Source organism: Shewanella sp. 5_MG-2023 (assembly GCF_030547465.1).
In the GTDB taxonomy this organism is placed as follows: Bacteria; Pseudomonadota; Gammaproteobacteria; order Enterobacterales; family Shewanellaceae; genus Shewanella.
Genome location: NZ_JAUORC010000021.1, coordinates 1 through 57,671, shown reverse-complemented (window position 1 = coordinate 57,671; position 57,671 = coordinate 1). Strand labels below are relative to the sequence as shown.

General features: G+C 42.9%; 51 protein-coding genes (1 of these 51 running past the window's edge). 20 read left to right on the top strand and 31 right to left on the bottom strand.

Translation table 11 applies throughout. From position 1 onward, the window contains the following. A protein-coding gene (locus Q4557_RS13625) for a DUF3581 domain-containing protein (protein ID WP_102435732.1) crosses the window boundary here: on the bottom strand, positions 1-525 show its 5' portion. 174 nt of this gene lie to the left of the window's left edge; only the first 525 of its 699 coding nucleotides appear in the window; it begins with the start codon at positions 523-525; its stop codon lies beyond the left edge, outside the window. A gap of 312 nt (positions 526-837) precedes the next feature. Here Q4557_RS13625 and Q4557_RS13620 point away from each other — a divergent pair, with 312 nt between their 5' ends. Beyond that, on the top strand, positions 838-3,027 hold the full coding sequence (locus tag Q4557_RS13620; RefSeq protein ID WP_303413357.1) for a TonB-dependent receptor: 2,190 nt from the start codon (positions 838-840) through the stop codon (positions 3,025-3,027). A 164-nt stretch (positions 3,028-3,191) separates the two neighbouring features. Here the strand turns inward: Q4557_RS13620 and mrcB are convergent, their stop codons facing one another. The 3 genes from mrcB to Q4557_RS13605 all read right to left on the bottom strand — a co-directional run bounded on the left by mrcB (position 3,192) and on the right by Q4557_RS13605 (position 10,672). Beyond that, entirely contained in the window at positions 3,192-5,435 is a 2,244-nt protein-coding gene (gene mrcB, locus Q4557_RS13615; protein ID WP_303413407.1) for a penicillin-binding protein 1B, read from the bottom strand. Between the two features lie 227 nt (positions 5,436-5,662). Beyond that, positions 5,663-8,272 (bottom strand): ATP-dependent helicase HrpB, encoded by a 2,610-nt coding sequence (gene hrpB / locus Q4557_RS13610; protein ID WP_303413354.1) that lies wholly within the window; start codon positions 8,270-8,272, stop codon positions 5,663-5,665. Between the two features lie 159 nt (positions 8,273-8,431). Beyond that, positions 8,432-10,672: an EAL domain-containing protein gene (locus tag Q4557_RS13605; protein ID WP_303413352.1), complete on the bottom strand. Its 2,241-nt coding sequence runs from the start codon at positions 10,670-10,672 to the stop codon at positions 8,432-8,434. 199 nt (positions 10,673-10,871) lie between these two features. Between Q4557_RS13605 and thpR the strand changes: the two genes are divergently transcribed. Further along, positions 10,872-11,423: an RNA 2',3'-cyclic phosphodiesterase gene (gene thpR / locus Q4557_RS13600; RefSeq protein WP_303413350.1), complete on the top strand. Its 552-nt coding sequence runs from the start codon at positions 10,872-10,874 to the stop codon at positions 11,421-11,423. A gap of 67 nt (positions 11,424-11,490) precedes the next feature. On the opposite strand, the gene pepB is transcribed toward thpR, so the two are convergent. Beyond that, positions 11,491-12,765, bottom strand: a complete 1,275-nt coding sequence (pepB, locus tag Q4557_RS13595) for an aminopeptidase PepB (RefSeq protein ID WP_102435724.1) — start codon at positions 12,763-12,765, stop codon at positions 11,491-11,493. A gap of 142 nt (positions 12,766-12,907) precedes the next feature. On the opposite strand from pepB, the gene sfsA reads away from it, so the two are divergent. From sfsA to Q4557_RS13555, 8 genes are all read left to right on the top strand, one after another. Then, positions 12,908-13,612 (top strand): DNA/RNA nuclease SfsA, encoded by a 705-nt coding sequence (gene sfsA, locus Q4557_RS13590; RefSeq protein ID WP_102435722.1) that lies wholly within the window; start codon positions 12,908-12,910, stop codon positions 13,610-13,612. Between the two features lie 118 nt (positions 13,613-13,730). Next, the gene (dksA, locus tag Q4557_RS13585) at positions 13,731-14,174 is read left to right on the top strand and encodes an RNA polymerase-binding protein DksA (RefSeq protein WP_102435720.1); all 444 of its coding nucleotides are present in this window, start codon (positions 13,731-13,733) and stop codon (positions 14,172-14,174) included. Positions 14,175-14,375: 201 nt separating this feature from the next. Continuing rightward, a complete protein-coding gene (gene gluQRS / locus Q4557_RS13580; RefSeq protein WP_102435718.1) occupies positions 14,376-15,254 on the top strand; it encodes a tRNA glutamyl-Q(34) synthetase GluQRS in 879 nt (292 codons plus the stop codon). 167 nt (positions 15,255-15,421) lie between these two features. Then, entirely contained in the window at positions 15,422-16,759 is a 1,338-nt protein-coding gene (locus tag Q4557_RS13575; RefSeq protein WP_303413405.1) for a polynucleotide adenylyltransferase PcnB, read from the top strand. Between the two features lie 2 nt (positions 16,760-16,761). Next, positions 16,762-17,292: a 2-amino-4-hydroxy-6-hydroxymethyldihydropteridine diphosphokinase gene (folK, locus tag Q4557_RS13570; protein WP_102435714.1), complete on the top strand. Its 531-nt coding sequence runs from the start codon at positions 16,762-16,764 to the stop codon at positions 17,290-17,292. Between the two features lie 66 nt (positions 17,293-17,358). Next, positions 17,359-18,153, top strand: coding sequence for a 3-methyl-2-oxobutanoate hydroxymethyltransferase (gene panB / locus Q4557_RS13565; protein ID WP_102435750.1), 795 nt, complete (start codon positions 17,359-17,361; stop codon positions 18,151-18,153). 58 nt (positions 18,154-18,211) lie between these two features. After that, the gene (panC, locus tag Q4557_RS13560; RefSeq protein WP_102475920.1) at positions 18,212-19,057 is read left to right on the top strand and encodes a pantoate--beta-alanine ligase; all 846 of its coding nucleotides are present in this window, start codon (positions 18,212-18,214) and stop codon (positions 19,055-19,057) included. A gap of 630 nt (positions 19,058-19,687) precedes the next feature. Next, positions 19,688-20,224, top strand: coding sequence for a DUF4124 domain-containing protein (locus tag Q4557_RS13555; protein ID WP_102439907.1), 537 nt, complete (start codon positions 19,688-19,690; stop codon positions 20,222-20,224). Between the two features lie 151 nt (positions 20,225-20,375). Here Q4557_RS13555 and Q4557_RS13550 read toward each other — a convergent pair whose 3' ends face one another. After that, positions 20,376-20,573, bottom strand: coding sequence for a YheV family putative zinc ribbon protein (locus Q4557_RS13550; protein ID WP_198589351.1), 198 nt, complete (start codon positions 20,571-20,573; stop codon positions 20,376-20,378). Between the two features lie 164 nt (positions 20,574-20,737). Between Q4557_RS13550 and Q4557_RS13545 the strand changes: the two genes are divergently transcribed. Together Q4557_RS13545 and Q4557_RS13540 are read left to right on the top strand one after the other, a co-directional pair. Next, the gene (locus Q4557_RS13545; RefSeq protein ID WP_102439909.1) at positions 20,738-22,648 is read left to right on the top strand and encodes an ABC transporter ATP-binding protein; all 1,911 of its coding nucleotides are present in this window, start codon (positions 20,738-20,740) and stop codon (positions 22,646-22,648) included. Between the two features lie 31 nt (positions 22,649-22,679). Beyond that, positions 22,680-23,129 carry a TIGR02444 family protein gene (locus tag Q4557_RS13540; protein ID WP_241901101.1) on the top strand — a complete coding sequence of 150 codons (450 nt, stop codon included), beginning with the start codon at positions 22,680-22,682 and terminating at the stop codon, positions 23,127-23,129. Between the two features lie 31 nt (positions 23,130-23,160). Here Q4557_RS13540 and Q4557_RS13535 read toward each other — a convergent pair whose 3' ends face one another. Together Q4557_RS13535 and Q4557_RS13530 are read right to left on the bottom strand one after the other, a co-directional pair. After that, a complete protein-coding gene (locus Q4557_RS13535) occupies positions 23,161-24,756 on the bottom strand; it encodes a GMC family oxidoreductase (protein WP_102439911.1) in 1,596 nt (531 codons plus the stop codon). 35 nt (positions 24,757-24,791) lie between these two features. Continuing rightward, the gene (locus tag Q4557_RS13530) at positions 24,792-25,292 is read right to left on the bottom strand and encodes a TAT leader-containing periplasmic protein (protein ID WP_102439912.1); all 501 of its coding nucleotides are present in this window, start codon (positions 25,290-25,292) and stop codon (positions 24,792-24,794) included. Between the two features lie 98 nt (positions 25,293-25,390). On the opposite strand from Q4557_RS13530, the gene Q4557_RS13525 reads away from it, so the two are divergent. From Q4557_RS13525 to Q4557_RS13515, 3 genes are all read left to right on the top strand, one after another. Next, entirely contained in the window at positions 25,391-26,353 is a 963-nt protein-coding gene (locus Q4557_RS13525; RefSeq protein ID WP_303413338.1) for a hydrolase, read from the top strand. A gap of 2 nt (positions 26,354-26,355) precedes the next feature. Further along, positions 26,356-26,622 (top strand): YheU family protein, encoded by a 267-nt coding sequence (locus Q4557_RS13520; protein ID WP_102439914.1) that lies wholly within the window; start codon positions 26,356-26,358, stop codon positions 26,620-26,622. A gap of 148 nt (positions 26,623-26,770) precedes the next feature. Next, positions 26,771-27,679: a phosphoribulokinase gene (locus Q4557_RS13515; RefSeq protein ID WP_303413335.1), complete on the top strand. Its 909-nt coding sequence runs from the start codon at positions 26,771-26,773 to the stop codon at positions 27,677-27,679. Between the two features lie 275 nt (positions 27,680-27,954). On the opposite strand, the gene Q4557_RS13510 is transcribed toward Q4557_RS13515, so the two are convergent. After that, positions 27,955-28,386 carry a hypothetical protein gene (locus Q4557_RS13510; protein WP_102475916.1) on the bottom strand — a complete coding sequence of 144 codons (432 nt, stop codon included), beginning with the start codon at positions 28,384-28,386 and terminating at the stop codon, positions 27,955-27,957. 134 nt (positions 28,387-28,520) lie between these two features. Further along, the gene (locus Q4557_RS13505) at positions 28,521-29,312 is read right to left on the bottom strand and encodes a tetratricopeptide repeat protein (RefSeq protein WP_102439961.1); all 792 of its coding nucleotides are present in this window, start codon (positions 29,310-29,312) and stop codon (positions 28,521-28,523) included. A gap of 375 nt (positions 29,313-29,687) precedes the next feature. On the opposite strand from Q4557_RS13505, the gene crp reads away from it, so the two are divergent. The 4 genes from crp (at position 29,688) to Q4557_RS13485 (ending at position 32,764) form a co-directional block, all read left to right on the top strand. Then, positions 29,688-30,323, top strand: coding sequence for a cAMP-activated global transcriptional regulator CRP (gene crp, locus Q4557_RS13500; RefSeq protein WP_076538973.1), 636 nt, complete (start codon positions 29,688-29,690; stop codon positions 30,321-30,323). 86 nt (positions 30,324-30,409) lie between these two features. After that, a complete protein-coding gene (locus tag Q4557_RS13495) occupies positions 30,410-30,754 on the top strand; it encodes a PepSY domain-containing protein (protein ID WP_076538976.1) in 345 nt (114 codons plus the stop codon). After that, a complete protein-coding gene (locus tag Q4557_RS13490) occupies positions 30,735-31,409 on the top strand; it encodes a response regulator transcription factor (protein WP_102439917.1) in 675 nt (224 codons plus the stop codon). The genes Q4557_RS13495 and Q4557_RS13490 overlap by 20 nt, the downstream gene beginning before the upstream one ends. Next, complete coding sequence (locus tag Q4557_RS13485; RefSeq protein WP_102475915.1) at positions 31,406-32,764, top strand: ATP-binding protein; 1,359 nt, start codon at positions 31,406-31,408, stop codon at positions 32,762-32,764. Before Q4557_RS13490 ends, Q4557_RS13485 begins: the two co-directional genes overlap by 4 nt. Before the next feature lie 120 nt (positions 32,765-32,884). On the opposite strand, the gene Q4557_RS13480 is transcribed toward Q4557_RS13485, so the two are convergent. From Q4557_RS13480 to Q4557_RS13450, 7 genes are all read right to left on the bottom strand, one after another. Further along, complete coding sequence (locus Q4557_RS13480) at positions 32,885-33,685, bottom strand: DUF1338 domain-containing protein (protein ID WP_303413330.1); 801 nt, start codon at positions 33,683-33,685, stop codon at positions 32,885-32,887. Between the two features lie 66 nt (positions 33,686-33,751). Next, on the bottom strand, positions 33,752-35,212 hold the full coding sequence (astD, locus tag Q4557_RS13475) for a succinylglutamate-semialdehyde dehydrogenase (protein ID WP_102520643.1): 1,461 nt from the start codon (positions 35,210-35,212) through the stop codon (positions 33,752-33,754). A gap of 10 nt (positions 35,213-35,222) precedes the next feature. After that, a complete protein-coding gene (gene astA / locus Q4557_RS13470; protein ID WP_102439921.1) occupies positions 35,223-36,242 on the bottom strand; it encodes an arginine N-succinyltransferase in 1,020 nt (339 codons plus the stop codon). 110 nt (positions 36,243-36,352) lie between these two features. Further along, positions 36,353-37,570 carry an aspartate aminotransferase family protein gene (locus tag Q4557_RS13465; protein WP_102439922.1) on the bottom strand — a complete coding sequence of 406 codons (1,218 nt, stop codon included), beginning with the start codon at positions 37,568-37,570 and terminating at the stop codon, positions 36,353-36,355. Positions 37,571-37,908: 338 nt separating this feature from the next. Beyond that, complete coding sequence (locus Q4557_RS13460) at positions 37,909-39,051, bottom strand: HDOD domain-containing protein (RefSeq protein ID WP_303413327.1); 1,143 nt, start codon at positions 39,049-39,051, stop codon at positions 37,909-37,911. A gap of 125 nt (positions 39,052-39,176) precedes the next feature. Further along, on the bottom strand, positions 39,177-41,663 hold the full coding sequence (locus Q4557_RS13455; protein ID WP_102439924.1) for a S9 family peptidase: 2,487 nt from the start codon (positions 41,661-41,663) through the stop codon (positions 39,177-39,179). Positions 41,664-41,896: 233 nt separating this feature from the next. Then, a complete protein-coding gene (locus Q4557_RS13450; protein ID WP_303413326.1) occupies positions 41,897-42,466 on the bottom strand; it encodes an aminodeoxychorismate/anthranilate synthase component II in 570 nt (189 codons plus the stop codon). A gap of 206 nt (positions 42,467-42,672) precedes the next feature. Between Q4557_RS13450 and Q4557_RS13445 the strand changes: the two genes are divergently transcribed. Continuing rightward, a complete protein-coding gene (locus Q4557_RS13445; protein WP_102439926.1) occupies positions 42,673-43,956 on the top strand; it encodes a hypothetical protein in 1,284 nt (427 codons plus the stop codon). Between the two features lie 157 nt (positions 43,957-44,113). Here Q4557_RS13445 and Q4557_RS13440 read toward each other — a convergent pair whose 3' ends face one another. The 14 genes from Q4557_RS13440 to Q4557_RS13375 all read right to left on the bottom strand — a co-directional run bounded on the left by Q4557_RS13440 (position 44,114) and on the right by Q4557_RS13375 (position 57,355). Next, positions 44,114-44,602 (bottom strand): ClpXP protease specificity-enhancing factor, encoded by a 489-nt coding sequence (locus Q4557_RS13440; protein ID WP_102439927.1) that lies wholly within the window; start codon positions 44,600-44,602, stop codon positions 44,114-44,116. Then, positions 44,602-45,231, bottom strand: a complete 630-nt coding sequence (gene sspA / locus Q4557_RS13435) for a stringent starvation protein SspA (protein ID WP_076539012.1) — start codon at positions 45,229-45,231, stop codon at positions 44,602-44,604. The genes Q4557_RS13440 and sspA overlap by 1 nt, the downstream gene beginning before the upstream one ends. Before the next feature lie 93 nt (positions 45,232-45,324). Next, entirely contained in the window at positions 45,325-46,029 is a 705-nt protein-coding gene (locus Q4557_RS13430) for a cytochrome c1 (protein WP_102439928.1), read from the bottom strand. Further along, on the bottom strand, positions 46,029-47,243 hold the full coding sequence (locus Q4557_RS13425) for a cytochrome bc complex cytochrome b subunit (protein ID WP_102439929.1): 1,215 nt from the start codon (positions 47,241-47,243) through the stop codon (positions 46,029-46,031). Before Q4557_RS13425 ends, Q4557_RS13430 begins: the two co-directional genes overlap by 1 nt. Further along, entirely contained in the window at positions 47,243-47,833 is a 591-nt protein-coding gene (gene petA / locus Q4557_RS13420) for a ubiquinol-cytochrome c reductase iron-sulfur subunit (RefSeq protein WP_076539021.1), read from the bottom strand. The genes Q4557_RS13425 and petA overlap by 1 nt, the downstream gene beginning before the upstream one ends. Positions 47,834-48,248: 415 nt before the next feature. After that, positions 48,249-49,139, bottom strand: a complete 891-nt coding sequence (gene hflC, locus Q4557_RS13415; RefSeq protein ID WP_102439930.1) for a protease modulator HflC — start codon at positions 49,137-49,139, stop codon at positions 48,249-48,251. Between the two features lie 3 nt (positions 49,140-49,142). Next, positions 49,143-50,294 (bottom strand): FtsH protease activity modulator HflK, encoded by a 1,152-nt coding sequence (gene hflK, locus Q4557_RS13410; RefSeq protein WP_102439931.1) that lies wholly within the window; start codon positions 50,292-50,294, stop codon positions 49,143-49,145. A gap of 33 nt (positions 50,295-50,327) precedes the next feature. Beyond that, the gene (gene hflX / locus Q4557_RS13405; protein WP_102520637.1) at positions 50,328-51,647 is read right to left on the bottom strand and encodes a ribosome rescue GTPase HflX; all 1,320 of its coding nucleotides are present in this window, start codon (positions 51,645-51,647) and stop codon (positions 50,328-50,330) included. A 19-nt stretch (positions 51,648-51,666) separates the two neighbouring features. Next, the gene (gene hfq / locus Q4557_RS13400) at positions 51,667-51,933 is read right to left on the bottom strand and encodes an RNA chaperone Hfq (protein WP_102439933.1); all 267 of its coding nucleotides are present in this window, start codon (positions 51,931-51,933) and stop codon (positions 51,667-51,669) included. A gap of 96 nt (positions 51,934-52,029) precedes the next feature. Then, the gene (gene miaA / locus Q4557_RS13395; protein WP_102475908.1) at positions 52,030-52,956 is read right to left on the bottom strand and encodes a tRNA (adenosine(37)-N6)-dimethylallyltransferase MiaA; all 927 of its coding nucleotides are present in this window, start codon (positions 52,954-52,956) and stop codon (positions 52,030-52,032) included. A 1-nt stretch (position 52,957) separates the two neighbouring features. Beyond that, on the bottom strand, positions 52,958-54,883 hold the full coding sequence (mutL, locus tag Q4557_RS13390) for a DNA mismatch repair endonuclease MutL (protein WP_303413314.1): 1,926 nt from the start codon (positions 54,881-54,883) through the stop codon (positions 52,958-52,960). A 3-nt stretch (positions 54,884-54,886) separates the two neighbouring features. Then, complete coding sequence (locus Q4557_RS13385) at positions 54,887-56,191, bottom strand: N-acetylmuramoyl-L-alanine amidase (RefSeq protein ID WP_102520665.1); 1,305 nt, start codon at positions 56,189-56,191, stop codon at positions 54,887-54,889. A gap of 78 nt (positions 56,192-56,269) precedes the next feature. After that, positions 56,270-56,731 carry a tRNA (adenosine(37)-N6)-threonylcarbamoyltransferase complex ATPase subunit type 1 TsaE gene (gene tsaE, locus Q4557_RS13380; RefSeq protein WP_102439936.1) on the bottom strand — a complete coding sequence of 154 codons (462 nt, stop codon included), beginning with the start codon at positions 56,729-56,731 and terminating at the stop codon, positions 56,270-56,272. Positions 56,732-56,899: 168 nt separating this feature from the next. Continuing rightward, positions 56,900-57,355 carry a hypothetical protein gene (locus Q4557_RS13375; RefSeq protein WP_102439937.1) on the bottom strand — a complete coding sequence of 152 codons (456 nt, stop codon included), beginning with the start codon at positions 57,353-57,355 and terminating at the stop codon, positions 56,900-56,902. Positions 57,356-57,671: the final 316 nt, after the last annotated feature.

The window sequence follows — 57,671 nt, the reverse complement described above, 5'->3', positions numbered from 1 at the left end:
CTGCTCAACCAATTCAAGGCTCATATCAGTGAAATCGAAAGTATCTAATTGAAAAGACATACTTTCATAAATAACCAAAGGTCTGGCTGGGTTAATCATCATGCCGTACTGTTTCATCATCGGCACGAGTACATGAATAAAATTAAGCCCAGAAAACGCCACATAACTTTTGATGAATGCCGCTTTTTGTACATCACATTGACAAAGCGCCCCTTCACGTTCGATATGCAGGTATTCTTTGCCTTTGTTGTCACAAATACTAAATTGTTCACCGGCTTGCTGATCCAGAATTAACTCAACGCCATCACCGACCATGCCAGCAAACTTAAACTTCATTTTTTTGCTCAAGCCGAACTCTGTGAGCACTAAAGCAAACAGTAAGTCACCAGGAACACAGAAGCGTTTAGCGCCAACATTATGAATAGGATTAAAGTCTTCAGCGACGTGCTTGGCGAAATTGCTCGCTTGCAAAGCAGAAATAAACACACTTTGGTCTTGCTTAGCGTAATAAGGTGACAAAAACATATACATCCATTCTTATTCGTTAAAGATATCCATCTCTTATTGAGTTGGGTTTATTGTGAATCGAGTTTACAGCAAAAATTCACATAAACTCAGCCGATGACTTAATCGCTGTCACGACTGCAGCACTATGCTCTTACCTCACTATTTGTGAAGCGAACCACATCATACTAATCCAACTCCAACATTTGAGTTAACATTATTAACTCAAATGTTGATTTTAGTAATTAATTGAGTAAACTCCATCACAATACGGATACAAATGATAACAATTACCATTTTTATTATATTTGCAATTCGCCTTTGGAGATTTACATGACTCAACACAGCCTTCGAATTAGTCTTTTAGCCACTGCCCTATTCAGCGCTTTTTCAGCATCTGCTGCCGATACAGATCCTGCAACCAATGCCACCATGGAGCAAATCTCAATTTTTGGCAGTGCCAATCCGGTTAATAATGTTCCCGGTAGTGCTCATGTTATCGGTGACGCTGAAATTGAAAACTTCAAATACACCGACATTATGCGCACCCTAGCGTCTGTGCCTGGGGTGTATCTGCAAGAAGAAGATGGTTATGGCTTACGTCCAAATATTGGTATGCGTGGCACGGGTCAAAATCGTTCTGAAAAAATCACCATTATGGAAGACGGAGTATTAGCGGCGCCTGCGCCTTATGCTTCTCCTGCGGCTTACTACTTTCCAACCTCTGGTAGAATGCAAACCGTTGAGATCATGAAAGGCGGCTCGACCCTTAAATACGGCCCTCGCACCACTGGTGGTATTATCAATATGCTTTCTCGTCAAATCCCAGTGGAAGAACTGGCTGGCGGTATTGATGTGGCCGCAGGACAAGACGGCTTTGCTAAAGTACATGCCCATGCAGGCGGTCAAGGCGAACGCGTTGGCGCGGTAGCAGAAATTTACCGTTATCAAGCTGATGGCTTTCGCGACATTAATGGTGTTGGTGGTGATACTGGTTTTGTGAAAAACGATGCCTTAGCGAAAATCAGTATTGATAGTAGCGACGATGCCAAGTATCAGCAACGCCTTGAATTAAAATTAAAGTACTCAGATGAAGTGTCTAACGAAACTTACATGGGCTTAACTGAAGATGATTATAACGCTTCACCTTATATGCGTTACTCTGCCTCTCAAAAAGATGAAATGAGCACTGATCACAAGCAAATTCAGTTAAACCATATCATCGACTTTAGCTCGACTGTATCACTTGCGACCACGGCTTATTACAACAACTTCCACCGCAACTGGTATAAAACCAATAAAGTGGCGGGTCAAAGTTTAAGTAGTGGTGGTATTGAAGCTGCGGCTGATTTTGATCGCGATCCTGCTTCAGCAGCTGCGATTGATGTTGAAGTGAAAGCCAATAACCGTGACTACCTATCCCAAGGTATTCAAACTGAGCTAAATTGGCTAGTGGGCGACCATGACTTAGCCATTGGCGCTCGTTACCATGAAGATGAAATGGATCGCTTCCAGTGGGTTGATACCTATGAGTTAGGGGCTAACCAAGTGATGTCGCTGACTAATAGCGGTACTCCTGGTTCTGATTCAAACCGTATTGATAGTGCTGAAGCGTTTGCTTTTTATGTTCAAGATAAGATGACCTTCGGTGATTTAGCCATTACTGCCGGTCTACGTTATGAAGATGTCACCACCCAGCGTCGTGATTGGGGTAAAACTAACGTCGGCCGTGAAGGCGCACCAGATAAAGATATCAGCAACAGCTTTGATGTGGTTTTACCTTCAGTTGCAGCAACTTACCAAATAACCGATAACTTAATTGTGCTCGCAGGCATTCAGCAAGGTTTTGCCCCTAGCGCCCCCGGTAATGATGACGGTAAAGAAGAAAAAAGCTGGAACTATGAAGCAGGTGTTCGTTACAACACTGGTGCATTAAACTCTGAAGCTATCGCCTTTTACAGTGATTACAGCAATATGCATGGTAACTGCACCGCGGCTCAAGGTTGTGATGATGACAATATCGGTAATCAATACAATGCTGGTGAAGTTGAAGTCAGTGGCATTGAACTAAGTTTAGGTTATGAATTTAATCAAACAGGCGAGATTAGTTTCCCGGTAAAAATGGCTTACACCTTCAGCAATGCTGAATTCCAAAACGCATTCATCTCTGACTTTGAGTCATGGGGCGACGTTGAAAAAGGTGATGAACTGCCTTATTTACCTGATAACCAACTGTTCTTATCTGCAGGCGTTCAAGCACAAGCATGGCAAGTCACTATTGCAGGTCGTTATACCTCTGATATGCGCACCGTCGCCGATCAAGGTGGTATCCCTGCAGAAGAATTAATTGCCAATAAAACCGTTGTGGATTTATCGGCTCGTTACTTCATTAATGATGCATCTGAAGTCTACTTAACCGTTGATAACTTATTGGATGAAACCTATATGACCACCCGCATTCATGGTTCTATCTTTGCTGGTAAGCCGCAAACGGCAACACTCGGTTATCACTATAAGTTTTAATCGCTTAGGTTAAGATTTAGCTAAGCTTTAGTTAAGCGATATAAACTTAAGCCAAAGGTAAGCTCGCTAAATACCGACACAATAAAAATGGCTACTCAAACGAGTAGCCATTTTTTATTCTGCCTAATTAATCATTAAGATTATAAAGCTGACTCAGCTGAGTGTTAATTGATGATTTTTTGCCACCAAGATAACGGCTCACCACAGTTTGCAGCAGGTTTGTAGCTGTCACGTGTGGCAGGCAGCGCCATCACATTGTCACAATCGGCTTGTTTTGCCACGCCAGTGTCTTTATCAAAATAACCTTGGGTTATGCCATCTGCCGGCGTCATTCTTAAACCTAACGGCGGACGCTGCTTTAAAAATGCTTGGTACACTGCCATTGCGCCGCTTGAGCCATATAAACCCGTTTTACTGTTATCGTCTTGACCAACCCAAATAGCTGCCACGTTACGCTCATCAAAGCCTGCAAACCAAGAGTCACGACTATCATTACTGGTGCCGGTTTTACCCGCTAGAGCTACATTAGGGAATGCTTGACCCAAGCGTTTAGCAGTGCCGGTTTTGACCACTTGATTCATCGCATATTGCACCAAGAAATCGGTTGCAGGATCCATTCCTTGAACGGCACTTTCACGCGTTACCTTCAATGGTTGATTATTAGTATCAAGCACCGCAGTTATTGATGTTAATGGTCGATAACGGCCATTATTGGCAATGGTTTGATAAGCCTGCGCCACCATATAAGGTGAGCCATTAATGGCCCCTAACAACATTGATGGATAGCGAGGTATAGCATCGGACCAACCCGCATTAGCCATGGTTTTAGCGACATTATCAACGCCTAATTCAATACCAATATTCACCGTTGGTACATTCATTGAGTTTTTAAATGCATCTAATAATGGCACCTGTTGACGGAATTTTCGATCCACATTTTGTGGCGACCAGGTTTTACCTTGACCATTTTGTAAGGTGATCGGTTTGTCAGCTATTGGGGTCGCCAAATTATATTTACTGCCTTGTTGCAATGCAGTGGCATACACAAATGGTTTCACTAACGAGCCAATCGGGCGGCGAATTTCCACTGCGCGGTTAAAGCCGTCAAAGCTTGGCACTCTATCCCCTACCATGGCGGCAATGCCATCGGTGTATTTGTCAGTTACCACCATCCCTACTTGCACGTTTTTAGTGCGTTCATCCAGTGACTTCATGGTGCTAACGACTGCTTTTTCGGCGGCATCTTGAGCCATAGGATCTAAGGTGGTGTATACCTTGACCCCTGATTGCTGCAGTAAGCTATCACCATAACGCGTTCGTAACTCTTGTTTTACCACCGCAAAGAAAGCTGGCAGTTTTTGATGTACTGATTTATTAAAATCACGCAGCCCGAGTGGTGATTCTACCGCCGCTTTGTATTGCTCAACGGTTAAGCGATCATCTTCCATCAGTAATCGCAGCACCAAGTCGCGGCGATTTTGCGCCCGCTCAGGTGAGCGCCAAGGGTTGTAGTATGATGGCCCTTTAATGGCGGCAATTAAAAAGGCTTGTTGGGATACTGTTAGCTCCGCGATAGGACGGCCGAAGTAAAACTGCGACGCCAAGCCCATACCATGAACGCCACGCGCCTTGTCTTGCCCCATATACACTTCATTTAAATAAGCCTCGAGTATCTCTTCTTTGCTGTATCGAAAATCAATGATGATTGCCATTAAGGCCTCACGGATTTTACGCACAATTGAGCGCTCACTGGTTAAAAAGAAGTTTTTGGCTAATTGCTGAGTTAAGGTTGAACCACCTTGAACTGTGCGCCCGGCGGTCACATTGACGATAGCGGCGCGGAGAATGGCAAATGGATTAACCCCATGATGCTGATAAAAACTGCGATCTTCGACCAAAATCAGGGCATCGACAATAGCTTGGGGCATTTCTGTGGTAGGCACAAATAATCGGTCTTCAGCGCCAGAAGCCAAAATGCGATCCAGCAATACTGGCTCTAAATGGAATACTGCTAATTGACGCTTATCACTCATGCGCTGCACTGAGTTGACCCCTTGAGAGTCAAATGAAATCATCACCCGCTGAGCTGCTTGATCGCCTTCTGGGTGTAAAAATGGTCGACGCCAAAGCTCAATTTTACTACTGGATGCTGAAAACTCGCCCACTTGACGAGGGGTGGCCACTTTACGATAGCCAAGCAGTTTTAGCTCCGCCATTAGCTGCGGATGGTTTATGGCTGCGCCGGGATAAATGGCCATTGAACGGCTAAACACTTGTGCGGGTAAGTGCCATTTTTGCCCTTCAAATTTACGGGCAATAATTTGATCTAAATAGATGCCGTAAGAGCTCACCACCACGATGCCAATCAAGCCGAGTTTCCAGCCGATTGACCACAGTTTTTTCCACATTGACGGCTTAGCTTTAGCAACGACCCTTTTTACTCTAGGCTTTTTAGTCGCCGCTTTTTTGCTGGCGTTTTTTTTCGTCGCAGCAGTTTTGGTCGCTGGCGTTTTAGGCGCTGCTGTTTTAGGAACCGATTGCTTTTCTGCAGGCTTTTTCGCTACATTTTTTTTAGGCGCTTGAGGAGCCATCATCTTTGTCGTTTCTGTCATCTTTTTTTAATTCTTTATCGCCATTAGCAATTTAAGCCTGGCGTCTTCTTTTTAGTAAATTTAGTGGCGGTTGTATTAACCGGATCGTCAGGCCATAAATGGCGGGGATAACGGCCACGCATTTCTTTTTTTACTTCAATATATGGGCCTTGCCAAAAACTGGCTAAATCTGCGGTTACAGCAATAGGTCGCTGGGCTGGCGACAATAATTCCATGGTGACAGTGAGCTTACCATGAAGTAATAGCGGACTTTGTGATAAACCTAAAGCCTCTTGCAGGCGTACTTTTAATAGCGCTCTACCGCTGACGGCCTTATTGCTGTCGGCGGCATCATTTTCCATGCTTTGCTTATCACTATCGCTGCCATCGGCTTCACTTTCTACGGCCTGAGCAGCGACCACTTGATACTCAATCGGTGCTCGGGTGCCGGTAGCCATTTGCCAATGAGTGGGAAGCAATTCATTCAATGTTTGCTGTTGCTGCCATGTCAGCAGATTTTTCACATGGCCAAAGGTATCAAGTTTTTGTAATTTGGCAATGGAATTCACCTCAGCTAAATATGGCGCTAACCACTGCTCTAAGCTTGCTAGCATGCTGGCATCATCAAGGTTTGGCCAATCATGTTGCGGCGCAAATTGCTGGGCTAACTTCAGTCGATATTGTAATTGCAAAAAACTTTCGCCCAAATCCAGCACAGTTAAGCCTTTCGCGCGGATGTGACTCAATAACGCTTGCTGGATTAATTTATTATCTACCTGAGTTTCTTGAGCGCGCTGTATAATAACCTCACCCACTCGGGTTTGCTTTTCAGCAAAAAAGCGCCCTTTGGTTTCATCCCACTGACAAATTTTAACCTCATGAGTTAAAAATTTAAGCTCTTGCTGGAAGTGCTCAGGGTTGATTGCCGCAGCAAGATAGACTCGTCCTGCATTGCGGCCTTGGGTTTCTTGAAAATCGGCCACCACTAACCAAGCTTGATTAGCCATAGCATCTTCAGCATCAATAGTAACCCCTGTGCCGTTACTGAGGGCAAAACCTAGTTTACCGCGGGCTTTGGCAATTCTGTCGGGGTATGCCAGCGCCAATAATAAACTATTATCACGACTGGCGGCGTCGCGAGCCACTTGCTTGATATCGCCTTTAGCAGATAGCGCCCGCTGCCATTTATTCACTTGGGTTGCCATTTGTCCTTGGGTCGCTAAACCCAGGTACTGACTGATATCAGCGCCTTTTTTAGGTAAGCCTCGTGCTTCGAGTATCGCAGCAAGTAAACATGCCAGTAACACTAAGTCGGCCTGTTGCTGGGATTTAGCAAGGGCTTGCGAAGTCAGCAACATGTGCGCTAAACGCGGGTGACAACCTAGCTCATAGGCCGCTTGGCCTTGAGCTGTGATTTTATGTTGCTCATCCACCAGCTCAAGCTTGGCGAGTAATTGCCACGCCACCTGTTGATGAATCGCTGGCGGCTTGGTTAATAGCGGTAAGGACTCAATATCACTCACGCCCCAATAAGCACAATCAAACGCCATTGACGTCAGCTCGCTTTGGGTGATTTCAGGCGCATCAGCCACCATCATTCGACTTTGTTCTTCTTGGCCCCACAATCTCACGCAGCAGCCTTTTTGTAAGCGCCCTGCACGGCCTGCACGCTGAATACTCGAGGCTTGGCTTATACGCCTTAACGATAATCGACTAACACCTGTGCGTGGGTTAAAGCTTGCCTCACGCTTATACCCACTGTCTATCACAATAGTGATGCCATCGATGGTTAAGCTCGACTCAGCAACATTAGTGGCAATGACGATTTTACGTTTGCCACTAGGGGCGGGAGAAATGGCTTTATCTTGCTCAGCAGGAGATAAATCACCGTATAAGGGACACAGTAAAAATTCATTTGGGTCTAGTCGCTGACTTAATAATCGCTGCAGTTGATTAATTTCCCCTTTGCCGGGTAAAAACACCAACACCGAGCCATGTTGGTAGTCGCTTGGGACTGTGTTGCTACTGCTGACACTGTCGATAACCACTTGGCTTAAATGACTTAGCCACTGCACTTGCCCCATTACCGGTCGGTAAAGCGTTTCAACATCAAAGCTTCGACCTTGGCTTACTAATGTGGCAGCGTCAGGCATTAATTGGCTTAAGGGTAAGCCCGATAGGGTTGCCGACATGGCAATAATTTTAAGATCTTCGCGCAGCGAGTCTTGCACTTCTAGCGCCAGCGCTAAACCCAGATCTGTGGGTAAATGACGCTCATGGATTTCATCGAAAATAATGACCTCTATGCCTTCAAGCTCTGGGTCTTGCTGGATCATCCGCGTTAAAATACCCTCTGTGACAATTTCTAAGCGGGTATTAGCCCCGACTCGGCTCTCACCTCTGACCCGATAGCCCACTCGCTCACCGACTTTTTCCCCTAGGGATTTAGCAATAAATTGCGCCACACTGCGAGCAGCAACCCGCCTTGGTTCCAGCATGAGGATTTTGCCGCTAATTTGCGGCCACTGCAGCATTGCCAGAGGTAGTGCGGTGGATTTACCGGCACCCGTGGGCGCTTCGAGGATAATTTGCGAATGATCGCCCAGCGCCTGTTGTAATGGCGCAAATAAGGCTTGAATAGGTAATGAGCTCAAAGGAGATACTTTAACGGCGAAAATCTGGCTTCAGTTTACTCATAAACGATTATTGATGCTACGGCTCTATGCAGATCGAAGCGGGGGCAGATTAAAGCATATGCAAATCGAAGCATGCACACATTGACAATTAACGACTGAAACGAAAAAGCTAATCGCCTATAAATCGATTAACCACGGCGTTCTGATCCCTGAGGATAAATCCTGCAAGCGGGTAGGTTTTCCAATCGCGTAGCCTTGGCCATAGCTAACACCAAGCTGTTTTAATTGCCGCCCAATGTCAGCGCTTTCAACAAATTCGCCTATCACTTTAAAGTCCATATCTTTACCCAGCTGGCAAATAGCCGAGACAATGGCTTTATCACTGCGGTCGTCACAGACATTAACCACAAACTGACCGTCAATTTTGACATAGTCCACATCTAAGCATTTCAAATAAGCAAAACTTGAAAAGCCCGATCCGAAATCGTCCAAAGCCAGCTTGCAACCTAAAGGTTTTAATAGCTCAATCAAGGTGGTGGCCTGTTCGAGTTGACTAATAGCGGCGGTTTCGGTGATTTCAAAACACAACTTAGACACCAGTTCGGGCTCAACCATCAAGCGTATTTCTAACCAGTCCATAAACTTGCTATCGGATAATGACAGCGCTGACAAATTTAGCGACACCATTGATAATTGTGACCAAATTTCGCTATTGCGTGCGCCCCACTTTAAAAGGTTGTCGATAACCCAGCTATCAATTTTTGATGCTAGGTTATAGCGCTCTGCTGCAGGTAAAAACACCCCTGGTGATACAAAACGGCCATCCTCTTGCACCATGCGCAATAAGATTTCCATGTGAATGCCACGGTCGTCAGAATTTAGCGGTTCTATGAGTTGATAAAATAATTCAAACTGATTAAGCGCCAGTGCCGAGACGATATCAACGGAGGCCAGCATTTGATTATATAAATGATGTACTTGGGGATCGTTTTTACTGTAAAAATGCCAGCGATTACGGCCATCTTCTTTGGCGATACGACACGCCGCATCTGCCTGACTCATAATGCGGTAAATGTCTTCTGACTTCGCATCCAGTTGAGTCATACCCATACTAACGCCAATATTATGGCTGACTTCGCCCCAAATAAATTCATGTTCGGATAATTGCTGGCAAATGCGGTTGCCCACTTGCTCGGCTGACTCTTTATCCGCTTGGAACATTAAAATGCCAAATTCATCGCCGCCTAAACGGGCAACGACATCGCCATGACGCAGTAAGTAGCTAAGACGCTTAGACACCTGACGTAACAATTCATCCCCAGCTTGATGACCACTGATATCATTAACCACTTGAAATTGATCAAGATCCATAAAGGCAACACACACAGGCAAGCGATCTTTATGCTCAATTAATTCTTCAAGCATTGCCTCAAACTGTAACCGATTCGGCAGACCTGTGAGCGGATCATAGTTGGATTGAAATGACAGCTCATCGGCTAAACGATAGCGTTCTGACACATCTTCAATCATCATCAATAATTGCTGCTCTATGTCTAATGCGCGGCAAAAGCTAAGTTTATACCAGTGAGTCACACCCGCTTTAACCAGTGGAACTTCACACCATGACTGATGCAGTGCTCCATCTCTGACAATGTGTAGGCAATCATCCAACAATATGTGGTCATCTGCATTGATTAATGAATATAAACTTTGATTACTGATTGACGGAAAAATTTGGCTAGCCACTTGATTTTGACTGCTAATACAGTTGTCCTTATCAATGAGCGAACAGGCTACCGGCAGTTGCTGAAAAAGCTCAAGGTATTGGGCTTCTTTGTTTGTTAATAATTGCGATACGCGAGCCAGCTCAGCTTCAGATGCCAGCTTTAGGCTAGCCTCGTTAAGCTTTGTCATAGGACAATTGACACCATCCGAGGCCTCAAGTTGCCAATTTAATTGATATTTTAGTGGTAAAAAAATCAACCTGGTATTGCCTATTTGCACCGCTTCACTCAAAGAGAGTGAAAACACCTCGGACCGTGACTGAACAAAATCAGTTATTTGACGCTGCAAAAGACTTGTTGTGGCATTGATATCAGCACTATCTTGTGCGAGTAATTGTTCACATAAATCAGGCAAGGCAGCGAGTGATTGGCCTATTCGTGCGTTATTAGGTTGGCGCTGAAGATGCTGTTGAAATTGATCTTGATGCTGATAAGCTTGCAACGCCTTGGCATGGTAAACTTTACCACTGGTTAGACTTTCAGTTGTTTGGGATAGTAAAACCACGATTTCATCGACGCCTAATTGCAGTTGCAATGCATCAATCTCAGCCATAACCTTATCACAGCACAGGTAGTGATTTAATTCAGCAGACTGCGGGCTAGCCCATACTGATTTCAGTTCACTATTGCTCATTCAATGACTCATTCATTCGCAGCATTTTTGCTGTCATTATACAGTATCCCTCTAAACGGAGCTTCACTGGTCTTGCTGTTAATTTACCTAACCGTAAACTGTTGCCGTCGATTAAGCTAACATGTCTTTGACGATAAACGTCATAATAATAAAAAATAATGCTAACAACAGATAAGGATCAATGGCGTTAAGGAGACCCATGACTAAAAATCACCATAAACGTTGTTTTATTGCCATTGCATTATCAGAGTCAAACCGCACTCAATTGAGCCAATATCAGCAGCAATTAATGCCGCATCTGAGTATACAGGTTAGCGCCGTTAAGCGGGAGAATTTACATCTAACCGCTGCATTTTTAGGCAAAATTAGTTCTGATCAGATGCTGCAGATTGATCGGTATATCACCGAGCAGCATTTCAGCGCTTTTGAACAACCACTGCAACAACTTGCTTACTGGCCTAAAGCGAAAGTCTTGTGCATTCAGGGTGATGCCGAAAAAGCGTTGGCGCATATTGTCCACAGCTTAAAATTAATGACATCACACTTAAACCTTTATCAAACTCAGCATGAATTTAGACCCCATATCAGCTTATTTAGAGCTGTGTCAGAGCCTGCAGCCCTTATAGATAAGTTACCTGCACTCACTGAAGCTATAAACACAAAAGCCCGCCATTTAACCCTCTATGAATCCATTAGCAGTACTCAAGGGCTTATATATAAACCACTGCAACAGTGGCCTTTACAGCCATAACGAAAAAAGCTGCCTAGGCAGCTTTCGTTTCTCGAATCTATAGCTAAAACCTGAAGAGTTATAGGCTTTATCGCTCTAACATTGCCGCGATGGTCAATACTCCATGAGCTGTTGCGCCAGCGCTCCATAATGGCGTAGCCGATGATGCATATGCACCAGCTAAATCCATGTGCAACCAGTTAACTTCTGGGCTCACAAAGCGCCATAAGAAGCCTGCTGCATTTGACGCGCCGCCTGCACCGCCGCCTTTCATTGCGCGACTATTGGCGGTATCTGCATAAGGTGAAGGGCACATATCTTTATGCCAAGTATCCAATGGCAATGGCCAGACATTTTCAGCAACAGTGGCCGCTTTTTGTTGTGCTAATTGCAAGGTTTCCATTTGCGGTGAAAATATCGCATTGTAATTATTGCCCACAGCCATAATCGCCGCACCTGTCAGTGTTGCCGCATCAATAATTAATTCTGCTCCAGTATCTGATGCTGCTTGCAGCCCGTCAGCTAACACTAAACGCCCTTCAGCATCGGTGTTAACCACTTCAACGGTAACGCCATTTTTATAAGTTAAGATGTCACCTAACTTGTAAGCATGGCCACTGATGAGGTTTTCGGCGCAACACAGAAACAATTTAACCCGCTTATTCAGACCGGCTTTCATGGCTAGACCCAGCGCTGCTGTCACTGTTGCCGCGCCGCCCATATCGCATTTCATATCCAGCATGCCCTCTGAAGGCTTAATGCTGTAACCGCCAGAGTCAAAGGTAATGCCCTTGCCCACAAGAGCGGTGGATACTTTGGCATCGGCTGCGAGTGGATTAAAATCAAGCACTAGCATCGCTGGCGGACGCTCACTGCCACGGCCAACCGCATGTAAACCAATCCATTGTTTTTCGAGTAATTCTTGGCCTTCAAAAATATCAAAACTGACCTTGTCGCCACCAATGTCTTTGAGCCAGTTTGCTGCGTGCTCGGCAAGAATAACCGGAGACAATTCTTCAGGGGTTTCGTTAACTAATTTGCGCGCGAAACTTGCCGCTTCAAAGCGATGAGATAAAGTGGCTTGAGTGCTCACGTCACCACACCAGAGTACTTCAAATGGGCCTTTGGCCGTGGTAAAACCTTGAGAAAAAGCCCATTGCGAATCAAGGCTCCATAACTCACCGTCAAGCTGCACCTTGCTAATACCCTGACTACGAATTTTTCTAGCCGCCATTTGTACTTGACGTAATTCATCTGCTGCAGATAAATGGATCAGCGCTTGATGGCCTTGAAAGCTCACATCTGCTTTACCCCAAAGGCTCTGTGGCGCTTCTCGTGTTAGGGTAATCGTCATAATTTCCATTGTAATGTCCTTGTTATGCTTGCGTTGTAACTTAGATAACCAATAAGCTAAGTGTACTGTAAATCACTAAATGAACGTGACTAATTCAGCATCATTTAGTAAAAATAATTGTTAATAAATAATTTTAGGAGCATTCTTTTTAATGGACTTTAGCCCTCCCTTACAACAAGGTACTTTATTGAGGCGTTACAAACGTTTTCTGGCCGATGTGCAACTTGATGATGGTAGCGAAATCACCATTCACTGCCCCAATACTGGTTCGATGAAAAACTGTTTGTTTCCCGGTGAAACAGTTTGGTTTTCCAGCTCAGATAACCCCAAAAGAAAATACCCAAATACTTGGGAGCTCAGTGCCACCCCCGACAATCATTTAATTGGCATTAATACCGGCCGCGCCAATGCATTAGCCGAAGAGGCGATTAGTAATGGTGTCATTACTGAACTTAGCGGTTATGCATCACTAAAAAGAGAAGTGAAATATGGTGATGAAAATAGTCGTATCGACATTTTACTCAGTGATGAAACTAAACCTTTATGTTACGTTGAGATAAAGAGCTGTACATTATTAGAGCAAGCAGTAGGCTACTTTCCTGACTCAGTTACCACTCGTGGACAAAAGCATTTGCGTGAGTTAATGCATATGGCTAGTCTAGGTCACAGAGCGGTATTACTTTTTGTCGTCCAACATAGCGGCATTAATCTCGTTCAAGCTGCTGCGCATATCGATCCACAATATGCACAATTATTAAAGCAAGCAGTTAACAGTGGGGTTGAAGTGTTAGCATATCAAACCGAACTGTCGGCGCTATCCAGCAAAATTACTCGTAAGTGCAAAGTCATTGTTTAGTTCAAAAAAGTATAACTTACTAATCAAATAATTTGCCACGCTCTAGTGTTTCTGCTATAGATAGCGGCCATAAATTTTAGACGCACATAAAATCACTAATTATTACAGGAGATGCGTTATGCCTGAAGGCACCAAAAAACTTGGCGTACTCGCTATCGCAGGTGTAGAACCTTACCAGGAGAAAGCTGGCGAGGAGTATATGGGTGAAGAGCAACGCTCTCATTTTAAGATCATCTTAGACGCTTGGCGTAATCAGTTACGCGAAGAAGTTGATCGCACCTTGAACCATATGCAAGATGAAGCTGCTAATTTTCCAGATCCTGTTGACCGTGCAGCTCAAGAAGAAGAATTTAGCTTAGAGCTTCGAGCACGCGACAGAGAACGTAAGCTGATCAAGAAAATTGAAAAAACACTACAAAAAATTGAAGAAGACGATTTCGGTTTCTGTGATTCATGTGGTGTTGAAATCGGTATTCGCCGTTTAGAAGCACGTCCAACAGCTGATCAATGTATCGATTGTAAGACGCTTGCAGAAATAAAAGAAAGACAAATGGCTGGCTAATATAGCCCATACATTTGTCACACAGCAAAACTGCTAGCTTGCTATTTATGAGGCGGGGCAGTATTGATACCAAAAGGCGAGATTATTCTCGCCTTTTGTATTTTTTGATTTTTACTTTTAGGATTAACAGAACTTGTTTATCGGCTATGGCATAAAAGCAGTAACCTTTTATGTCGACACCAATAAATCGAGGCAAAAGCTATGTCGCTGAACTCATCCGCTTATATTGGTCGCTTTGCTCCGTCCCCATCTGGCCCGTTACATTTTGGCTCCCTTATTGCAGCCCTTGGCAGTTACCTGCGGGCAAAACAGCAACAGGGTAAATGGCTCGTCAGGATTGAAGATATAGATCCACCAAGAGAAGTGGCTGGTGCAAGCAGTGATATATTGACCACCTTAGAGGCTTATGGCCTGCATTGGGATGATACTGAGCTATTTCAAAGCCATCGGCTTGATATCTATCAGCAGCATATTGAGCAGCTCTTAAAAGAAGATCTTAGCTATTTTTGCCATTGCACTCGAAAAAAAATTCAACAAATGGGCGGCGTTTATGACAGCCGCTGTGGTCAGCTACGCCCTCGATTAACCCAAGGCGCCGTTCGTATCAGAAATAGCGCCCAGGTTGAACATTTTACTGATTTAGTGATGGGAAGTGTCACGGTAAAGCACAGCTTTGCGGCTGAAGACTTTATCATCAAACGCAGTGATGGCCTTTACGCCTATCAATTAGCTGTGGTGTTAGATGATGCCTTTCAACAGATCACTGAAATAGTCAGAGGCTGCGATCTACTGGAAACCAGCTGCCGCCAAATAAGCATGAATAATATTTTGGGCTTTAACTCCCCCAATTGGCTGCATCTACCTTTAGCCTGCACCAAGCCAGGGTTTAAATTATCAAAGCAAAATTATGCTAATGCCATTGATCGAAAACGTCCCCAAGCCAGCATCAATGCCGCATTGCGCTTTCTTGGGCAACAACAAGTTGATATTGATGATGTCGATGTCATGCTAAAACAGGCCGCAGAGCAATTTGCGATTAGCCAAATTCCACAACTATCTGAGATTCTGATTGAGCAGTGATATACTCATTCAGTAACATTTGGTATATCATAGCCGCCAGATTTTTAACCATTTAATAATGTCGTTCGAGGTGTATTATTTTTCGCCGTATAAGTCAATTCTGCAAACAGCTGTTTGAAGACAATAAAACCACTCCTGTCATTGAGCCACAAAGCCAAGATGACGGCCTGCGTTTGGACATTGTCACCAGAGATGCCCATACTATTTCTCGACGCCAAATAAGTGAAAATGCGTTAAAAGTACTCTATAGACTCAGTAAATCTGGCTATAAAGCTTACCTAGTTGGCGGTGGTGTTCGTGACATTCTATTAGGTATGGAGCCGAAAGATTTTGATGTGGTCACCAATGCGACCCCTGAAGAAATTAAAAAGCTCTTTAGAAACTCACGCTTAGTGGGCCGCAGATTTAGATTGGCACACATTGTTTTTGGCCGTGATGTTATCGAAGTCGCCACCTTCCGTGGTCATCACAATGAAAATGATGACAAAATTTCCAAATCCAATGCTGAAGGTCGTCTACTTCGTGACAATGTCTACGGTGAAATAGATGAAGACGCTGAACGTCGCGACTTTACTATTAACGCCCTGTATTACGACATTAGCGACTACTCTATCCACAGCTACGGCGGTGGTATTCATGATATCGATGCTAGAGTCATCAAGCTGATTGGCGATCCTGAAACTCGTTACCGTGAAGATCCGGTGCGGATGTTACGTGCGGTGCGCTTTGCTACCAAACTGGATATGACCATTGAGCCGGTAACGGCTGCGCCAATAAAAGAATTAGCGCCATTATTAAAAGATATCCCTGCAGCGCGTATGTACGAAGAAGTGCTAAAGTTATTTTTTGCTGGCAAAGCAGAAGCTAACTACAACATGATGCAAGATTTTGGTTTATTTGCGCCGCTATTTCCGCAAATTTCTGCGTTAATCAAAGAGCAACCCAGTGGCAATACCGCTAAAATGCTAACGGCAGTCATGGCCAGTACCGACTTACGCGTCAGCCAAGATAAACCGGTAACGCCCGCCTTCTTTTATGCGGCATTATTGTGGTATCCACTCAAGCAACGTGCTGATGATATTGCCTTAGAAAGTGGCTTAAGTCATTACGATGCTCATGTTGCCGCTATGGGTGATGTGATGGAGCAGCAATGTCGCACCATTAGCATTCCACGCCGCTTCAGTACTCCAGCAAAAGATATTTGGCAGCTACAATTGCGTCTAGAACGTAGCCAAGGCACCCGTGCCTTCAAATTATTAGAGCACCCTAAATTCCGCGCTGCTTATGATTTATTATTACTGCGCGGCGAAGCCGAAGCGGGCAATATTGGTAAAATTGCCAATTGGTGGCAGTCATTTGTTGAAGCCGATGAGCAACAACGTACTGATATCGCCAAAAGCGGTAACAAGAATGGCCCAAGCAGAAATCGTAACGCCCAGCAGCGTAAACGTAGACGCCCTAATAAGCCTAAGCCAGCTCCAAAGCCTGCTAATACTCAAGAATAACAATGAGTCATAAACCACTTAAGGTTCACACTAGGGCGACCAAAGCCGCTGAAAAGGCAACAAGGGTATTTGTTGCCCTTGGCGCTAACCTTGAAAACCCAGAGCAGCAATTAGATAATGCAGTTACTGCAATAAAAAGCTTAGGGCAAGATCATCATATAAAGGTCTCTCATTATTATCGCTCACGACCAATGGGCGATGTAAAGCAACCTGACTATGTCAATGCCGTAGTTAGCTTTAGCACCACTCTTAGCCCTATCGATTTACTTGATGCCCTTCAGGCCATTGAGAATGAGCAAGGTAGAGTGAGAGATTTGCGCTGGGGACCAAGAACATTAGATCTCGATATTTTATTATATGGCGAGCTAATGGTTGATTTACCGAGATTAACAGTCCCCCATTACGGCATGAAACAACGCAGTTTTGTGCTAATACCACTGGCAGATATTGCTGCCGATTTAGTGCTACCATGTAACACTAAATTACAACACCTTATTACCACTGAAATGCGAGCTGAGTTAATTCAAATTTAACCCATTGTAATGGTAGCTCAGAGTGTATTTCCATTATTTGAATATGATTTCTTTGCAGAGTTTATTATGTCAAAAGTCACTAGCTCAACCCTGATAAAATTCAAACAAGAAGGTAAAAAATTTACCGCCCTTACCGCTTATGATGCCAGCTTTGCCGGCGCATTTGATAGCGAAGGTGTCGATGTGCTTCTTGTTGGCGACTCCTTAGGCATGGTGCTCCAAGGCCACAATGACACCTTACCTGTGACCGTTGATGACATTGCTTATCACACCGCCAGCGTCAGCCGCGGTTGTAAACGCGCCCTACTTATCGCAGATATGCCTTTTATGAGTTACGCCACACCGGAACAAACCATGCGCAATGCCAGCACCCTAATGCAAGCAGGTGCAACCATGGTAAAAATGGAAGGTGGTGAATGGCTACTTGAAAGCGTTAAAATGCTCACTGAACGCGGTATTCCTGTCTGTGCTCACCTTGGGTTAACTCCGCAATCAGTACACGTATTTGGTGGCTTTAAAATTCAGGGCCGAGAAGAAGATAAAGCCCAACGTATGATTGATGATGCCAAAGCTTTAGAAGCCGCTGGCGCGCAATTATTAGTAGTTGAATGCATTCCAACTGCACTCGCGAAAAAAATCTCTGAAGCGCTTACCATACCGGTAATTGGTATTGGTGCAGGTCCTGATACTGATGGCCAAATTTTGGTCATGCATGATGTACTGGGGATCTCCAGTGGTTACATTCCAAAGTTTTCTAAAAACTACCTCAAGCAAACTGGCGAAATACGCGCGGCAATAAGAGCCTATATCGAAGAAGTTGCCAATGGCAGTTTCCCTGCTGATGAACACTCATTTAATTAATAGTGAACCAATTAATTAAATCGATAGATATTTTGGATAAATAGTTTAGGTAAAAATGATGATCACCACCGCGAATATTGCTGAGATTAGAAAGCAAGTAAAGCAATGGCATATGCAAGGTGAAACCGTTGCGTTTGTGCCAACCATGGGCAATTTACACCAAGGTCACATTAGATTAGTTACTGAAGCGCTTAAAAGAGCCGATCATGTGGTGGTGTCTATTTTTGTTAATCCAATGCAGTTTGGACAACATGAAGATTTAGCAGCTTACCCGCGCACCCTAGCAGATGATCAGAATGCACTGATTAATGCGGGTGCAGAGCTACTATTCACACCGACACCAGAGATTATTTACCCTAAAGGCTTAGAGAATCAGACCTTTGTTGAAGTACCTAAAATAGGCGAAGAGTTTTGCGGCGCCAGTCGTCCCGGACACTTCCGCGGTGTGGCAACCATAGTTTGTAAACTATTTAATATTGTTCAAGCGGATATCGCCCTATTTGGTCGTAAAGATTATCAACAGTTGATGGTCATCACCGCCATGGTTGAAGACTTATCTCTGCCTATCGACATCATCGGCATCGACACTGTTCGAGAAGCATCAGGGCTCGCTATGAGCTCTAGAAATGGCTATTTATCTGCCCAGCAAAAAATCCAAGCCACAAGCATAAAGAAGGTAATGGATTATGTTGCCGCTCAAGTGACCGCTGGAGAAACCATTGAGCTAGCCATTGAAGTAGCTAAACAACAGCTCATTGATGCAGGTTTTAAAATGGACTTTTTAGCGGTAAGAAACGCAGCGACTTTAGCCCCAGTGACAGCTGAAGATAACCATTTTGTTATACTTGTCGCGGCCTATCTGGGCAATACTCGCCTAATCGACAATCTAACTTTTAGTCGTTAAACCATTGGCTTGTTCGTTAGTAAGACTTAGAAGAGAATTCACTAAGTCTTACTAGTCTAATTGCTGACTCTGATTATGATTATGATTTTTAATCCAAATAGATAGTTATTTTGAAATTCGCTTTACTGCCCTTTTTAGCCAATATTCGCCTAATCGACAACCTGAGTTTTAGCCGTTAAGTCATTCGCTAGTTGGCTTGTTCGATAGTAATACTTAGAAGAGGATTCACTAAGCCTTACGATCGTAATTGCTAAATCAGAAACATATCATCACTTTGTAATACTTATTACTGAATTTTGGCGAAAACCTCACCGAATCAATAACCTTACTTTTAGTCGTTAAGCCATTCGCCATTGACAGTGTAAGACTTAACCCACTGCCCACTAAGTATTACAAATTTATAGTGATTTTTTACTATTACATTATAAAACCAGCGTCAAAAAACTGGCATTCTCACCAAAATTAAGCCATAGTTAAAAAGTATGCCAAAGCATTACAGCAATAACCGACTATAATAATTAACAACCAGCGGAACTCAATGGATATTGAGCCTCCAAGCGGTAACCTTCTGATATAAACCCAACACCTAAGTTGATACGATATCGGTTAGACAAAAGGATCTGTGGCCGCATGCCAAGTAGACTATTACAAACATTCATTTTGCTAGCGTTGATTGCAAGCCCTATCGCATCAGCCAATGGCATTTATAAGTGCATGAAAGATGAACGCGTCGTCTTTAGTCAAACTGTCTGCCCGAAAGAGTATCGTCAGCACAAAATCGAATTTCAATTAGGGATCACTACCGAAATCGACTCTGATAAAGTTGTCCTTAAAGAAGACCCGCTCAAAGCCCTACTGAAGAAAAAAACCATTTCAAAAGAGAAGTTAATTCAGCTGCTTGATAGTGAAGTGTATCGATTGAAGCAAGAAAACAGCTACTTCGAAATTCTGCGCGCCAGTGAAATCCAAAAACTTGATCGTAATCGCTATTGGCATAAAAAAGAAAAAGATGACCCTGATTACATTAAAGATTTGAAAGAAATCAATTCACGCTTTGACGAGCTTATGAGCAATAATCGTCAAGTTATCATCGTATTAACTGATCATAAAAAGAAAATCATCGAAGAAAGTGATGCGCCAACATCACTGACACAAAAAGAAGGCTAGCCGCGACTAAAAGTGATTTTTAGTCGCTTTCATTTTAGCTAAGTACTGATTATCGACCTCACCAGCTAGCCTCAACTTAAACAGCCAGTATCAACTTAAACACTAGGCCAAACTCAATATTCTTGAGAAGCAAAGCCAGTTACTCCAGCCGCTAATCTGGCTTAAATACTCCGATCATATTGCCATTGGCTTTTTCAGCCACTTTAGCTTCCGTTTGTTGCTCTCGGTAATCACAATCAGTACATTCCACAGTTTCAATACCATTTTCTTTGAATAATACGATACTGTCTTGGGCGTGACATTTAGGACATTTTGCTCCTGCAACGAAGCGCTTTTTAATTTTTGGCATAATGTTGTTATTTTTCTAATGTAATTGTGCAATTCCTGTGACGCTATTTTGCCATGATTTCAGCCAAAGCGTCTCACTATTTCACAGAAATAAAATGTCATTCAGCATTGGGATACGTTATTATCACTGCACTTTACGTATTCACTCCAATCAAGTTGCTATTCATGATCAACATCAGCCAAGCTCAGCTCATTCGCGGAACTAAAACCTTACTCGATGATGCCAACCTTACCGTTTACCCGGGCCATAAAGTGGGACTGGTCGGGGCCAATGGAACCGGAAAATCAACCCTGTTAGCGTTGATTTTGGGGCAGTTACAACTTGACAAGGGTGAGTTTAGCCTTCCTGCTGGTTGGCAAATAGCCACTGTAGCCCAAGAAACGCCTGCGCTAGAGGTGTCTGCACTGGAATATGTGCTTGATGGTGATAGTGAATTTCGAGAGCTTGAAGTTCAATTAAACAAAGCTCAAGATGAAGATGACGGCCATAAAATTGCCCTCATCCACGGTAAAATTGATGCGATTGGCGGCTATGCGATTAAATCTCGCGCCGGCTCATTGTTGGCAGGCCTAGGCTTTAGCGAAGCGGAGCAAAGCAATCCTGTAAAGAGCTTTTCAGGTGGTTGGCGAATGCGACTCAACCTTGCTCAAGCACTGTTGTGCCGCTCAGACTTACTGCTGCTGGATGAGCCCACCAACCATTTAGATTTAGACACCATGTACTGGCTAGAAGGCTGGATTAAGGCCTATCAAGGTACCCTGATCTTAATCAGCCATGACCGCGATTTTATTGATGGTATCGTGGATGAAATTGTTCACGTTGAACATACTAAGCTTAATTACTACAAAGGCAACTACAGCTCCTTTGAGCGGATCCGCGCCGAACGTATGGCGCAGCAGCAAGTGGCCTATGAGCGTCAACAAAAAGAACGGGCACATATGCAGAGCTTTGTTGACCGCTTCCGCTACAAAGCCAGTAAAGCTAAACAAGCCCAAAGCCGCTTAAAAGCGCTGGAGAAAATGGCTAACTTACTGCCATCCCATGCAGACAGCCCATTTCACATGGCATTTCGTGAGCCTGAAGCCTTGCCTAACCCATTAGTGACTATGGAGAAAGTCTCTATTGGCTATGATGATAAAACCATCCTTAGCGAAGTGGAGCTTAACTTAGTACCAGGTGCACGTATTGGCTTGCTGGGCCGAAATGGCGCGGGTAAATCAACCTTAATTAAGTTGCTATCGGGTCAATTACAACCCAAAACGGGTAGATACCAACCTAATCCAGGAATGAATATTGGTTATTTTGCTCAGCATCAAATTGAATTTTTAAGTCTTGATGATACCCCGTTACAGCACATGGTGCGATTAGCGCCTAACGCAAAAGAGCTAGAACTTAGAAACTTTCTCGGCGGTTTTGGTTTTAATGGCGATATGGCACTTGCCCCCGTTAGACCGTTCTCTGGTGGCGAAAAAGCGCGCTTAGTGTTGGCGCTATTAGTTTGGCAGCGTCCTAACGTACTGTTACTCGATGAGCCCACCAACCACTTGGATTTAGAAATGCGTCACGCATTGACCATGGCGCTGCAAACATTTGAAGGTGCGATGGTGATTGTGTCACATGATCGACATCTTTTACGTTTAAGCTGTAGCGATTACTACTTAGTAGACCAAGGCGCTGTTAAACCATTCCAAGGTGATTTAGATGACTATCATCAATGGTTATTAGATGCGGCTAAAGCGGCTCAGTCCAATAGCAGTAAAGATAGCTCGGCAACTCCAAGTATTGATAAAAAGCAGCAAAAACGCATTGAAGCAGAGCTAAGACAAAAAGTATCGCCACTGCGTAAAAAACAAATAAAGTTAGAAACTGAGCAACAAAAAATCACTGCCAGATTAGCAGAATTAGAAATAGAGTTAGCTGATGGTTCACTTTATGAAGCTGAAAATAAAGCTAAAATGACCAAAGTACTCAATGAAAGAACCACGCTCACCCAATCAATGGACGAAAGTGAAATGAACTGGTTTGAGCTACAAGAAGAAATTGAAATCATCGAACAAGAGTTTGGTATCGGTTAATTCATAATGCAGATAACAAGGGATAGGATCAGTGCAGCAGTTTAATTCATTACTATGGCGAGAATGTGAAAGCCAATACGCTATTGAACCTAAGCGCTACATCAGCCTTCAGGATGCTTACCAAGTGAATGTTAACATGCTGCTACTGGCGCAATACCTTGATAAAAAAGGCTATCTACTGCCCTTAGTCCAATGGCAAGCGTTAGCGGCTACCATAAACGATTGGGACACCAAGGTCGTTAACCCTTATCGCACCTTGCGCCGTTTAGCGAAAGAGCATATTAAAGCTAATGAATATCAGCAGATGCTCGACATTGAGTTAATGCTGGAACGTAAATCCCAGCAAATGCTACTAACAAAACTCAACACTGTTACCCCAGAGATTAAAGCGAATCAGCATTGCGCAAATGAAAATACCGATAACTACTTATCATTATTCGGGATTAACCATGATGATTTTAAAAATTTACACGCAATTTAATACCGCTGCAGACTAACAAAATCACATAGCATTAAACCTTAACTGACGGCTTTAAACGCTCTGCCAATAAGGTCGCATTTCGGGCCACAATCGCGTAAATCGATAGCTGCGGATTAGCACCTAAACTAGTTGGAAACATGGAGCCATCCATAACTGACAAGTTTTCAAAATAATGGGAGCTCCCCTCACTATTGACCATCGATAGGGTTTTATCTTCTCCCATAGCGCAACCGCCCATTACATGGGCAGAGGCTACAATGGTTTTTAATAAACCAATATCCATAGTGGCAATGGTTTGCTTGGCTTGTTGCCAGTTAAGCTGCTTGCCAACACCATCATTAATGGGCAACACGGCATTAGCACCTGCAGCAAATTGCAGCTCTGCCATAGTGGCAAACGCCCTTCTCGCCGCATCCCAAAAAGGTTTTTGTAGCGGATAATCTAACGCAAAGCCGGTATCAGTTAAGCGTACTTGCCCACCTGGAGACTGAGCCGAATAGCCATCACGCACTAAGGCAATCATCACCTGTAAATTGTTAAACTGGGTCATTAACTCGGCATGACTACGACCATAACCAATGGTTTTTGATGCGATTAATACTGGATGGATCGGGGGCACTTCTAATTTATAACCCAGCTCTCCAGCAGCGCCATCACGCCATACAAATTCATCGGAATATATCGATTGCGGCGCGCCGCTATGGCCATCAATTTGCTTATCAAAAATGCTGCCTGATAACAAAGTAGGATGAAGAAAAGTTTTACCTAAAAGCTGATAAGGATCTGGGGTATTAGCACGCATTAAAATCGTCGGCGTATGAAGAGCACCCGCACTAAGAATATAGTGCTTCGCCTTAAAAGTCAGAGTCGCGCCATGGCCTGAAGCAAGAGGCGCTCTGGCGGTTAAACCAGTCACTTTATCGGCTTTATGCTGTAGATCAGTAATTTTAGCGTTTGATATTAACTGAGCGCCTTGCTCTAAGGCACTCGGTATGGTGGTGACCAGCATAGACTGCTTAGCGTTGACCGGGCACCCCATACCGCAATAACCTGTATTCCAGCAACCTTTAACATTACGTTTGATCACCGTATATTCCCAACCGAGTTTTTCACAGCCTTCTTTTAAGGCCGCATTATTACGGTTAGGTTGAAATTGCCACTCGCTGATATTTAGCCGCGTTTCCATTTTTTCAAACCATGGCAATAAGCTTTCTGACGATAGGCCTTTAACTGACTTTTCTTGGGCCCAAAATGCTAAGGCTTGCTCAGGTGTACGAATTGAGGTGGTCCAATTAACCGTCGTTGAGCCGCCCACACTGCGACCTTGAAAAATACCAATACCTTTGTCAGCGGTTTTCATCGCTGCTGCTTGCTGATATAGATCAGGGTAAGCACGGCGCTCTTCCATATTAAAATCACTGGACGATTTAAGTGGTCCAGCTTCAACCATGATGACCTTAAGACCCGCTTGAGTGAGGATTTCAGCTGCCGTTCCGCCCCCCGCGCCCGTGCCGACAATCACTACGTCTGCTTCAAAATGCTGATCGTTTTCAAGTTTACTCGCATCAATATGTTGCCAGCCGGCTTTTAAACCTTCTGTAATGGGGTCAATAATATTAGCGGCCAAGTCTCACTCCTAAACACGGTTTACATCAAAGAAAATTAGGCGGTCAAAAAAGTGGGTTTAGCGTAATGTAACCGTCCCCAATGCTCTGGGCAGGCATAATAACTGGATAGCACTAATTCCCGTAAGCCAAGATAGGCAGTTTGCAGCATTTGCAGAAAATGATGGCGCCACTCTTCTAGCATCAACACTAACTCATCAGCAGAGCGAAGCATCAATGGCGTCAGGCTACTCGTTAGCAGCAATAAACCCATCCGGCTCTCAAGTAGATTTAATAGCTGATTAATCTCGCTTTTTTGATCATCAGGCAGCACACTGATGGTTTGATTAATCGCGACTATGGTACGATTAATAAAGGCTTCGCGATAATTAGCAACTTCTGGCAAAGTGCCATCCATAAAAATAGGGATTAGCACATTAAAAAGTAAACGATGATTTTCATCAGGATGATCGGTAATGTCTGGGGTGTATAAACTCACACCCAAGGCCAGCGCAGCGGTACCGGTAAAGGCGCCAGCCAAAAAGGTTCTTCGTTTCATAGTTATCCCTTGCTGCAAACATCTGTGATAAAGTGGTCGCTAACAACATTTAAACATACGTTTGAACATTCACAAACTATTGCACTATACATACCCTTATGAAAAAGATTTTCACTCCACCATGGTGGGCAGTAAGTCCTCATATTCAAACGATTTTACCTGTTTTATTTAAGGTGGCCAAACCAGACACCCACAGACAGCGCCAAGAGCTGACTGACGGTGATTTTATTGATTTGGATTGGTTAGGCAAGCCGCAAAATGGCCAGCCAATTTTAGTGATCCTCCATGGACTTGAAGGCAGTAGTGAATCACACTACGTCAGGCGTATGCTACAAACCGCCCAAAACCATGGCTTATGCGCTGTTGTCCATCATCACCGTAGTTGCTCAGGCGAGCCAAATCGGTTAGCCAGAAGTTACCATAGTGGCGACACCGAAGATATTCACTTTACCCTAACTCAGTTACATCAGCAGTACCCAGAATCACCACTGTATGCCGTCGGCTACAGCCTAGGCGGCAATGTACTGGCAAAATATCAAGGTGAACAAGGCGAGCAAAGCTTGCTAGAAAAAACCATAATTGTTTCAGCGCCTTTGTGGCTCGCAGCCTGTGCTAAAAAATTAGAAAAGGGCTTTTCAAAAGTTTATCAGCAGCATTTAATAAAGCAACTGCAAGCCAAAATGCACAGCAAAGTACTGCAAAGCAATTTGGTTGAGAAAATGCCCGTCACTGAAGCGCAAATTCAGCAATTAAGCACCTTTTATTTATTCGATGATAAAGTGACGGCTCCTTTACACGGTTTTGCTGACGTTAATGATTACTACCAAAGAGCCAGTGGTAAGCCTTTTTTAAAAAATGTCAGCAAGTCGACCTTAGTTATCCATGCTCAAGACGATCCTTTCATGACCGATGATGTCATTCCTGCGGCAGTAGAATTATCAGAACATGTGGAATACGAGTTACACCCTAATGGCGGCCATGTTGGCTTTATCAGCGGCGGCGTTCCTTGGAAGCCACGTTTTTACCTTGAATCAAGAATTATCCATTTTTTAAAGAGCTAATTATGCTTATTCCTTATGATGCCTTGCTACAACTGCCACCAGCAACATTAGACAATTTAATTAAAGAGTACTTGTTTACCCAAATTGAAGATGGCTCTTTTGGCCAAACCGATGACGCTCAGTTACAAAATGCCATAAATCAATGTAAACAAGCTTTAAAACAAGGCGAACTCATCGTTGAATTTAGCGAAGAAGATGAATCCATTGCCATTAGACAAAAACAGCAGATCATTCATCCAAACAGTGATGACAAAGAGCCATTCTTTTAATGCAAGATTGACCTAACCCGTTTCAAGCCGTATAAATAGAGTCTGTTTTTCTTCAGGTTGAAACATGTGAATGTGAATGACTAACGGATTATAAAATACTGAATTGTCATCATAATTAACTTCTTCACGTTTGATCTAGGTAGGATAAATGTCTATTAAACACCCCATTATTGCTGTTACAGGCTCATCTGGCGCAGGCACAACAACAACGACCACAGCATTTACTCATATCTTCCGCCAGCTGGGCATTAATGCAGCGTTTATTGAAGGGGATAGTTTCCATAACTTCACCCGTGCAGAGATGGAAGTATTAATTCGAAAATCACAGGCTGAAAATAACAACCTCAGTTACTTTGGCCCTGAAGCCAATAATTTCGTCAAACTTGAAGAGTGCTTTAAAAGCTATGCCGAAACAGGCCAAGGCCAAACCCGTAGCTACTTACATACTTTTGATGAAGCGGTGCCATTTAACCAAATGCCCGGCACATTTACCCAGTGGCACCCATTACCTGAAAAAACCGATATGCTGTATTACGAGGGTTTGCATGGCGGCGTCGTCACTGAAGATGCTAATGTTGCCAAGCACGTAGATTTATTGATTGGTATGGTGCCCATTGTCAATTTAGAGTGGATTCAAAAAATTATTCGCGATACCTCAGACAGAGGCCATAGCCGTGAAAAAGTCATGGGCTCGATTGTGCGCAGTATGGATGATTATATTAAGCATATGACGCCACAATTTTCTCGCACCCATATCAACTTTCAACGAGTTCCTACAGTTGATACCTCCAATCCATTTAGCGCTAAAGACATCCCCAGCTTAGACGAAAGTTTTGTGGTGATCCGCTTTAGAGATATTGACAATGTTGATTTTCCTTATTACTTAAGAATGATTGACGGCTCGTTTATGTCACGCATCAATACTTTAGTCGTGCCTGGTGGCAAGATGTCATTAGCAATGGAGTTAATATTAACCCCACTGATTAAAGATATTATGCAGAAAAAAGCAGCTGCCGATGAAGTACAACAGCTCGATGATGCTAGCCCAGCAGAATAAGCAACAACTAATACAAGTAATACAAGTAAACTTGGCAGGTTAAGCTTAATTTAAGCCTAAACCATTATCATTCTCGCTGTCGGGACTTCAGGCGAAAGAACGATAGTTGATGTGCTCTTGGGTGTTAATTCCCCCTTATTTATCTGTTAGCGCACTTGGGCATATCAGCAAACCTGCTTCTATTATTCGCTGTTCCTGTCACTTGCTCTTTGAAGCGCCCTTATAAGCCGCGTTCAATTAAGACTAAAACCATTTCAACTCGCCCTGTTAAACCGTTAATTTAACGAGACCAGTAAGCGTTTTATCTCAGCCCGAACCAAATCAATTTTAGCGGTAATCTCCATACTTGCAGCTTCGCTCTCTAGCATCTGTTGCCATTGTTCTGACCAAACCAAGGTTAAATTTTGTGCTTTAAGCCTGACTTGATCATTGGTTAATGAACTTAAATCTTCAATTAAGCCCACTTTGACCCATCCCACCCTAGGGTTACCTAATTCAGTATCATTATCGTAATGCGCCGCATAGACCAATTGCTCTAATTGCGCTAGCTCTAGCAGCATTTCAAAACTTGCTGTTCTAACATTGCTATTATGCTCTGTTATCTCCATACGCCAGACGTTATATGAGAATCCCATTAGCGAAAACAGTAAGCTAAATATCACCGTAAGCTGATAGAGCTTTAATTTATTATCTACAATTCCATTCATTGTGATCGCCTAGTCGTGATGAATAAACTGACTCTAATCATCAGCTAATAATAGCTATGATTTGTCCACGCGCACTAAAATTTAGCCACAAAAAAACGGCCTTGTTGGCCGTTTCAATTCAAACAAAACATTGCTTAATTCATTAATGGAATGATTTCACGATAAGCCCTGCCTTGCTGATATTGTTCAAGTCGCATGATAAATTCATCGCTCTGGGCAACTTCTGGGTTTTGCTTTAATGCTTCAATGGCTTTTTGTTGGGTATCAACAGCCAGTTCAAACTCACCCATTTCGGCATAAGCAGCAGCAAGGTTATCTAAGTTGGTCGGATCGTTAGCGTTACTTTCAAGCAATTGCAGTGCAAGCTGCACCGCTTTTGACCCATTACGATACTCTTCTTCAGGGCAGGTCGCTAAAATCCACGCCACATTCCCCAGCGCAATTTCGTCACCTGCTTGGGTGAATTGCTCTAAAGCTTTGCCGCAACTGCGGGTTACACCATCGCCACCAGCAGAGTAAATAAAGCCTAATCGAAAGTGAGCTCGTGGATCGCCATGCTTAGCTAAAGACTGGTACCATTTTTCTGCTACCGCTAAATCCCGCGGTAATAACTTTCCTTCAAAGGTTAAATCTGCCAAAGTTTGCTGCGCTTTAATATGATCTTGTAGCGCCGCTTGCTCGACCCAATAAATGCCTTGATCAATATCTTGGTCGACAAATCGCCCCGCTAAACTCATTAGCCCTAATAAAAATTGTGCGTCGGCATTGCCTTCCGCCGCCCGCAATTGGATATGAACTAATTTACTAGCCGCTTGAGATGCTTTCGATTGAGGAATTGAAAAGGCACTGACTGGCGCACTGACACTCGTCAATAAACCTAATGAGCAGGCTAAGCCAACACTTAATAATTTCTGCGAATATTTCAAACTAACCTCGTACTGCAGCGATTCAACTTTGATAATCAAATTAACAATAACCACCAATGGGGATTTTTACAATAAACCAATCCCTATTAATCATAATAAATCGTTCATCTTCAATCTAAAGCTTGATAAAAATCTGATAAAACAATGCTTTTAAAGAAACATCAACTTGCCATTTAAAACAGACAAGGCTAAATTAGATAATAATGTGGCGTGCAGCTGCAAAAATAAATTTCTAATTTAATAACTTAATACCGTACTTGACTGTTTTTTCATAATGTTAAACTCGATCTTCATCAAAGTTTTACACGATTAACTCAAGTACAATTACTTTATTAGATAGTCCTTACTTTCATTTTATCAATCGAGGAAATACACATGGCTCTGATTGGCAAGCCTAAACCTGATCCAACTTTGGAATGGTTTCTTTCACACTGTCACATCCATAAATACCCAGCGAAAAGCACCTTGATACACGCAGGTGAAGAGTCTGATACCTTGTATTACATCGTTAAAGGTTCAGTCGCTGTATTGATTAAAGATGAAGAAGGGAAAGAAATGATCCTTTCATACCTTAATCAAGGTGACTTTATTGGTGAACTTGGTTTATTCGAAGAACAAGCTGAACGTACAGCTTGGGTTCGTGCCAAACAACCTTGTGAAATCGCAGAAATTTCTTACAAGAAATTCAAGCAACTGATTCAGGTTAATCCTGAAATTCTAATGAAGTTAACTGCGCAAATGGCTTACCGTTTGCACAGCACTAGCCAAAAAGTCGGCGATTTAGCTTTCTTAGACGTTGCTGGACGCATCGCACAAACATTATTACACCTTGCTAAGCAACCAGATGCAATGACTCACCCTGATGGCATGCAAATTAAGATCACTCGTCAAGAGATTGGTCAAATTGTAGGTTGTTCACGTGAGACTGTTGGCCGTATATTAAAAATGCTTGAAGAACAAAATCTTATTCAAGCTCACGGTAAAACTATTGTGGTATATGGCACTCGTTAAGTTAAGCTTCAGCTTGATTTAAGGGTGATTAATTAAAGTGATAATTAGCAATTCTAATTATCACTTTTTTTATGGGAGTCTGTCTGATGAGGCTGCTGACTGCATTACTACTCAGTCTACTTATATCGACTCTAACACCAGCATCACAAGCAATGACTGCAGAGCTACCACATGATGAAGTTCAACGCTTAGTTACATCCGGTAGCATTCGTTCGCTTGATTATTCCCTCACTTTACTTGCACAATACTGTCAGGGTGAATTAATTGATGCCAGCCTCTATCAAGAGGATGACAAATGGCGTTATGATTTACAGTTAAAGATAAAAAAAGGGCATATCATCCATTTATTTCTCGATGCTACAAATGGGATGCCAGAGTCAATTGACCAACTACCAAGTGAATGCCAAATAAATGAAACTGCTACTCGTTGAAGATAACACCCTCTTAGTTGCTGAGCTTGAAAAACAACTAAAACAAGCCGGCTACGTTACTGATGTAACCGATAAAGCTGTTGAAGCAGATTACCTCATCAAAGAAACTCAATACGATTGTGTGATTTTGGATATTGGCTTGCCTGACGGTAATGGCTTAACACTCGTCGAGTCTTGGCGTGAAAAAGGCATTGATACGCCGGTGATTATGCTTACTGCGCGCAGTCAGTGGCACGAGAAGGTCGAAGGCTTTAATGCGGGGGCTGATGACTACCTTGGTAAGCCTTTTCATGCTCAAGAGCTGTTAGCGCGAGTTCAGGCACTTATTCATCGTGCCCATGGCCGTCTTAATACCTCATCAAAGCAGTTGAGTTATGGTGGCATTACCCTTGATGAGTCAGAGCAACGAGTGCATATCGGTGACAAGCATTACGAATTAACCGCCATGGAATTTAGACTATTAAAAATATTTTTAATGTCGCCAAAGAAATTACTCTCAAAAGCACAACTTACCGATAAGCTTTATCAATTTGACGATGAAAAAGAATCAAATGTGGTTGAAGTATACGTTACCCATTTACGTAAAAAACTTGGTAAAACCGCCATTGAAACCCGCCGTGGCCAAGGGTATATTTTTCACGGCATTGTTGAATGATATCAATCCGCAGTAAGCTAAGTTTATGGCTTAGCGGTTTAATCATTATTGCCACCGTCATCGGACTCATATTATTTGAGTCCATGTTAAGACAAGCGTTTCATGACTCTATCATCAATCGTCTCGAAGAAGATTTAGAACACATCATTATCGCCAGCCATATCAATGCTGGTGAAATTATCATCGACCAAAACCAACTCTCCAGCTTTTACAAACCCGCCTATTCAGGTCGATACTTTCAATTTAACTCCGATGATCAAGTGATCCGCTCCCGTTCTCTATGGGATGTGCAATTAGATATCGAATTATTGCAGCATGATCAAACCCGGGTATGGCAAGCCAAAGGGCCAAAAAATAATGACATGCAGTTATTATCGATTGGTATAGGCTCAATCAATGGCGATAAAGTTGCCACCCTTACGGTTGCTCAAGACTTAAGTATTGGCCGGCGGGTCTTTAGTGAAGTGTTTGGCACTAAGTTGGCGATTAATATCGCCATGCTACTGGCAATGATTGGCGGTATTTTTATCATTCTACGCCAATCATTTAAGCCAGTTAAACACATTCAAGATTCACTGGCCAAATTACGCCAAGGTGAAATCGATGCCCTAGAAGTCACCAAGATTCCAGTTGAAATAAAACCTTTAGCTGAAACCTATAACGAATTATTAGATTACACCGCTAATCAAATTGAGCGCAGTAGAAATAATTTAGGTAATTTAAGCCACGGCCTAAAAACCCCATTAGCCGTGATGCAGCAACAAGTTGAAGTATTGGGTTTATCAAACCCGCAAGCGGCTGAAGCCATGCAGCAGCAATTAGACCTGATCCGCAACATGATCGAACGTAAGCTCACTGCAGCTAGAATTACTGGTGATATGCTGCCAGCAGCGCAAATGGTGGTGCCACGTGATTTTGAGGCGCTCATTAGCACTCTAGATAAAGTACATCACCATAAAAACATTCATTGCAGCATTGATGTCAGCGATGACATAAGTCGCCTGCCGATACACCGTGAAGATGGTATGGAGCTGTTTGGTAATTTATTAGATAACGCTTACAAGTGGGCAAATTCAGCGGTCAATTTGACGGTATCTCAGCAGCAACAAACATTAACCCTGTGTATCGAAGATGATGGCCCCGGCGTCAATGACGATCAAATCAGCCAACTGACCAATCGCGGTAAACGTTTAGATGAAGCCGTGTTAGGCCATGGGCTGGGGTTATCCATTGTAAAAGAAATTGTTGAGCAATATGGTTATCAACTCAAGTTCGAGCGTGGTGATGTGTTAAAAGGCTTACATGTTTGCATTATATTTGCCAATACCACCCCAGATGGTAGCGCCGTAACATAATCCCTTAATGGCGTACTAAAACCTTGCAACTTAACAATGAAAAATGCCAGATAAACTGACTTACTTGGCATTTTCATTAGCGGTAAAATTAACGCAATTCTACCGACTTAGCTAGCAGCATTATTTGACAGCATTAGTACTTTCAAAGATTTTGTCAGCAGACGCGGCGACAAAACCAGTATACAGGTCACCGTCAGCCATCGGATAACGACGGGCAAACTCATAGAAACAAGTTGGAATTTCAAGTTCGCCATCTGCAAAGCTGACCGCCATGCGATCTGCCATCGTTGATGACTGCTCTAATAGCACTTCAGCTGAACCTTTAATCTCACCACCAGCGGTGTTTAAGGTAAAGCCAGCAGCTTTTAGGGTTTCATTGACTGATTCAATGGTTTCAAAATCAGGCAGCTCATTAATGGAAACCGTAAAATGGTTAGCGCGATAACCAATGGCCGCAACCCAAGCTGCGTACTCGCTTTCTGCCAATAAGGTTTTGTAAGTGGCGATATCGACACGCCAATGACAGCCTGAATATAAAAAACTATCCGCAGTTGTCGCCGCAGCATCCACTTGATCAACTAAACCATGGATAATGCTTTGCACTTCAGGGCTAAATTCTTCCACTAACAGCTCAGAGATAAACACCTTAGGCTGATGCGGATCGGGATGCTCGAAATGCTTGGCAACCAACTTTTTCTGCTCAAAGTGATAATCACCACTGGCAACATAACCAAGCGACTCAAAATGAGCCGCCAATACAGCAAGGTTAACTTTTTCAATATTAAAGGTACGCAGGGCAATATGATCGTTAATGATCGGTTTTCCCTGCCCTAACAGTTGCTGAATGTTTGCCGCCGAGGGCGTCATATTGATGTAGTCTTGCCATAAAGCGGCGAATAAAGTGTTAACGTCGGTATGCATAATAAAATCCTTCTTTAAAAAAAGGCAATGACCCAAAAGTCATTGCCTTCATTGCAATCTAGATCACTAGATAGATAAACCAGGGCTTAATGTCGCAGGCAAGCTAACACTATCCGCTTCCACAGAAGCCACAGGGTAAGCACAGTAATCTGCAGCATAAAATGCACTTGCACGATGATTACCTGATGCACCAACACCACCAAATGGTGCTGCGCCAGATGCACCAGTGATTTGCTTATTCCAGTTAACGATACCTGCACGAATACGGGCTAAGAAGTAATCGTAATCTTCGCGGCTATCCGCCAACAAACCAGCAGAAAGTCCATAACGCGTGTTGTTTGCCATCTCAATGGCATCATCAAAGGCTTGGTATCTAACTAATTGCAGCAATGGACCAAAGTATTCTTCATCAGGCAGCTCTGCAATTGCTGTCACATCAATTAACCCAGGAGACACTAGACCAGTCCCCGCTTCAACGTGAGTAAGCTCAATAAGCGATGTCGCACCTAATGCCAACAAGTTAGCCTGCGCGGCAACCATGCCTTTAGCTGCGGCTGCAGAAATCATCGAACCCATAAATGGCTGCGGCTGTGCATTCCAGCTAGCCACTTTGATTTGCTTAATCGCGGTAATAAGCTCAGCAATTAACGCATCACCTGCAGCGCCTTGCTGGATGTACAAACGACGTGCACAAGTACAACGTTGACCAGATGAGATATAAGCTGATTGAATAATATCGTGAACGGCCGCTTTAGTGTCTGTGACGTCTTTGATAATTAATGGATTATTACCCCCCATTTCAAGGGCTAAAATTTTGCCAGGATGCCCTGCATATTGCTGATGCAACAAGTGACCAGTACGAGAACTACCGGTAAAGAATAGTCCATCAATTTGCGGGTGCGAGGCCAATGCTTTACCGGTTTCAAGCTCGCCTTGAACCAAGTTAATCACACCTTGTGGCAAACCTGCTTTGTCCCAAAGTTTTAGCATTTCTTCAGCGACTTTCGGAGTTAGCTCTGATGGCTTAAACACCACGGTGTTACCCGCAAGTAAGGCTGGAACTATATGGCCATTGGGTAAATGACCAGGGAAATTATAAGGGCCAAATACCGCAACAACGCCGTGCGGCTTATGACGTAAAACGGCGCGACCTGCAGGAATGTCATTAGTTTCTGTACCAGTACGCTTATCATGCGCTGCAGCTGATAAGCCAATTTTGCCTATCATAGCGCCCACTTCTGTGGCGGTTTCCCACTGAGGTTTACCGGTTTCTTGGGCTATCACTTCTGCAAGCTCTGCTTTGTGCGCTTCAAGTTCGCTGCGGTACGCTTCAACAATGGCTAAACGCGCCTCATAGCCCAGCATAAACCAGTCAAACTGTGCGCTTCTTGCGGCATCAATTGCTGTATTAACTTGCGCTGCTGTTGCCGTTTTTCCACTCCAGATAACTTCGCCATTAGCTGGATTAAGTGATGTAACTTCATGACCTTCGCCATTAGACCATTGGCCTTTGATAAATTGTGTCATTTGCTGTTTCCTACAGTTCTAATACGCGAATTTGCTGGCCTTGCTCAACCATTAGCGCTTCAGCTAATTGTGGGCTTAAGGTGACGTTATCATGCTCTTGTGAAACTAAAATTCTTGCCGCTGTTGCGCGGTAATCCGCTAACAAGGTATTGGCGACAAGATATTGATGATCGGCATGAGGCATCTTTCCAATAGTGACCGTAAGTAGACGGCTTTGACTCACGGCGCGGATGTCGCTTAGCGCACACTCCACTGTTGGACCACCATCGAAAATATCGACGTAATTTCTAAATTTAAAGCCTTCAGCCTGCAATAACTTCAGCGCAGGTTTAGTATTTCTATGCACCTCGCCAATCACTTTTTGTGCTTTTTTTGGCAATAGGCATACATGTATCGGGCTTCTTGGCATCATTTCAGCCATAAAGGCCTTTTTACCTAACCCCGATAAATAATCGGCTTCGACAAAATCAATGCCTAAGAAATGATCTTGTAACCACTCATAAAAAGGTGAATCACCCTTTTCATCGCTTACGCCGCGCATTTCAGCAATTACAGTGCTGCCAAAACGTTGCTCATGTTGAGCGAGGAATAAAAAACGCGAGCGAGAAAGCATGCGGCCGTTATAGCCTCTGCGATATTCTTTATTTAAAAACAGCGTACATAACTCTGCAGCGCCAGTGTAGTCATGGCAAAGCGTCAGTGTTTCCACTTCGTTACGAACTGAGATTTGTTTAGAATGATAGACTTCAGTGCCTAAACGGTAATGATAAAAGGCATCTTCCATCCCGACAGCGGCTTCAATACCGCAGGTACCGACAACTTGATTGGTTTTTAAATCTTCAAGCACCATCAAATAACCTTCATCGAAAGGTTTCTCAACTTGCTTGGAAAAAGAAGCTTCAGCTCTAGCGATTTTAGAGCGTAATAGCTCTTCGTTGACTGGCAGGGAAGTGAACCCATGACCCGATTCAACGGCGACCTTGTAAAGTGCTTCGTAATCACTGCCACGAATCGGTCGTATGATTAGCATCTGACTCTCCTTGATAATCCAGTAATAAAAAGTCACCAACAAACAGACTTTTCATTACCGATAACCCAATAAAAAAGCGCAAGGTTTTACCCTTACGCTTTACTTATCTATTAACCTGCAACCACTTTAGCTACAGCACGTTCGAAACGTGCTAAACCTTCAGCGATATCAGCTTCTGGGATAACAAGAGATGGAGCAAAACGCACGACGTTAGCGCCAGCAATCAAGCTCATTAAGCCTTCTGCAACCGATGCAACTAAGAAGTCACGGCTACGGCCTGCATATTGCTCGTTAAGTACTGCGCCTAATAACATGCCTTTACCACGCACTTCTGAGAACACATTATATTTGGCATTGATTGCCGCTAAACCATCACGGAATAACTGTTCGCGATGCTTAACACCATTCAGTACTTCAGGCGTATTCACCACATCCATAACAGCATTACCAATAGCGCACGCTAATGGGTTGCCGCCATAAGTCGAACCATGAGTACCAATTTTAAGATGTGCGGCAATTTTAGCAGTGGTTAGCATTGCAGCAATTGGGAAACCGCCACCTAGGGCTTTGGCGCTGGTTAAAATATCAGGCACAATATCGGTGCCCATGTAGGCAAATAACTCACCGGTACGGCCAACACCTGTTTGCACTTCATCAAAAATAACTAATGCGTCATGCTTATCAGCAAGTGCGCGCACAGCTTTTAAGAATTCTGGGTCACCATTGATAATACCGCCTTCACCTTGAAGTGGTTCAAGCATGATGGCACAAGTGTTATCAGAAATTACCGCTTCTAGAGCGGCAATATCATTAAATGGTACATGAGTAACGCTTTGTGGTTTAGGCCCGAAACCATCAGAGTAAGCCGCTTGACCACCCACAGTAACAGTAAAGAAGGTACGACCATGGAATGCTTTATCAAAGGCGATGATTTGATCTTTTTGTGGGCCGTGATTATCTAATGCGTAACGACGGGCAAGTTTTAGTGCAGCTTCATTGGCTTCAGCACCTGAGTTAGCAAAGTAAACACGCTCAGCAAACGTGGCGTTAACCAGTTTCGTCGCCAGCTCTAATGCTGGCTCATTGGTCATTACGTTTGATAAATGCCACAGCTTTTCACCTTGTTCTTTTAGGGCGCCAACAAGTGCTGGGTGACAATGACCTAAACAATTCACTGCAATACCACCAGCAAAGTCAATAAACTCATTACCTTGTTGATCCCAAACTCGACTGCCTTCTCCGCGAACTGGGATTACGGCTGCTGGCGCATAGTTAGGCACCATGACTTCATCAAATTGGGCACGTGTTAAGTTCATTTCAACGCTCATTGCTTTTCGTTCCTTAAAGTTATTAGCGACACTTAAGTCACTCTATTCCGCTTGCTGTATTGATTTTGGTTTAAGTTGACTGCGGATGTTTGTATAGCTTGCAGGTCATTATTAGCTAAAACGTGATCAAAATACCAGTTTTTAGCGGTTAACTATTCATAACTTAAATGAATAATGCATAAAGAGTTAACAAACTTCACATACAAAGTGCTATTACAGCTTATTTTTAGCATAAATAGTCATAAAAAAAGTTATTTGGCCTCAAATAAGCTAGCTATTCATCATAAATGCATAACTAAACAAGATTTAGTCATACTTAAGGGGGATAAAGCCTGACTTTAAACTAAATTAAGCTTGCGGTAATTTTGCGCTTTTAAACGGATCAGCTCTTGCTCGGTAAATTCATAATAATCAAATAACACTCGCTTCTCTTGCGGCTCAATTAAACGCGATTGCTCTAATATTAATACCTTGGCATAACAACTGGCTTTGGCAACGATAGCGCTTTCTGTGGAAAACTCGCTAAAGTGATAATTTAAATCGAGCTCTTTTAGCACTTGGGTTAGCTGGCTCTGGTTAAAATCCATTAAGTCCAATAATTGCCAATTAAGCTGCTCACCATAGGACATCACTTGCTCAAACACTTCCTCAGCTGGAAATGCTGAGGCCATTACCGCATCGTATAAGGTTTTATCCCCTTTGGCGCTGGTCTCACGTAGCCAGGTTCCCCATGTGTTTTCAAATTGTCTGGCGCTGGCATTTAATATAGTCGCTGCGCCTAATTGCTTCATCAAAGCTGCGCTATAAACCAATGCCACATCCTTTTGATGCAGCGCTGCCAATGCTTTGGCCGCTATGGCGGTGATCATGCTGTAACGCCATAACTTACGACTAGCCCAAATCAGGTTAGTATTGCCCGATGGCAGCCAATGCCGTAAACAAAAGTAAGGGATCACAGCTTGCAAATTTTCAATGCCAATATAATTAAGCACTAACTTAATGTCGGTTACTTTGACTTCTGATCGCTGCGGTCTGCGGTGACTCGAGGCTGGGCTATTGATTAAATTGATAAGATCGGTCGATAGCCAGCTGATATTTTCAACAAGCGATCGCACTCGGCGCAGATCAGGTTCTTTGTTAAGCAGTAAATCCAATAATAAAATATGGGACTCTTTTAAACCCGATTGCGCTAACATCTGCTGAGGTGAATTGAGCTGATGCTCAAGGGAGCTTATGACAGTGTTAGTCAATTGCTCTGATATGCGCTGTAACACCAACTGAGCCCGCGCTTGCTCTTCTAAACGTGCTTTAATGGCTAAACGTTCAACTTCAAGTTTATTGGCGTCATCTTCTAACTGCTTATCTAAGTCATCAAGCTGCGAGGGTAACTTTTCCTTACCCATAATCAGTTGCTTATACAGCCTGCGCTCAACTTCAATGACTTTTCCTGGCCTTACGCCACCTGCTACCGACACTGCCACAAATAAACTGCCTTTAATTCTGTGTTAGTTATATGAAAATTATATTTCAACTGCTGCTTATCGTTACAAATAAGGCCTCCAAATGGAAGCCTTATGGTTTAAATCAGCTTAAGTAAAACGCATCATTACTTTAGCTCTTGCTCAAACAATTTGTAGATACGACGATATTCATCTAACCAGCTTGATGCCTGTCTAAAGCCATGTGGCTCAACAGGGTAAATCGCGGTTTCAAACATCGGCTTTTCTAACTCAATCAAGCGTTGTACTAAGCGCACACTATCTTGGAAGAACACATTGTCATCGAGCACACCGCTCATGATCAGCAATGGTTTTTGTAAACCCTGTGCGTGTTCAATTGGTGAACTCTTTTCATAGGCAATGGGGTCAACATCTGGGGTATTTAAGATGTTAGAGGTATATGGCGCATTATAATGCGCCCAATCGGTGACCGGACGAAGTGCTGCGCCCGCTTGGAATAACTCAGGCTCATTAAATAACGCCATGAACGTTAAGAAGCCGCCATAAGAGCCGCCATAGGTACCTACTTTAGCGCCGTCAACATGACTGTTAGCCGCCATCCAGCTAACGCCGTCTTTTAAATCTTCAACTTCAGGATGACCCATATTGCGATACACAGCGGTGCGCCAATCGCGGCCATAACCTTTAGAACCACGGTAATCCATATCCATGACGACATAACCCTGTTGTGTTAATAAGTTATGGAACATGAACTCTCTGAAATAGCCAGAAAAACCATTATGGGCATTTTGCAGGTAACCCGCACCATGGTTAAAAATTACTGCAGGATATTTTTCAGCATTATTAGCATCATAGCCCTGAGGTAAATAGACTCTAGCGTAAATGTCTTTCGCACCATGAGTTGATGGTACTTTTACTACTTGAGGGGCTTGCCATGCATAATCTGCAAACGCTTTACTGGTGTAATGAGTTAACTGCTTAAGCTCGCCGCCAATTGGCTGCACATACAGCTCATTAGGTTGGGTGGCTGTTGATGCCGTTAATAGCAACGATTGACCATTAGGGCTTAACTCATAATCAAGGGTACCTGTCCACTGGGTCAGCTGCTCAGTTTTACCGCTAGCAATCTCAACCCGATAAACATTATAAGTTCCAGGGTGGTCTTTGTTAGCACGATAATAAAGATGCGTCGCATCGGGTGATAAGGTCACTTGATCAACCACATATTCGCCATTGGTAAGTGCGCTGGTCTTGCCATTTTCACCTTTAACATAAAGCTGTGAATAACCAGACTCTTCAGATAAGTAATAGAATGACTCAGATGTTCCCACCCAACCAAATTGATTAAAGGTGTAGTTAACCCAAGCATCATCATGTAAACGGTGCTCTGTTTTTAGCTTGCCGGTTTCAAGGTTGACACTGGCGATCCAGCGATCTTTATTATCAACCGCTTCAATCATAACCAGCAATTTATTTTCAGATTCATGCCACTGCATCGGACTTTGACTCCAAGTCCAATCTTGCATCAGTTGCAATACCCGTGGCGATTTTTCGCTGTTATAACGCTCGCCTTTGGCTTTGGCATTTTCAGCTTTTACACTGGCTAACACGTCGGCATCGTAACCATCAAGACCTTCAATAGTGATATCTTTCTTAACGTGATCGACCAAGTCTAGGACCACCAATCGTTCACCTGGGTAACTGTCTTCAGCCACACGCGCCCTTGCAGGTACTGCATCAACATAGCCATCTTTACCTAGATAATTTGGCATGATGTCGTGCTCGCTGCGCCAGCTATAGTCTTTATCAACTAAGTTAACCACTAAGTAACGGCCATCAGCGGAAAGACTCATATCAGAGACTTTTTCATCATCGCCTAAATACCAAGTTTTAGCCGCAAAAGTCGGGTCTTGCGCCGCTAACTCCTCGGCATATTCAGCGCGGGTTTTACTCTTGTTATGCTGCAAAGCAACATAGGCAATCAAACGATGCTGTTGTTTGGCAATGTAAGATTCTGGATCGCTAACCCCTTTAGGGGCATTGGCCATTTGCACATCTGCTAGCTGCTCAGTTAACCCAGTCTGCAGATGGATTTTGAAGACACTATTACCTTGAAAATATGCTAAGTCGCCGCTACTAAGAAACTTAACCTCATCAATGGCAGTATTCACGCGGGTAAGCTGTTTTACGTCCCCTGACGCTAATTGCTTAACGAATATATTACCCTGATAGATATAGGCTTTTTGCGATTTGTCTGCACTCAACACACCGTGCTTTTGATCAGTTAAATGCAACTGATTCAAGCTAATAAGACTTGCCTGAGTTTGACTCACGCCTTGCTGATAAACCTCAGCAATTGGCGCCTGATGTGCTTGTCGATTAAAATAAATTGACTGACTATCATCGCCCCAATAAGCATTTTTAGCTAACACACCCATCCAATCAGGGTTGGCCATGATCTGATTTAAGGTTAAAGGCTGTTCAACTTGAGGAGGTGTCGCAAGCGGCACTGTGTAACTTGAAGCTGCGTTAGAAATGCTTGGGGTGTTATTGCTAGTTGCGGTCGCGCTGCAACCAGAAATGATCGCTAAAGAAAGCGCACTAAGCGCAGTATTGCGCAGTAGCCTTGTCATATTGAATCCTTTGTCATCAAAGATGTTTGGTATATTCTCGCCTAAACGTTAACCACTGTTTGGCAAGTGCTTTTATTATTGCTCTTTTATATCATAAAAAAGGAGTAAACTTGTGAGCTTTTTTGGTCAAAGTTGTAACGGAAATTATTGATTATTGGAGAGGAAAGTAAGGTTAGCCGTTTAGAAGATGATAAAGGGATCCAAATGCGACTCATTGGCCCCAAATGAGCAAGTTAATAATTTAAAAAATTCTGTAGTAACTCAAGACCTTGTTCGGTCAAAATAGCTTCTGGATGAAATTGCACCCCAAATATAGGCAAACTATTATGGCGCATCGCCATGATCTCACGGCCATGAATTGGATCATCAAACCATGCATCAAGTTGAAAACCATCAGGTAAACTTTCAACTAGTAAAGAATGATAACGGGTAACTGTAAGTGGCTGATTAAGCTGTTTAAACAAGCCAGCTTCATGGTGATTTATCTTGCTGGTTTTACCATGCATCACTCTTTTAGCACGAACAACATTAGCGCCGAACACCTGTGCAATGGCTTGATGACCTAGACATACCCCTAAAATTGGCAGTTTACCGGCAAAGTATTCGATTGCTTCTAATGAGATCCCCGCTTCATTAGGCGAGCAAGGGCCTGGAGAAATAACCAAATGAGTTGGATTTAAGGCTTGGATTTCTGCAATGCTGATCTCGTCATTACGCTTTACCATAATCTCAAAACCTAGCTGCTGAAAATATTGCACTAAGTTAAAAGTAAACGAATCGTAGTTATCAATCATTAACAGCATTAAGGACCCTAAGTACAAGATTGCTTTATAAGAATAATTAATCAGGAAAGCTAAAATACCTGAATGGTGGCGGATAATAGCATAGCTTTGCTCAGTGCTTAAGCGTTTAGACCTATCGCTGGTTTTGTTGACTGTAACGTTTAATTGCTAGGTTATACTATAGCTCTATATCAGTGGCTCCTACCGCCATCTTAGGAAGGTAAACTATGGGAATGCAATTTTTAAATACACAAGTTTCAGGAACACAAGTCACACAGGTGGGAAATGTCAGTCTTTATTTTATTGGTGATATTTATGGTCGCTTAGACAAGTTAACCGATTTATTAGCCGAAATTGATTTTGATATCGATGATCCACAATCGAGTATTCAATTTGTTAAGTTAGTTTTTTGTGGCAACTTAATTGCGTCACACCAGCCTGCTCAAACCGATGCAGCCGCTATTGAGCACATCGCCTTACTCAACTTTATAAAACGGCTGGTTGATGAAGGTTATGCTTATTGTTTGCTTGGCATAAATGAGTTTAACGCCATAGGTTGGAGTAAACACCACCCGATCACAGACGAGCCTTTAGTTAGCGCGAGCAAGCTAGCACTCAATTCAGATAGCCTAAGCCAACAAGGCCCCTTTTTCCTATCGTTATTTGATCCCGCTGACGAATCAATTTATCAATGGATAGATTGGTTTATGTCATTGCCACTGTTTTTGGATTTTGGTCATATTCGCGCAGTGCATGCTTGTTGGGATCAACAAACAATCACAGCGTTAGCGCCGTATATAGAGCCAAGTCATGCTTTATCACAGCAATATTGGCCCTGCGCGTTTGATAAAGATCACTCGCTCAATCATGCACTAAATATTATTTTGAATTACCCAACATTTGAGTTAACCGAGCAACACCCTCACTATCTGTTAACAGTTCCGGTAATAGTGGCTCATTATCCCTTAGACAGTTTCCCAGATATTCAAAATGAATACCTGGCTTGTGTTAATTACAACGCAGCGGTTGCCAACTACCCACTCGTGAGTTTTGCTTGGCATCAAGGTCGCAAAAAACAACTTGAGGACGCCTGCGTATCTGATAATGCACAACTCAGCCTTGGCGAGTTTTGTTTTATTGACCAACCCACCCCAGAAGAACAGATTGCCAGTGGTGTTGAAGCATTGTTAGCGATGATGATAAAGCAACTGCCTAAGGTGGATATAAGCCCTGAAGCCTTATGCCAATTTCAACAGCAAGTGGATCTTTGCCTATGGCAAGACTGGGACCCTAGTGAGCAATTTCCTAATGCTCGCTATCGAAATCAGTACCAAACCTTTATCGAACCAATCGCCCAATTAGCATTAGCCATGGATAGCGAGCAGCTCTGTGCTTATCTGGCTATTTTGGCGCGATACCAGCTAGAAATTGAAAATGATAATTTGGAAAACCGTTGTTTAAAAGTCGCTTTCAAACTAACAAGATTAGCAGCCCATGCGCTTAAGCACTAGGACAGTTCAGTGGAGTGGAAGTAAAACTAGCAAGATAAGTTTAAGATGTTACTGAGACTTCAATAGCTGCACACTATGCCACTCAGTAAATAACAGACAATAAAAAACCAGTTACTAATCTAGGACTAATAACTGGTTTTTTTATGATTTGAGCCGACTATTTAACAACCGTTAAATGAGCACGTCCTTTAGTTTTTTCAGAATCACCAGTTGGCTTTTCTTCAGTTGATACAGCAGTGTCAACAGTAGCATCTACGGTCGATTCTACTGTAGAAAATGCTCTTGTAGCAGGTGATAAATCTTCAGATTCATCTTCTGCCATATAAGCATCTTCCATATCAAACACGGTACCAGCACCATTTTCACGGGCATAAATTGCCACGATAGCAGCCATCGGTAAAACGACTTGCTGCGGTACACCACCAAAACGAGCATTAAACTCGACAAATTCATTGGTCATTTGCAAATTTCCCACAGCACCGCCAGCTATGTTAAGTACGATTTGACCGTCTTTAACAAACTCTTGAGGTACTTGAGTCCCTTTCACAAATGCATCCACGACAACATGTGGGGTAAAGTGATTATCCATCAACCACTCATAGTAAGCCCGCAACAAATATGGACGATTAGGGGTAATTGCTTTCATTACATGCCCATGCGCATTTCGCGCTCAACCTCAGTTAACGATGCTTTAAATGATTCACGTTCAAAAATACGTGTCATGTAAGCATGGATATCTTTAGAAGTACGGGCATCAAGGTTAATACCTAGTTCAGGTAAACGCCATAATAGCGGCCCTAAGTAACAATCAGAAAGACCAAATTCTTCGCTCATAAAGTATGGCATTTCAGCAAATACTGGCGCTAAAGCAACCAAGCTATCAGTTAACTCTTTACGAGCAGCATCAGCTTTGTCGCCACGGCGAATACGGGCAACCAATTCATACCAGTCAGTATCAATACGGTGCATCATTAGACGACTTTGTCCGCGAGCAACTGGATATACTGGCATCAATGGTGGATGTGGAAAGCGTTCATCCAGGTATTCCATGATAATGCGAGACTCATACAATACTAATTCACGATCAACTAAAGTCGGAACTGAGTTGTAAGGATTTACGTCAAGTAACTCCTGAGGCTTCTCGCTAGGGTCTACCTGTAATACATCAACAGTTACCCCTTTCTCAGCCAGTACGATACGTACTTGGTGGCTATATAAATCATCGGCACCTGAAAACAGTGTCATGATAGAGCGTTTGTTGGCAGCTACAGCCATTGATATCCTCCAGAAACGGAAAAACAAAACAAACGAGGGGCTAAGCCCCTCGTTTAGAGTATGCGAATAATGTATTTTACCCGTTATTCGTGTCTAGTGCACATCTTTCCAGTATTCTTTCTTCAACAAATAGGCAATGATGAAGAAAAAGAATAGAAATCCGAGTACCCACCAGCCTAAAGCTTCACGTTCAAGCTTCACTGGATCGGCTGAATATACAAGGAAACCGGTGATATCTCGCACCGCTTGATCGTACTCTTCTGCGTTCATAGAGCCACCAGTCGCAACTAGCGTTCCATCTTCTTGTTTTACAGAAATACCTTGTAAATCTTCAAGAACATGGGGCATACCCACCAATGGGAAAACAGTATTGTTTACCCCAAATGGACGACTTTCATCTTTATAAAAGCCTTTAAGGTATGAATAAACCCAATCGGCACCACGCACGCGAGCCACTAAAGTTAAGTCTGGTGGCGCTGCACCAAACCACTTAGCTGCGTCAGCTTCAGGGATAGAGTTTTCCATTAGCTCACCCACTTTAGCATCGGTGAACATATACTTGTTACGCATGTCATCAACTGAAATACCTAAATCTTCAGCAACACGGCCATAGCGTTGGTACTGGGTACTATGACAACCTGAACAGTATTGTTGAAATAAGTCTAAACCACGCTCTAATGACTCATTGTCATGTAGGTTGATTTCCGGATCAGGACTCTTAACAAATTCATTGTTGCCACCAGCCGCTATTGCTAGCGTTGGTAACAATGTAACTAATGCGATTAATAGCTTTTTCATTAGTGCGTCACCCTCGTAGGAACTGGTTTTGTCTTTTCGTTTTTACTGTAAACCCACAGCGCCACGAAGAAGGCAAAATAAGTAAGTGTAAAGATACGCGCTGCAATAGTTAATGTAGGCGTAGCTGGAACCGCACCTAAATAACCTAGGATCAAGAATGAAACGGTAAACTGCGCAATGTTAATCTTATGAACAAGTCCACGATAACGAATCGACTTCACTTTACAGCGATCTAACCAAGGTAATACGAACAGTACCGCAATCGCGAGCCCCATACCGACAACACCTAAAAGCTTGTCAGGAATAGCACGCAAAATTGCATAGAATGGCGTGAAATACCATACTGGAGCGATATGCTCAGGGGTTTTCATTGGGTTAGCCGCTTCAAAGTTTGGCTTTTCAAGGAAGTAACCGCCACCTTCAGGCATAAAGAACAACACGTAACAGAAGACGATTAAGAAACCGGCGACGCCCATGATATCTTTTACTGTGTAATAAGGGTGGAAAGGGATAGCATCAACTGGCCAGCCATTTTCATCTTTATTCTTTTTAACTTCGACACCGTCAGGGTTGTTTGAGCCTACTTCGTGTAAAGCAATCAAGTGAAGGAAAACTAATACAACTAAAACTAGAGGCAGTGCAATAACATGTAATGCAAAGAAACGGTTTAGTGTCGCACCAGAAACAACATAGTCACCACGGATCCACAATGTGAGGTCATCACCAATAAATGGAATCGCACCAAATAATGAGATAATAACCTGTGCACCCCAGTAAGACATTTGTCCCCAAGGTAGCAAGTAACCCATGAAGGCTTCAGCCATTAGCACGAGGAAAATCAACATACCAAATAACCAAAGTAGCTCTCTAGGTTTTTGATAAGAACCGTAGATTAAGCCACGGAACATATGCAGATAAACCACCACGAAGAATGCCGAGGCACCCGTGGAGTGCATATAACGAAGTAACCAGCCGTACTCTACATCACGCATGATGTATTCAACTGAAGCAAAAGCGCCTTCAGCTGTTGGTACGTAGTTCATGGTTAACCAAATGCCCGTTAATAGCTGGTTAACTAAAACAAGTAATGCTAATGAACCAAAGAAATACCAAAAGTTAAAGTTCTTTGGTGTTGGATATTGACCAACATGGCGATTATAGGTCGCCGTCATTGGGATGCGAGCATCAATCCAATCAACGATATTCTTAACCATTATGCAGCTCCTGTGTCGACACCGATGAGTACAGTTCCATCATCGACATATTGATGCGGAGGTACAACTAGGTTCAATGGTGCTGGTACGCCCTGAAATACACGTCCAGCCATATCAAACTTAGAGCCATGACATGGACAGAAGAAACCAGCAGATACACCTTCTACTTGCTCACCAAAGCTATCTGGTAAATAAGTTGGTGAACAACCTAAATGTGTACAAATCCCGACAGCAATAAAGAACTCAGGCTTAATTGAACGTGCAGGATTAGCTGCATACGCGGGCTGTTGTAATTCTTCTGAAGCAGGATCGCGTAATTGACCATCTAATGAACTTAACTCATTTAAAATGGTTTCGGTACGACGAACAACCCATACAGGTTTACCACGCCATTCAACTCGAATTAATTGACCTGGTTCTACTTTACTAATGTTAACTTCTACCGGTGCACCTGCAGCTTTCGCTTTAGCGCTCGGATTCCATGACTTAATAAAAGGCACCGCTACAGCGACGGCACCAGCTCCACCAACTACGGCGGTTGCGGCTGTCAGGAATCTGCGGCGTCCGGTATCGACTGGCGCTTTGCTCATCCACTTATCTCCCAGAGGGTGTTGGAATTCTTATATTTTAATAACTTAGCAACATTAGAATCACTAACGGCTAAATCTATACTTTGAGGCGGGGCTCATTATAGCGAAAAATTAGAACCAGATCATAGTAATTCACACAACTAAGTTACGGGATTTGCGTGTTTTTTTTGCGATGAGCAAAAAATAAGCTACCGATTTGTTCAGTTGTTATGAAGATAAGAACAAACAAAATAGTTAAATTGCTGTAAATAAACAATATTTAATGAAACATACGCTATCTAAATTAGTCACAGCTGATTAATGGTATCAACTGGCAGAAATTCAATTTATTTCGCTGCACAATCTCAAAACGCAAAAAACCCGGTATAAACCGGGTTTTTAATTAACGCTAAATTTCAATTAATGAAATGTTGGCTTATTTACCATCGATAGATTTCATGTATTTGAAGAAATCACTGTCAGGTTCTAAAACCATAACATCACTATTGCCAGCGAAACTCGCCTTGTAAGCTTCAAGACTTCTTAAGAAACCATAAAACTCAGCATCTTTGTTATAAGCATCAGCATAAATCTTCGCAGATAATGCATCACCTTCACCACGAACCGTTAATGCTTTACGTTCTGCTTCAGCCACTTTAACTGTCACGTTAGCATCAATAGTTGCACGGATGATTTCAGATTGCTCTTTACCCTGTGCACGATGCTCTTTTGCTACAGCTTGACGTTCAGCACGCATACGCTGGAAGATACTGCTACTTACGTTGGCAGGTAAGTTGATTTGCTTAACGCGCACATCAACCACATCGATACCAAGATCTTGTGAGCTTTCAGATGCGTTTTCAAGTGCATTAATCTGTAACTCATCACGTTCACCTGAAACAATTTCTTTAATAGTACGACGACCAAACTCTGTGCGTAAGTCATTGTTGATTTTACGCTGTAACAGGCTTTCAGCTGTTGCAACATTACCGCCACCAGTGGACAGGTAAAACTTTTCAAAATCGCTAATACGCCACTTAACATAAGAGTCAACCATAAGGTCTTTTTTCTCTGAAGTAACAAAACGATCTGCAGCGCCATCTAAGGTCTGAATTCGCGCATCTAGATATTTTACTTTATCTATTGCTGGAATTTTAAAGTGTAAACCTGGTGCAAATACACGCGTGACAGGTTGACCTTCAACGTTATCTTTTAAGATCTCACCAAAGCGAGAAACGATAGCACGTTCACCTTCGTTAACGACCATAACAGATGAAAAACCAACACCTAAAATGATTACCAGAACAATCAGTCCTATTCTACCCATGAGTTAGTCCCTCCCTTGGCGTGAACGAGACTCACGAGTCTGACGTCCATCAACTGGCATAGAAGACGTAAGCGAATTATTTGAAGGCGTGTTCACATGCGTTTCAACAACTGGCTCTGCAGGCATAGTTTTAGCTTGATTACCCATCATTTTGTCTAATGGTAAATACATTAAATTACCATTGTTTTTAGTATCAATTAGTACCTTGTTAGTATCTGCCATGACCTCTTGCATCGCATTAAGGTATAAACGTTTACGGGTCACTTCTGGTGCCATTTGATACTCAGGCAAAAGTTTTTCGAAACGAGCAACCTTACCTTGAGCTTCTAAGACTTCACGTTGCTTATACGCGCTAGCCTGTTGCGCCATACGCTCAACCTGACCACGTGCTTTAGGCTCAATTTCACGCGCATAAGCTTCTGCTTCGCGAATGAAACGCTGTTCATCTTCTTGTGCAGAAATAGCATCATCAAATGCATCTTTCACTTCTTCAGGCGGACGCGCTGGTAAGAAGTTGACATCTTGAATTGATAAACCAAGCTTATACGGCTCAAGAATACGCTCAAGTTCAGCCCAAGTATCACGACGAATAGCATCACGACCAGTAGTCAAAATGTCATCCATAGTGTTATGCCCAATCACATAACGAAGCGCACTGTCTGTTGCTTCACTCAAACTCTCATTTGCATCAACTGCACTAAACAAGTAAGAATAAGCATCATCCACTCGATACTGAACATCAAGTTCCACTTTCACTAAGTTTTCATCAGCCGTTAACATGCTGCCTGATGCAGGAATAGAGCGCACTGCTTTAATGTTTACCGGAAACACTTCATCAATAAAAGTTGCTTTCCAATGTAAACCAGGACCAACTTCACCAGAATGCTGACCAAAACGTAAGGTTACGCCTCGCTCTGCCTCTTTAATGGTATAAAAGCCTGAACCACCCCAAATAATTAAACCAATCACCAAAACTACAATAAGGCTCATTGGGTTAAAAGAAGGGCTAGAAGATCCACCTGAACCACCTTTACCACCGCCGAAGCGCTTTGAAAGGTTACGAAATACTTCGTCTAGATCTGGTGGGCCTTTGTCGTTACTGTTTTTGTTTCCCCAAGGGTCTTTTCCCTTGTTACCGGGCTCATTCCAAGCCATTTAGCACTCCATAAGTGGATGAAATAAATGATATTAGCAAATAACGTCTACGTCTGATTCTTCAGAAGAATCCTCAAATATAAACGTCTCTAATTCGCCTTGACTCTGTTTTGTTAATCGGCGCCAATTGGCATCCGATAAACGAACAGACAAAATACAGTTCCCCAGATCGTCGTACTCTTTCTGCTGTATCGCGTCCAGTCGATAAAACTGGCCAAGATAATGTCCAGCCGTAGCTGGAATTTTCAATGTCTGCTCTATAATGACTTCACCGATTAACTCGTTGATAGCCTGCAAGAGCAATTCAAATCCAATTTGTTTTTGTGCAGATACCCAGACTCGCTCTGGCTTACCTTCATCGTCGTAATCGATGCGAGGCACAAAATCTTCCAATAAGTCGATTTTATTACAAACGACCAATTGTGGAATAGTATCTGCTTCAATTTCTTCAAGCACATTTTGAACTTGATCAAAATTCTCCGTCATATTCTCATCAGCACAATCAACAATATGCAATAACAGATCAGCTTGACGTGTTTCTTGCAAGGTTGCTTTAAATGCTGCGACTAAGTCGTGAGGTAAATGACGAATAAACCCAACTGTATCAGCTAAAATAACTGCTCCGTCAGGTAAATTCAATTTACGCAGAGTAGGATCAAGTGTGGCGAACAATTGATCTGCGGCATAAACTTCTGAGGCGGTTAACGCATTAAACAAGGTCGATTTTCCCGCATTGGTGTAACCCACCAATGACACAGTGGATAAGTCACTGCGCTTTCGTGAACGTCGACTTTGTTCACGTTGTTTGTCTACTTTATCAAGTCGGCGATTAATACTTTTAATCCGTCCACGAAGTAAACGTCTATCGGTTTCGAGCTGGGTTTCACCCGGGCCACGCATACCAATACCACCTTTTTGTCTCTCCAAGTGAGTCCAACCACGAATAAGGCGCGTCGACATGTGGCGCAATTGCGCTAGCTCCACTTGCAACTTACCTTCGTGTGTTCTCGCTCTTTGAGCAAAAATATCTAAAATCAGCGTTGTTCTGTCTAACACTCGGCATTGACAGATCTGTTCTAAATTTCTTTCCTGAGCTGGACTCAGTGCATGATTAAAAATCACCACTTTAGCTTCTGTAGCTGCAACCATAGCTGCAAGCTCTTCTACTTTCCCTGACCCAACAAAAAACTTTCGATCTGGTGAACGCCGACTTCCAGTAATAACACCAACAGAGCGTACTCCTGCTGATTCGACTAATAATTGTAACTCTGTAATGTCTTCTCTACGCTCGTCGTCAGAAAAGTCAATGTGAACAAGTACTGCGGTTTCACCCGCTTCATAGCGATCAAACAAGTAGTAAACTCCTTAAATATTATTCTGATGCAGGTGCTTCATCATTTGGGGTATAGCTCTGAGTACCTTGTGCAGCCACATTAAATGGGCGTGCTGGTACAACAGTTGAAATAGCGTGCTTGTAAACCATTTGGCTTACTGTATTTTTTAACAAGATAACGAATTGGTCGAATGACTCAACTTGACCTTGTAGTTTAATACCATTCACTAAATAGATAGAGACTGGTACACGTTCACGACGCAAAGCGTTTAAAAATGGGTCTTGTAAAGATTGCCCCTTAGCCATTTCAATTTCCTTTTTTTATTTTCAAAATAAATTTTTTGAATTTTTGAAGAATGTTTTATTGTTTAGTTTTAGTATTATACAGCAACAGCTAATTAGCTAGCTAGAATGTTGCATAAGTGTAACTAAATTTCCTTCGGCGCCACTTTCAAGCCAATGTAACTCGGGCCAACTTCTTAACCATGTTAATTGACGTTTGGCTAATTGCCTAGTGGCAGCGGTGCCTTTTTCTATTAAAGTCTCGTAGTCAAATTCACCATCGAGGTACTGCCAACACTGTCGGTAGCCGACACAACGCATAGATGGCATATCTAAATGTAAGTCTTTGCGATCTTTTAATCGTTGAACTTCGTCGATAAAACCATTTTGCATCATTAGTTTAAATCTTTTTGCGATCAATTCATGTAATACTTTTCTCTCATGTGGCGCTATCGCAAATTGCATCACATCATAGGGTAACGGCGCTGACTTTGTTGCCGTTAGCTCAGTCATCGATTTACCCGTAATTCTGTATACTTCTAGAGCGCGAGATAGCCGCTGGGGATCATTAGGATGAATTCTTGCCCCTGCTGTGGCATCAACTTGGCAAAGTTGTTGATGTAATGCATCCCAACCTTGCTCTTCTGCCTCTTGCATAATTTGCGCTCTGATCTGCTCATCTGCAGCAGGTAACGGTGACAAGCCTTCAAGCAATGCCTTAAAGTACATCATAGTCCCCCCTACCAATAAAGGGGTCTTACCACGATTAATTATATCTTCTATTTCAATTAATGCATCGCGACGAAAATCTGCCGCAGAGTAACTTTCACTGGGGTCGAGAATGTCAATTAAACGATGAGGCGCTAAGGCTAGCTCATCGGCATCAGGTTTGGCTGAGCCAATATCCATTTGACGATAGATTAATGCCGAATCAACAGAGATAATTTCACAATTATGCTGCTGGGCCATTTCAATTGCTAAAGCCGTTTTTCCTGAAGCGGTTGGCCCCATTAAAAACAATACTTTGGGCTGTTTGAGTTGGTTCACATTAATTCTCTTCTAACCAGGATTGCCATGGCAATGATTTCGCCTTTGATAACTGCATTTGCTGCTGCTCTGCGGTTAATTGGCTATATTGAAGCCACACTTCAGCTGCGGCTGAAAAATGATTTGCTTGCTGTTTTGCCATCCACAACGCCAACGCTTCATCCGATGGCTGCTCTAATTTAATCCAATCTAATAATTCTGGGATCAACACAGCTAATTGGGTATCTCTGAGATATGGGGGCACATTCTTAATTATCAACTGTTGGTAGCGGATTGAAAGGGTTAATCCTAACCTACGTAATAACTGCTCTCGCTCTTCAAGGATAATTTTCCAGTCAACATCGGCTTCAATTGAAACCGGCATTAATAATGGCTGACCCACAAGCCCTGTTGTTATTTTAGTCTGTATCTCTAATTTTGTAACAAAAATAGAAACTTGCGCGATATCAACTAATAAAATCTGCAGACCTGTAACCATCACCCAGAAGCGACCATCAACAATAGACGGCATAGTGATATGCGCAGACAGATTTGTCTCATTAATTTGCGTTAATGAAGAATTTCCAGCTTGGGTTTGCAGTAATTGTCCATAATTAGCGATAGCCGTTGGGGTTATTTCTACCGTGTCAGCTGTTCTACCACCGCTATAGGGATTATTGCCACTGCTTGTAGCTCCTGTGCTTCCGGTAGCTGCATTATGCTGTGGTTGATGGCTTTGGTGTTGATAGCCCTGCGCTGGCACCGACATGCTGCCAAAGCGGCTGCTCGATAACTCTCTAGGTTGATGTAATTGAGTGGCAGATCCCCGACTTTGCGGCATGTCTTGACTTACTTGCTGCCAATTGCTTATTTCTGCCTCTGATGAATGACCAATTTCCTCGCCAATACCAGTTTGCGCGCCTGTAGGTTTGTTAGCTATACCGAGATCTAATTCAGGTATTTGCGCTAAAACAGACTGCAATGCCTGTAAAATAAAGTCATGCACTAATCGGCTTTGATGAAAACGCACTTCATGCTTTGCTGGATGTACATTGACATCAACCTGATGCGGATCCAGCTCAAGCATCAACACATAACCCGGTTGATGCTGAACTTGAAACTGACCAAATGCCTGCTTTACCGCATGGTTAACTAATCGGTCTCGCACTAAACGGCCATTGACATAAAAATAGCAGCTATCAGTCGGTTGTAAGTCATTTGGTGACTGCAAATAACCCGATAATATCAAGCCATCATGCTGGCATTCTAGGTGCAGAGCATGCTCGGCAAAAGCCCGACCACAAATTTTCCCAAGACGCTGTTTGTATTGAATTTCAGTATTGGCCGCTCGATATTGACGCGCCAACTTACCATTATGGGTTAAGGTAAAATGCACATCGGTTCTGGCGATGGCAATGCGTTTTAACCATTCATCAATATGGGTGAATTCGGTTTTATCACTTTTCAAAAAGCGTCGTCTGGCAGGGGTATTAAAGAATAAATCCACCACTTCAATGGTAGTGCCCTTAGGGTGCGCAGCGGGCGTCACTTTAACGTCCATTTGCGAGCCTGCAGCGTAGGCTTGCCACGCTTCAGTTTGCTCAGCAGGTTTTGATGTTAGGCTTAAACGGGAGACAGAGCTAATACTGGCTAAGGCCTCGCCTCTAAAACCAAAACTTAAAATGGCTTCTAAGTCATCAAGGGAGTGTACTTTTGAGGTCGCGTGACGAGATAAGGCTAAGGCTAACTCTTCTTTTGAAATGCCTTTACCATTGTCCCTAATTTTAATGAGCTTACTGCCACCTTTGTCGATTTCGATATCCACCCGGGTTGCGCCAGCATCAAGGCTATTTTCAACCAACTCTTTAACTACAGATGCAGGACGCTCAACCACTTCGCCGGCAGCAATTTGGTTCGCAAGCTGTGGTGGTAAAATTTGAATAGCCATAATTTACGCTCTTGGAATAACCAGCTTTTGGCCTATCCGTAGGACATCTGATTTAAGGTTGTTGGTTTTTCGAATACTGGCTATGCTGACTTTATATCGCTGGGCAATAACCGATAAAGATTCGCCACTTCTTACTGTATGCTTAGTGTTACTCTGTTTAGCCAATAAGGTGCCTGAAGGTGGGTTAGCGGCAAAATATTTCAGCACACCTTTATGGATCGCATTAGCTAACTTTTGTTGATGGTTACCATTTAACAATAACCCTTCTTCTCTAGGGTTAGAGATAAAACCAGTTTCCACCAAAATAGAGGGAATATCAGTCGACTTTAAAACAGCAAAGCTCGCATGCTCTGGTTTACTCTTATGTAGTTTAGTCACTTTACCTAAACCTGATAATACATCACTGGCAATATGATGACTTTCAGCCAGAGAATGGTCCATCGACATATCGATTAGGGTCATCACAAGATACTGTTCACTATCGGAGTTTTGAATTATGTCTCCAACGCCACCTAATAGCTCGGAATGCTTTTCTTTATCCTCAAATACGCGACCAATTTCGGTATTGGCACGGCGCTTTGATAATACCCATACCGATGCCCCATTAGGTTGTGGTGACGTAAATGCATCTGCATGAATAGAAATCAGTAAATCAGCTCGACTATTTCTAGCCAGTTCCGAGCGTTGATTTAAATTGACAAAATAATCGCCAGTGCGGGTCATCACCGCTTTCATTCCTGGTGTTTTATTAATTTCTCGTGCAAGACGTTTGGAGATCTCAAGTACAATCTTTTTCTCATAGGTGCCTTTGGGGCCGATTGAACCAGGATCTTCGCCGCCATGGCCTGCATCGATAGCGACAATCACATCGGTAGAGCGCTTGCTAGTGTGCACCACCGACTGTACCGCTGCACTTTTACTGGCAGAGTTATCTAAATCGACCACTAAACGATTACCGTAAGGGGCTGTCGGTGTCAGGGCAAACAAATTCGGCTTTGCTGGTGAGTTTAAATCAAGCACCACACGTAAAGTGCCTTTTTTGGGAGGGGAACTAATACGCACTTTTTTGATCAACTTGCTGTCTTTAGCAATATCAGCAAGCTTCACATTGGTTGAAGCTTGTTTTAAGTCGATAACCAAACGCTGGGGGTTTGTTAGCACAAAATAGCTATAATCAGGTGCCGAAGACAAATCAAATACCACTCGGGTTGATTGCGGGGCATCCCAAATTCGCACACTTTCAAGTTTATTAGCTGCAACCTGTAAGGAGCAGAATAATAAACATATGAAGATTATAAATCGTGTCATTTTTTCTAGGGTCATTATTATTTTAGTTAATTGACTTATGCTTACTAGCGTTTGTTTTTAAAGCTTATTATGAACTAATTAGTTATAAAGCTTAGCGACAAGCTGATTACCAGCTCCTGTCATGCCAGTGAGCTCCACCTGTCGTTGCTCTCCGTCATAGCTTAAATGAATGGCAACATCGGCTTCAGGTAATAAGCCATGCCCTCTATCTGGCCACTCGATAATACTAATAGTGTTATCAGTAAAGTAATCGCGGATCCCCATAAATTCAAGCTCTTCAGGATCAAGCAAACGATATAAGTCAAAATGATAAATTTGCATTCCCTTGAGCTCATAGGGCTCAACTAGGGTATAGGTTGGACTCTTTACATTGCCATCATGACCTAAACTTTGGATCAAACCACGGCTTAAGGTGGTTTTACCTGCACCGAGATCACCAGTTAAATAAATCACTAATGGGGCTGAAACCCACAAAGATAATTCAACACCAAGATCAATCGTTGCTTGCTCATCTTTAAGATATTTTTTAATCGAAGTCATGTTAACTTACCAGCACTTGGGAGATTAATCATATAAAACTGCAATATAGCTGAGAATACTAACCTCTTAGCCTATTGCGCTATTTGATGGCCTAAAAAAATAAAGCCAGCTTGATAGCTGGCTCTATATATAAATATTAACATAAAATTGACGCTGGAAAACCGGATTTTAGATATCTTCCATCCGTAATGCGCTATGTACCATACGTTTCTGCTGGGTTTTCTCCACACGAACTAAATCTAATAAAGCATCTTTGATTTCAGTGACCTCAGTGCTGTTAGCGGTTTTTTCTAAAAAACCAATCAAACGGTTTTCTAAATCAAGATGCATCTCGAGTACATCATCTTCACTCATATTGGCTGCTAGAGTCGAGTCTTGGCAGCGTTTTTCAAAGTCTTCGAAGGTGATGTCTTTATACCAAGTTTCAAGCATACGCTTTGGTGCTTCATCAATATAATTTTCAATACTGTCATGCACATGCTGTTGGTGTTGCTGTAGATATTCCAACATCATTTTTACTCTTGTAGAGTCTGCATTGCGGTGTAGTCGGCCATAAAGCTGACCCATGTCTAAGCGTGACTTGGCAATGAACTCAAGCACTTCACTTAATTGTTGGATACGCATAATAAACACTCCATCTGTCACCGCCCTTTGGCGGTCAGTAAAAATAAGATTGTAAAAGCTTGTATTTATTATGGTTGAAAAAAAGTTGAGAATATTTGAGCGAGTTCATATTTTGCATATAAAAAACAAGTAATTTAGCAACAATGAAACAACACCCAGCTACAGCACCCTAAACAATGCATAAATATTGTGCAAGCGGGGGGGGGGGGGGGGAAACCCCAACATTTTTAACCCCAGGCTAAAAAGCCCCCCCCGGGTGGTTAAAAAAAACGGGTTACAAAATATTCCCAAAACCGTGCCAAAAAAAAAGGTAAAC

Excerpts from the sequence above, each read along its gene's own strand:
- panC (WP_102475920.1), top strand. The coding sequence starts at position 18,212 with ATGATCACCACCGCGAATATTGCTGAGATTAGAAAGCAAGTAAAGCAA.
- mutL (WP_303413314.1), bottom strand. The coding sequence starts at position 54,883 with ATGGCTATTCAAATTTTACCACCACAGCTTGCGAACCAAATTGCTGCC.
- Q4557_RS13375 (WP_102439937.1), bottom strand. The coding sequence starts at position 57,355 with ATGCGTATCCAACAATTAAGTGAAGTGCTTGAGTTCATTGCCAAGTCA.
- Q4557_RS13485 (WP_102475915.1), top strand. The coding sequence starts at position 31,406 with ATGATATCAATCCGCAGTAAGCTAAGTTTATGGCTTAGCGGTTTAATC.
- Q4557_RS13525 (WP_303413338.1), top strand. The coding sequence starts at position 25,391 with ATGAAAAAGATTTTCACTCCACCATGGTGGGCAGTAAGTCCTCATATT.
- hflK (WP_102439931.1), bottom strand. The coding sequence starts at position 50,294 with ATGGCTTGGAATGAGCCCGGTAACAAGGGAAAAGACCCTTGGGGAAAC.
- Q4557_RS13620 (WP_303413357.1), top strand. The coding sequence starts at position 838 with ATGACTCAACACAGCCTTCGAATTAGTCTTTTAGCCACTGCCCTATTC.
- petA (WP_076539021.1), bottom strand. The coding sequence starts at position 47,833 with ATGAGCAAAGCGCCAGTCGATACCGGACGCCGCAGATTCCTGACAGCC.
- Q4557_RS13545 (WP_102439909.1), top strand. The coding sequence starts at position 20,738 with ATGATCAACATCAGCCAAGCTCAGCTCATTCGCGGAACTAAAACCTTA.
- Q4557_RS13515 (WP_303413335.1), top strand. The coding sequence starts at position 26,771 with ATGTCTATTAAACACCCCATTATTGCTGTTACAGGCTCATCTGGCGCA.
- Q4557_RS13440 (WP_102439927.1), bottom strand. The coding sequence starts at position 44,602 with ATGAAAGCAATTACCCCTAATCGTCCATATTTGTTGCGGGCTTACTAT.
- Q4557_RS13430 (WP_102439928.1), bottom strand. The coding sequence starts at position 46,029 with ATGAAAAAGCTATTAATCGCATTAGTTACATTGTTACCAACGCTAGCA.
- pepB (WP_102435724.1), bottom strand. The coding sequence starts at position 12,765 with ATGGAAATTATGACGATTACCCTAACACGAGAAGCGCCACAGAGCCTT.
- folK (WP_102435714.1), top strand. The coding sequence starts at position 16,762 with ATGAGTCATAAACCACTTAAGGTTCACACTAGGGCGACCAAAGCCGCT.
- astD (WP_102520643.1), bottom strand. The coding sequence starts at position 35,212 with ATGACACAATTTATCAAAGGCCAATGGTCTAATGGCGAAGGTCATGAA.
- gluQRS (WP_102435718.1), top strand. The coding sequence starts at position 14,376 with ATGTCGCTGAACTCATCCGCTTATATTGGTCGCTTTGCTCCGTCCCCA.
- panB (WP_102435750.1), top strand. The coding sequence starts at position 17,359 with ATGTCAAAAGTCACTAGCTCAACCCTGATAAAATTCAAACAAGAAGGT.
- sfsA (WP_102435722.1), top strand. The coding sequence starts at position 12,908 with ATGGACTTTAGCCCTCCCTTACAACAAGGTACTTTATTGAGGCGTTAC.
- Q4557_RS13480 (WP_303413330.1), bottom strand. The coding sequence starts at position 33,685 with ATGCATACCGACGTTAACACTTTATTCGCCGCTTTATGGCAAGACTAC.
- Q4557_RS13465 (WP_102439922.1), bottom strand. The coding sequence starts at position 37,570 with ATGAGCGTTGAAATGAACTTAACACGTGCCCAATTTGATGAAGTCATG.
- Q4557_RS13520 (WP_102439914.1), top strand. The coding sequence starts at position 26,356 with ATGCTTATTCCTTATGATGCCTTGCTACAACTGCCACCAGCAACATTA.
- dksA (WP_102435720.1), top strand. The coding sequence starts at position 13,731 with ATGCCTGAAGGCACCAAAAAACTTGGCGTACTCGCTATCGCAGGTGTA.
- Q4557_RS13490 (WP_102439917.1), top strand. The coding sequence starts at position 30,735 with ATGAAACTGCTACTCGTTGAAGATAACACCCTCTTAGTTGCTGAGCTT.
- Q4557_RS13530 (WP_102439912.1), bottom strand. The coding sequence starts at position 25,292 with ATGAAACGAAGAACCTTTTTGGCTGGCGCCTTTACCGGTACCGCTGCG.
- Q4557_RS13385 (WP_102520665.1), bottom strand. The coding sequence starts at position 56,191 with ATGACACGATTTATAATCTTCATATGTTTATTATTCTGCTCCTTACAG.
- astA (WP_102439921.1), bottom strand. The coding sequence starts at position 36,242 with ATGCTAATCATACGACCGATTCGTGGCAGTGATTACGAAGCACTTTAC.
- Q4557_RS13450 (WP_303413326.1), bottom strand. The coding sequence starts at position 42,466 with ATGCTGTTAATGATTGATAACTACGATTCGTTTACTTTTAACTTAGTG.
- Q4557_RS13495 (WP_076538976.1), top strand. The coding sequence starts at position 30,410 with ATGAGGCTGCTGACTGCATTACTACTCAGTCTACTTATATCGACTCTA.
- mrcB (WP_303413407.1), bottom strand. The coding sequence starts at position 5,435 with ATGTGGAAAAAACTGTGGTCAATCGGCTGGAAACTCGGCTTGATTGGC.
- Q4557_RS13455 (WP_102439924.1), bottom strand. The coding sequence starts at position 41,663 with ATGACAAGGCTACTGCGCAATACTGCGCTTAGTGCGCTTTCTTTAGCG.
- Q4557_RS13445 (WP_102439926.1), top strand. The coding sequence starts at position 42,673 with ATGGGAATGCAATTTTTAAATACACAAGTTTCAGGAACACAAGTCACA.
- sspA (WP_076539012.1), bottom strand. The coding sequence starts at position 45,231 with ATGGCTGTAGCTGCCAACAAACGCTCTATCATGACACTGTTTTCAGGT.
- Q4557_RS13510 (WP_102475916.1), bottom strand. The coding sequence starts at position 28,386 with ATGAATGGAATTGTAGATAATAAATTAAAGCTCTATCAGCTTACGGTG.
- Q4557_RS13605 (WP_303413352.1), bottom strand. The coding sequence starts at position 10,672 with ATGAGCAATAGTGAACTGAAATCAGTATGGGCTAGCCCGCAGTCTGCT.
- crp (WP_076538973.1), top strand. The coding sequence starts at position 29,688 with ATGGCTCTGATTGGCAAGCCTAAACCTGATCCAACTTTGGAATGGTTT.
- hflC (WP_102439930.1), bottom strand. The coding sequence starts at position 49,139 with ATGGGTAGAATAGGACTGATTGTTCTGGTAATCATTTTAGGTGTTGGT.
- tsaE (WP_102439936.1), bottom strand. The coding sequence starts at position 56,731 with ATGACTTCGATTAAAAAATATCTTAAAGATGAGCAAGCAACGATTGAT.
- hfq (WP_102439933.1), bottom strand. The coding sequence starts at position 51,933 with ATGGCTAAGGGGCAATCTTTACAAGACCCATTTTTAAACGCTTTGCGT.
- thpR (WP_303413350.1), top strand. The coding sequence starts at position 10,872 with ATGACTAAAAATCACCATAAACGTTGTTTTATTGCCATTGCATTATCA.
- Q4557_RS13555 (WP_102439907.1), top strand. The coding sequence starts at position 19,688 with ATGCCAAGTAGACTATTACAAACATTCATTTTGCTAGCGTTGATTGCA.
- Q4557_RS13425 (WP_102439929.1), bottom strand. The coding sequence starts at position 47,243 with ATGGTTAAGAATATCGTTGATTGGATTGATGCTCGCATCCCAATGACG.
- Q4557_RS13550 (WP_198589351.1), bottom strand. The coding sequence starts at position 20,573 with ATGCCAAAAATTAAAAAGCGCTTCGTTGCAGGAGCAAAATGTCCTAAA.